This is a genomic window from Candidatus Spongiihabitans sp. (assembly GCF_965237845.1).
Lineage (GTDB): Bacteria > Pseudomonadota > Gammaproteobacteria > Arenicellales > Poriferihabitantaceae > Spongiihabitans.
This window is the reverse complement of record NZ_OZ250154.1, coordinates 1,669,209-1,726,879: the sequence shown is the minus strand read 5'-3', so window position 1 is coordinate 1,726,879 and position 57,671 is coordinate 1,669,209. Positions and strand designations below refer to the sequence as shown.

The following is a 57,671-nucleotide window of genomic DNA, read 5'->3' as shown; positions in this document are numbered from 1 at the left end:
AGATTGGCGACCTCGGTCTTGAGTCAGTCGAATCCTGGTTCTTCAACAACGCCGCCAAGGAAAAATGTCCGGGCCTGCCCGATTACAAAGCTCTGAATGACTGTGTTGGCGCGTTTGCTACTGCGGAAACACATCCCAAGGGGCGCTTTGTCGATTATCCGGCGGATTGGGGAACAACCAATGTTGACCGCATCAAAGCCTGGGGGCTGGATTACAGCTCGGTGCCGGCCGGCAGCGAAGGCGCTCTGATTGCCGAGATTCAAGGTGCCGAGGCGCGCAATGAGCCGTTGCTGGTGATGTTTTGGTCGCCTCACTGGATTCATGCGGTAGTGGACTTAACCAACGTCAGCCTGCCTCCCTTTGAAGCCGGCTGTAATGATGACGTCTCAGTCGGGGTTAACCCTGAGGCAACCTGGGATTGCGATTGGGAGCGCGGTTATATCAAGAAAATGGCATGGAGCGGATTAGCGGATAAGTGGCCGGCAGCGCACAAGTTATTGTCCGCCTATACCTTGAGAAATGCCGACCAGATTCCAATGATGAATGCCATCGATCAGGATGGTAAAAAATTGGAAGACGTGGTTTCCGCTTGGGTGGATGCCAATGAAGCAACCTGGAAACCGTGGGTGGATGCGGCAATGCGATAAAACTAGATGGCCCTTGATGGCGATATAACAGTGGCCATATCTTATGATATAAAACGGCGGTATCCCGGACATCGCCGTTTTTTTTGATCTTTTAGTTTATCGTGAATAAAAACCAATGAACCTGATACAAACAGGAATCGACAAAGGCTTAATCAAATTTGACGATGATCAAAAATATATTACCTACGTCCATCAAAACAAACAGCGGAATTACGGCAATCCAGAGAAGCGAGTACAGGCGGAATCATTTCTAAAGCTCATATTAGTTTATGGTTACGCGCCAGAGCGGATAGAACAATTTGCACCTGTAAAAATCGGCTCAGATACCAGAGAGGCGGACATTATCGTTTTCAATGATGATGAACATACATCCGCCCATATCGTTGTTGAATGTAAAAAAGAGGACGTTTCCGAACTGGAATTTAATCAAGCTATCGCACAGGCGTTCAGCTATGCGGCTACCGGCACGGTCAGAGCCAAGTATTTTTGGGTCGCATCGAAAATCAAGAATGCCTATTTTGAGATACCCGAAAAAGAGCCTAAAAAATGTCATTCTGTTCCTGATGTTCCTCAATATGGCGTTGATAAATTAGCCCAATTTAAATACGCAAAAGGTGGCGGTAAGGTCAACGGGCAAAAACTGTTTGAGCTTGATGCGGTAACAGAAGACGAATTAACCAGAAGATTCAAGCAGGCGCACCAGGCCCTTTGGGGAGGTGGAGAACTCAACCCGTCAGAAGCCTTTGACGAACTGGATAAGTTGATTTTTTGCAAAATCTGGGATGAACGGAAACCTCGAAAAACAGGCGAGCCTTACCATTTCCAGATATTCAGCCAAGGCACAGAAACTAAAACCAACAAAGAGCTACAAGAACGCATCAACGCCCTTTACGCCGAAGGGCGCAAGAAAGACCCGGAAGTTTTTAAGGATGATATACGCCTTAATCCTGAAAAACTGCGTACTGTTGTTGGTTACCTTGAAAGTATTCATCTTGGCAATACCGATTTGGACAGCAAGGGCAGAGCCTTTGAAACTTTTATCGGTTCATTCTTCCGAGGGGATTTTGGGCAATACTTCACTCCTCGCCCGATTGTGAAATTTATCGTTGAAACCTTGCCGATTACCTATGCATCATTAGTTTTGGATACGTCTTGTGGCAGCGGTGGTTTTTTGCTCCATGCACTTGACAAAGTCAGGCATCAAGCAGGCGAATACTATCCCGACTTTGAAACGAATATGAACGAAACCACGATCCATTACAAGAACTGGCATGATTTCGCAGAGAAAAATCTATTCGGTATCGAAATTAACGAGTAGATCGCCCGAACTGCCAAAATGAATATGATCCTTCACGATGACGGCCATACTAATGTGATTGCGATCGATGGCTTATTGCCGATTGACGATATTAAAGACACAGACGGCAATATCACTCAGCAAGGAATATTTTCGCTTACTAAAAATAAAGGATTTCAATATAACCATTTTGATTTTATTATCACCAATCCGCCGTTTGGTTCGAGCATCAGGCAAACCGAACAAGCCTATATGCACCAATACAGCTACGCACTCAAGGATGTTGACTGGCTAAACCCAAAAAGCAAACAAACCGCCAGAGACAATCAAAGCACCGAAATTTTGTTTATTGAGCAATGCCATAAATTTTTAACCGAAGGCGGTTATCTGGCAATCGTTATCCCCGATGGGGTTTTAACCAATTCCAGTTTGCAATATGTCCGCGACGGCATTGAGGAAAAATATCGTATCGTGGCGGTGGTATCCATGCCGCAAACGGCATTTCAGGCAACCGGCGCGGGAGTTAAAAGCTCAGTGCTGTTTTTGAAAAAACACCCGGCAGAAACTACCGAACAAATACAAAACCAGAAAACAGCACTGCAAGACAGCCTTAAAGAAGAGAACGGCTACTTCAAACAACTGCAAAAAATTGACAACGAGAAAAAGAAACACATCCAAGAACTAAAAGGCTTTGATAACGCGGATGGTTTAGAGGGCAAAGCACTGACACAATCAGACACTTACAAGGAATGGAAAAAAGGAGTCAATGCAGAATACAAGGAAAAAGTGGATGCGCTCAAGAAAACTTTGAGTGAACAGTATCTAGAGCAGAAACAGAAACGGCTGGATGATTACCCCGTCTTTATGGCAATCGCCGAAGACATCGGCTACGACGCAACGGGGAAACCTACCAAGCATAATGAACTGGATTTTATCGGCCAGGAACTCGCTAAATTTATTAAAGATTTGGAGGAATAATGAAAAACGAAATTATTGAGTCTTTTACTGATAATTTTGATACCCACTCACAAACCACCGGGAATGGCGTTGAGTTTTGGTTTGCACGGGATTTACAGCATCTTTTAGGGTATAGCGATTGGCGTAATTTTAATCAAGTCATCAGCAAAGCTAAAATTTCTTGTGAAGCCAGCAATCATAAGCCTTCCGACCATTTCGTTGAGGCCAACAAAATGGTCGTTTTAGGCTCTAATTCTCAGCGTGAAATACAGGATGTTATGCTAACCCGCTATGCCTGTTATCTCATTGCCCAAAACGGCGATCCAAGAAAACAAGCCATCGCCTTTGCCCAAACTTATTTTGCCGTCCAAACCAGAAAATTAGAGCTCATCCAGGAACAAATACACGGATTAGAAAGACTACAAGCCAGGCAAAAATTAATCTATTCAGAAAAAGAACTCTCTGGAGTGATTTATAAACATACTAAAAACGATAGAAATTTTGGCTTTATTCGCTCAAAAGGCGACAAGGCATTATTTGGCGGCAAGACAACTGCAGATATGAAAGACAAAATGCAAGTACCGATCGCCAGGGCATTGGCTGATTTTCTACCTGCTATCACCATTAAGGCAAAAGACTTTGCCACAGAGATTACCGTTTTTAACACCAAAGAACACCAACTCATCACCGAAAATGCCATTACCGTAGAGCACATTAAAAATAATGAAAGCGTCAGAGATATTTTGTTGGCTCGCGGCATCAAACCTGAGAATTTGCCACCTGAGAAAGACATTAAAAAATTAGAACGCAGATTAAAATCAATGGATAAAAACATTGCTAAAAATCCCGATAGATTAGGCTTTGATGATGAGTAGCAACTTTCAACTATCCCAACAAGCCGACCCGAATAAAATCTTTTTAACCAGGTTTAGTGCGGTTGCAGGGGGGAGATTTGACCCACATTTTTATAAGCCAGAATTTGTATCAATCAAAGAAAGTGTAAGTAAAATCAATAATTATAAAGGGTCATAACTAGTTAAGACCCTTATTTTTTTCTAACCATATTACAAAGATTACAGTTGATAAAAACAAGGTAATTCCAGATTACCTGATGTTGATTTTTAATGCGTATCAGACAAACAAGGTGTTTTACTCAATTTGCACTAATTGGAATAACCAATCAGGAATCGGGCTAGACTTGCTGAAATCCTTAAAAATACCTGTTCCGCCACTGAAAAAACAAACCGAAATCGCCAATCACATTACCAAAATCCGCAACCAAGCAAAGCAACTCCAACAGCAAGCCAAAACAAAATTAGAACAAGCAAAAAAAGAAGTGGAAACTATGATATTACATGGAAATACAACAGAGCATTACAAGGGTGCTACGCGCAGAAAACTTGTCCGTCAAACTGCAAATTTATCGAGAAATCATTAACATTCATACTGGAGAAATCGTCATGAGTAAAAATATTGTTATATGCTACGATGGTACAGGCAACGAATATGGGGATAATAATACTAATGTCGTCAAAATATTTGAGCACATTGTTCGCGACAAAGAGCAAATTGGTTTTTATGATCCTGGAGTTGGAACTTTCAGTTCTTTAGGGCGTAATTTCGGCAAGAAGGTCGGGGCAGTTCTTGGAAAGGCCTTTGGTGCTGGGCTTCAACAAAATATTGAAGATGGTTATGAGTATTTAATGAATCGATTCGAAGAAGGAGACAAAGTTTTTATATTCGGATTTAGTCGAGGTGCATTCACGGCTAGAAAGTTAGCCGGAATGCTTCATTGCTTTGGAGTTTTACAAAAAGGTTCTAAAAACCTAATACCGTACGTTTCTAAAATGTACCTAAAAAGAAATTTTGATGTATGCCAAAAATTTAAAGCATCGTTTTCTCATGAATGCAAACCACACCTTATAGGCGTTTGGGACACTGTTGCTTCGTTGGGTTATTTTCACGGTAAGAAATTTTCCAATCAAACCCTAAATCAAGATATAAAATATGCCTATCAGGCTATATCTATTGATGAAAAAAGAAAAATGTTCCCGGTAAGTATCTGGGATGAAAGCAAAAAATCGGAACAGCAGACGATAGAACAAGTCTGGTTTTCAGGTGTACATTCTGATGTGGGAGGCTACTATACTAATTGTGGTCTATCAGATATCGCTCTCGCATGGATGATGGACAAAGCCATCCAACAAGGCCTTCGGATAAAAGAAAACTGGACAAATAATTTACAACAAAATTGCTTGGGCACGCTCCACAATTCTAGAGCCAGATTTTGGAAATTATGGAGAAAGGTCGATAGAATAATACCGGTTAACGCGAAGATTCATGAAAGTGTATTCCAGAGGCAAGAAAAAGATAAAAATTATAAGCCTAGTAATGTCTTTGATGGCCACCGTGATAATCAGGTATCCAATGACAGCTATTGCCTTAGCGAACATCGTTAGAGCAATCAATCCCACCAAATCCGTCACACAACGAAACAGTATATGTTTCAAGCGGTGGGAACACGGAACTTGATCAACGTAGCGAGATAGCCATCAAAATTCTGGGAAAGGTATTCAATAGGCAGCGTTTAGTGAACTCGGTTAACAGCATCAAAATATCCTGCCGTAATGTATGGAAAGTGTACGGCGAAAACCCCGGGCAGTTTTTTGCTGATGGCAACGGCGATGTTGCCGACACCCGTGGTTTGTGGGAGAAGTTCGAGGCAAATGCTCACATTGGGGCTGCGTGCAACGTCAGTTTTGATGTTCACACCGGCGAGATATTCGTCATCATGGGGCTATCCGGTTCAGGCAAATCCACCATCGTGAGATGCTTGTCGCGGCTGATAGAGCCGACTGCGGGAGAGGTGCTGATGGACGGCGAGGATTTGTTGAAGCTGAGCAACGACCAGCTGATCGAATTTCGCCGGCACAAGATGGGCATGGTTTTCCAGAATTTTGGATTACTGCCGCATTTGACCGTTCTTGAAAATATTTGTTTTCCGCTGAAAGTGCAAGGCGTAGACTTGCAAAAACGGGTCGCCCGCGCACGGGAAGTTATTCAGCTGGTGGGACTTACGGGCAGGGAAGACAGTTTCCCACGGCAGCTTTCCGGCGGGCAACAACAGCGCGTCGGCATTGCCCGCAGTCTGGCGGTGGAGCCGGCGATATGGTTCCTGGACGAACCTTTCAGCGCGTTGGATCCGCTGATTCGCCGCCAAATGCAGAATGAATTTCTGCGCTTGCAAAAGCTGTTGCACAAAACCATCGTCTTTATCACCCATGATTTTCTGGAAGCATTGCGGCTGGCCGACCGTATCGCCATCATGAAAGACGGGCAAGTTGTGCAAATCGGCGCACCGGCGCAACTTGTGCTGAATCCCGCCGATGACTATGTCGCCGAGTTCACCAAGGATGTTCCGCGGGTAAGAATTATTACCGCCGGCGAGATTGTCGATGCCAACCAGTCAACAGACGAAATCAGCCAGCGGGTTGATGCTTTGGCCACGCTGGAAAGCATCATGCCTTGCTTTAATGACCATCCTGAGGGGCTGATTGTGCAACGCGATGGCGTGGATATCGGCGTCGTCACCCCGCAGTTGGTGGTCAATGCCCTGGCCGCCGCCCCGAACCAGGGCTAATGCGCACCAAATTATCCAAGTGGAATTATCAGGGCGTTGCGCCCTGGATAGCGGTTATCCTGATAACTTGCGTGTGCCTGCTTTTGCGCGACCAGGTTTCCTGGCTGGTGACGCTGCCCGTTGAACTAATCATTCCGTTCGCGGATTGGATCAATGTTTTTATGGATTGGTTCATCGGCGCATTCAAATGGCTGTTCCGCTCCTTTAACTGGTTGTTGTCCTGGCCGATGGCAGGCGCTCAGGGACTATTACAGTGGCTGCCCTGGCCCGCAACCATGGCCGGTTTTTGCGTGCTTGCCTACGTTTCTTCCGGTTGGCGATTGTCGCTGTTCACCGGACTTGCGTTGTTCTATATGGTGCTCACCGGCTATTGGCTGCCGAGCATGAATACGCTGGGCATCGTCTTCGTCTCCATTCCCCTGGCCATTGCGGCGGGTTTGGTGCTCGCTGTCGGCGCCTATAAATCCGCGCGCATCAATAAAATCGTCCAGCCGATATTGGATTTGATGCAGACCGTGCCGACTTTCGCATACCTGATTCCTATTCTATTGCTGTTCGGTTTCGGGCCGGTGGTGGGCGTGGTCGCCAGCGCAATCTACGCTTGTCCGCCGATGGTGCGCAACACCATTCTGGGGTTGCAAAAAGTGCCGATTGATGTGCTTGAATCCGGCATCATGTCCGGATCCACTAAACGGCAGCTTTTTTGGTGGGTGCAGATACCGAGTGCGCTACCGAATATCATGGTCGGGGTAAATCAAACCACCATGGCGGCGCTGAGCATGGTCATCATTGCCGCCATCATCGGCGGCTCCGCCGATATGGGCTGGGAGGTACTCAGCACCATGCGCAAGGCGCAGTTTGGCCAAAGTCTATTGGCCGGCACCGTCATCGCATTGATCGCGATGGTGCTGGACCGAATAAGCCGGGGCTTTACCGATAGAACGCGAGCCGTTGAGAGACAGCATCTTAGCCGGGCAGAAAGATCAAAACCCTGGCTATTCGTTTTTGGTTTGATGGTGATTTTTACCTTGCTTTCGTTATTTATACCGATCTTGCGTGTCTTTCCGCAAGCGTGGATTTTTTATCCTGCGGATTCCATTAATGATGGCTTGCGCTTCATCACCGCCAATTACTCGAACCTCACAGACGCAGTCAAAGAAACCATATTCTTTTATTACCTGTTGCCGCTTAAAGTTGGTTTCACCAAAGCAATATCGCCGTTTTCCTGGGGCTTTTCACTGACTCCGGCAATGATATCGGGATATGCTGTTGCGCTGACCGCCGTGGTGGGTTGGTTATTTGTCAAACGCAGTTGGCAGTCTGCTGTTATGGTTGTCATCATTGGCGGACTGCTCTACTTTGGAATTACCGCAATCCCATGGGTAGCGTTTGTATTGGTGGTAACCTTATTGGCTTGGCAGGTCGGCGGGCTTCAGGTTGCAGCACTATCGTTATTTGACTGGCTGTTCATGTTGTTTTCCGGGGTCTGGCCGCAGGCGATGTTGTCGGTGTATATGTGTCTGGCGGCGGTGGTTGTGTGCTTGCTGCTCGGCGGCGGGCTGGGAATCTGGGCGAGCGGCAATCAAGCGGTGTCGAATTTTTTGCGCCCGATTAACGACACCTTGCAGAGCATGCCGTTGTTCGTCATCTTGATTCCATTTCTAATGTTTTTTCAAATCGGCGAGTTTACTTCCTTTCTGGCAATCATCGCCTATGCCATCGTCCCGACCATTCGCTACACCGAGCATGGCTTGCGTAATGTGCCGGCGGCGACCGTGGAAGCGGCGCAGTCCATGGGCTGCACCAAGCGGCAGTTGTTGTGGGCCGTGAAAATGCCGCTGGCAATCCCGGAAGTTATGCTCGGGCTCAATCAAACGATATTATTTGCGCTGGCGATGCTGGTCATCACCGCACTGGTCGGCAGCAAAGGATTGGGGCAATCGGTCTATATCGCGCTGAGTAGTGCAAATGCAGGCCAAGGCATGGTTGCCGGTTTGAGTATGGCGCTGATTGCCATCATCGCCGACCGCATTATTCAGTCGTGGAGTAAAAAACGGAAACAAGCATTGGGTCTGACGTAGTGAGATTGAATGAATAGAGGCGCCATAATCGAATCGCGTGTAAAATAATGCCGATAAATTAATTCGACTCTACAAATTTTTTAAGAGGTTGTTATGAAACAAGCGCTTCCCGTTTTAACCAAACTGCTAACAAACGATGCGGCGGAGTCTTATACATTGTCGTCCGAGTACTATCTAAGCCCGGAAATATATGAGCGGGAGAAACAGCGGATTTTTTATCGAACCTGGCAGTATGTTGCCCACGAATCCATGCTTGCTAATGTAGGTGACTATATAACCGTGACCATTTGTGATGAAAGCATATTTATAATCCGCTGTGACGATGGCGAAATTCATAGCTTTTATAATGTTTGCCGTCACCGTGCGCATGAACTTCTCGCTGGCGCCGGTAACACTAATATGGAAATCATCTGTCCATACCATGCCTGGACTTACAGGATTGACGGTAATTTGGTGGCGGCTCGACTCAGCGACAAACGTGCGGATTTTGACAAATCCAATTTTGGGTTAAAGCGGATTCGGGTAGAAATATTCTGTGGTTGCGTTTTCGTGAATCTGGATGACCATGCGGAAAGTCTTGTCTCGATTGCAGGCGACCTCGAAAAAGATATCAAATCAAGAACGCCCTGCCTTGATGAAATGATGTACTGCGGTTCTGACTCGTTGGGTGAAACCATAAATCGGGCTGGATGGAAAGTGGTGGTTGATAATTTTCTTGAATGTTATCACTGTGCCCCAGCCCATCCGGCTTTCGCGTCGCTGATTGACATGAAAGCATATCAAGTGGAGACATTTAAATATTGGTCGAGACAAACTGGCCCAAAGATTCGTAATAAAAACGATGCCTACGAGGTTGACACAGATGTTGGAAATCAGTTTGCGATTGCATGGTTTCTTTGGCCCAATACCACATTCAATATTTTGCCCGGCTCTTTTGAGTTTTCTATCTACGTGGTTCGCCCGATTAGTATCGATACATGCTATTTCGGAGGGCACTCGCTGTCACCCGACGGCAGGCTGCATGAATCTCGCGCAAAGTATTCCGCGAATGTTCTGACACCTGAAGATATTGCATTGTGCGAATCAGTTCAGCGTGGCCTCAAATCCAGAAGTTACGATCAGGGTCCCTATATTTACGATCAGGAACGTTCCGGCATTAGTGAACACGGCGTTCACCATTTCCACCATTTGTTGCATCAATCGCTTAGTTGTTGAACTAATCGAGTCCATTAAGGTGTCGGCTTTAAAATTTTTTCCAGGTGGCCATCATTCCAGCCTCCAAATAATGCAACTTGGACGCTAGGCAGATAAAAAAGCGCGGCGTAGCCGCTACATTATTCCGTAGGGTGGTTGTCTTCGATTTCAGGTAAAATATACCTCATTTCATATTCCGCAAAGTACCATGCCAAGGGAAGCGGCCAAGGGAAGCGCGATTGTGCGCAAGAGCTATCGTGGAATGTTTGAATTCCTCCGATGCCTTTTAAGCTATAACCATTAGGATGGACAATTATTTTGAACCCGTATTTTGATTTAGGCGGGCACACTCGGCCAATTACCACATCGTCTTCAGAGGCGCAAATATGGTTTGATCGAGGTCTTAATTGGTGCTTTGGATTTAATCAGGAAGAAGGGGTTAACTGTTTCCAGAAAGTGCTGCGATATGACCCCAATTGTGCGATGGCATATTGGGGAATCGCTTATGCGGCAGGGCCTTTTTACAATATGCCGTGGCGCGATTTTAGCCCTGAAGAAATAACCCGATGCACAAAATTTTGTTTCGATAATATCCGCAGCGCACGATCGCTTGTTTCCAATGCCGCTATCGTGGAGGTTGATCTGATCAACGCATTGGCAGCGCGTTTTCGATGCGACCATGGCGTAGTGCTCGAGGAGTTTGATGCGTGGAATGATGCCTACGCTGAGGCGATGCGAGAGGTTTATCAAAAATTTCCGCAAGACCTGGACGTTATGGCGCTTTTTGTCGAAGCCATGATGACACGAACACCCTGGAAACTTTGGAATGTTAAAACCGACCAACCGGCTGATGGCGCCGATACACTGGAATGTTTAGCCGTGCTTGACAAAGCCATCGACCAAGCTAGGGTTCAGGGGATTCCCCAGCATCCGGCGATTTTGCACCTGCACATTCATTGTTTGGAAATGTCGCCCGTGCCGGACACCGCGCTGGAGTCAGCCAACACGCTTCGCGGCATGCGCACGGATGCCGGGCATATCACCCACATGTCGGGCCATATTTATGTTTTGTGCGGGCTTTATGAGGAGGCAAAGCGGGTAAGCGAGAGCGCAATACAGGCCGACAGAAAATATCTTGATTACGCTGGGCCCTATAATTTCTATACATCGTCTCGTTGTCACGATCTGCATTTGATGATCTATGCCTGTATGTTTATGGGTCAGTTTGCACCCGCTATGCAAGCAACTGATGAAATGTGTGCCATGTTGTCCCGTGATGTATTGGAAATCAAGGGACGCCCGTATCTTGCAATGACATTGGAAGGCTATTATTCAATGAAAATGCATGTGCTGGCGCGTTTCGGAAAGTGGCAGCAAATTATTGATACGCCAATGCCGGAATGTTCCAATCTATACTGCGTTTCAACGTCGATGCAGCATTATGCCAGGGGGGTCGGTTATGCGTCGCTTGGGCAAATTGCTTGTGCTGAACGAGAACGCACCTGTTTCTATGAATCCCTCGCTAACATTCCTGATGATCGAAAATTCTTTAATAACCGCGCGTTGACTATTTTGGCGATTGCGGAAAACATGCTTAATGGCGAACTTGAGTACCATAAAGGAAATTATGCGGATGCGTATAAATTTCTGCGTGACAGCGTGCGCCTGGATGATAATCTTGCCTATTCCGAGCCCTGGGCGTGGATGCATCCTCCAAGACATGCGCTCGGCGCTTTACTTCTGGAACAGGGGCATTATGAAGAAGCCGAATCCGTTTATCGAACAGATCTTGGGCTAAATAATGAACTGCAACGCAGCGGCCAGCACCCGGATAATGTATGGGCTTTGCACGGACTTGTCGAATGTCTGTTGCGCCGGCGCCCAAAAAATAAGCCGGGCGATAATGATAAAAATAATGAGTTGGATAAAATTACAGTAAAACTGGGTATGGCAATGGCAAAAACCGATATTCCGATCATTTCTTCCTGTTGTTGCCGTAAAAATACGCAGCAACATTATTAAAGCAGCTGAAGTTCTGTCCATTATAGTTTTTAATACAATCAATTAGACTAATCATACCAATTAAACTAGAATTTACCCATGTCCGCAACTAGACATGAAAGATGACATGAAAATTTAGATATAAAACACACGATTAGGAGTAAACAACATGAGTTTAAAGAGTGCGGGTTTAAAGAATTCGAAAACAGAACAAAACCTCAAAGATGCCTTTTCCGGGGAATCCCAGGCCAATCGCCGATATTTGTATTTCGCGGCAAAAGCCGATATCGAAGGCTACAATGACGTTGCCGCCGTATTCCGCTCTACGGCTGAAGGTGAAACCGGGCATGCCCATGGTCATCTTGAATATCTGGAAGAATGTGGCGATCCAGCTACTGGACTTCCCATTGGCCCGACACCGGATAACCTGAAGGCCGCCATTGCCGGTGAAACCCATGAATACACTGATATGTATCCCGGTATGGCAAAAACCGCTCGTAACGAATCCTTCGATGAAATTGCGGACTGGTTTGAGACTCTTGGCAAGGCGGAACGATCTCATGCAAATCGTTTCCAAAAAGCCTTGGATGACATTTAGTCGGCAATTAAAGGCACTGGCCATTCTTTAGCGCTACGGTTCAGTGTCTTTTAATGTCAATTGACATAATATTTCTCATGTAAATACTTGTGGAGAAAGGAGAAAATAGAGAGGGCAGTCTGGACGCGCCCATCCGACATCCTATTGACTGGAAAAACCCGGAGTTTCATAGTCAGGATGCCCTTTACAATGAATTAGAACGTGTTTTTGACCATTGTCACGGTTGTCGCCGTTGCGTCAACCTGTGCAATTCCTTCCCCACACTATTCGATTTGGTGGACCAATCATCGACTATGGAAGTCAACGGGGTGAACAAGCAAGATTACTGGAAAGTTGTGGATCAGTGCTACTTATGCGATTTGTGTTACCAGACGAAATGCCCCTACATCCCGCCACATGCGTGGAATATCGATTTCCCGCATTTAATGTTGCGGGCGAAATCGGTGAAATTTCAACAAGGCCGGGTTACCAATAGCGAAAAAATTCTGTCCTCGACGGATGCCGTTGGCAAACTTGCGGGTATTCCAATCATCGTCAATGTGGTCAACGCCGCAAACAAAATTAAACCAGTGCGCAAAGTATTGGACAAACTATTAGGGGTTCATCCTGAAGCGGGTATCCCAGCGTATCACAGTAAAACTTTGCGTAAACGTATGCAGAGGGAATTTTCGGCGCCAGATCATTTCGCTCAATCCATTGGGAAAACAAAGGCGACCGAGAAAACCACCGGAAAAGTTGTGATATTTGCGACCTGTTATGGCAATTACAATGCCCCGGATTTAGGCGAAGACCTGGTGCAGGTGCTGAAGCATAACCAAATCCCGGTGACTCTGGTTGATCGCGAACAGTGTTGCGGTATGCCTAAATTAGAATTGGGAGATTTGGAATCCGTTGCAAAAGCAAAGGAAACCAATATTCCCCATTTGGTGGCAATGGTCGATGACGGCTGGGACATCATCGCGCCGGTGCCCTCTTGTGTGCTCATGTTTCGGCAGGAATTACCGTTGATGTTTCCTAACGACGACCAAGTTCAAAAGGTAGCCAAAGCCATTTTTGACCCATTTGAATATCTAATGCTTCGTCACAGAGGAGGATTGTTGAATACCGAGTTTAAGCAATCTCTGGGGAAAGTCGCCTACCATGTTGCCTGTCACCAGCGGGTGCAGAAGATTGGATTGAAAACCAAGGCATGTCTGCAATTGATTCCAGATACCGATGTTACGGCGATAGAGCGTTGTTCGGGGCATGACGGGACCTACGGCGTTAAAAGTAAGTTCTATAAAATGGCAAGAAAACTGGGAAGGCCGGTGGTCAACAAGGTTATCCAAAGCGATGCCGATCACTACGGTAGTGATTGCCCGATGGCAGGAAAGTTTATAGAACATGCGTTGGCGGATGGGTCAACCACATCCCACCCTATATCTCTGGTGCGGAAAGCCTACGATATATAGATTTTACTATAAATTATTCATATATCCTATTGAAATGTTAAGATTAAATAAAACAGACCTGATGTCTCTGGAAGAATACGCCAGCCAGCGTCCAAACTACCGCGAGCGGGTCATGGCGCATAAAAAATCCCGCCAGGTCGCGTTGGGACCAAATGCCACTTTGTATTTCGAAGATCGGCTGACCATGCAATACCAAATCCAGGAAGTGCTTCGCATTGAAAAGATTTTTGAAGCCGCTGCCATCGACGAAGAACTGGAGGCGTATAACCCGTTAATCCCGGATGGCGCCAACTGGAAGGCAACCTTTATGATTGAATATGAAGATCAGGCAGAGCGTAGGGCAGCGCTATCAAAATTGATTGGAGTTGAGCGTCAAATATGGGTGCAAATTGGTGATTTGGCGAAGGTTTATCCCATCGCCAATGAAGATTTGGTGCGCGAAACCGAGGAAAAAACTTCCGCAGTTCATTTTTTGCGATTTGAATTGAGCACTGAGATGATTGTAGCCGCGAACCACGGCGCGGAAATAAAAATTGGGGTCAACCATCCTGATTACGCTTATGAAACCGGTGCATTGTCGCAAAATATAGCCGAATCACTGGCTAGTGATTTAAGCCGGCATCATTGAAACGCTATTTATTGAACCATTAAAAACAAGAAATTGAAAGAATGTCATATGAATCTATAGATAAATTATAAAATGCTCTTGGCGAAAAGTGTTTCATTACACGAAAGACAAGAAAAAAGCAGCAGGTGGACCACTCGGGATAGTGATGGAAATTATCACCTGCTATATTCTAAAAGCTTGGGGGTTCAACAACTCGACTTCCATTGAGAGATGGCTTGTTGAATATGGAAACGAGGATATTTCGCACAACGTTGAATACTCCTTACACCCAATTATCAACACATATCAAGTTGCGGTCCAGAATGACGGCAACTCAATTACAGCGACTAATATTATTAGAGATTTAGAGGCAAAAATCGATATTTCAAAGTTTGACAAAAAGAACAACAACCTTAAGAAATCAAACGAAATTTGCCATTGGATAAAATTTTTAAGGCGCAACATTATTCTGAATGACCTTAAGCGAGCTTAAATATATTGTCGCGGTTGCCAGAGAACGGCATTTTAGTCGTGCTGCAAGGTCCTGTTTTGTAAGCCAACCCACACTGAGTGTTGCGGTAAAAAACTCGAGCATGAGTTCGACATCACTTTGTTTGAAAAGGAATCAAATAAAATTAGGTTTGGTGTTTCCCATCAATGTCTCTGCTTGCAGTAGTTTCCTGGCGCTTCGCCGAATTTCATGCCAGCGAAATCTCACCGAGTTTTTAACGATTTCCTTATCTCGATTTTTGAGTTGGTCGGCAACCGGCGCCCAATAAAAAAGGGCTTCAGGGCTTTTAATAAATGCAAATTCATCGTCCGGGATAGATGAAAAGTCGCAGTTGGCCACGCGTTGTTTGAGGCTTTCGGCTGTGTCCCGGAATTCGGGCGAAGCTTCATCAGGTATGCCAGTTTCCTTTAATATTGAATCAATAACAGGTGATAACACCAAGCAAATATCATCGGATTTGGCATTGGTACGCTGGTGAATTAAACCGCCAATATAGATTGTTAAATCCGATAGACAGGCCAGCCAGATTTGCCACTTTGCCATATTGATTGATAGCAAAATTCCCGGGTCTTCGAACAATTCAGGGTATCGGGTTCCGGCCCGGGTTCTCAAATATCCGTACAGCGAAGTTTGAGCGACATGGCTTGCGCGGGTTTGTAAAAATTGTCCAAGTGATTCCGAATCGGTTAGCTGATGGGCTTTATTGTCTCCGCCTATTCTTACGTAATCTGTAAACGCTTTCCAAAAATCTATTGAAATTAGTGCTTTAGGAAGTACTAGTAATATTTTTGTCAAAAAAGCCATTATAAATACGCATCAAAATTAGTTTGTCAAACCATGAATTTTATATTAGTTCAAGTGTATAAGCTCAGATACATTTGGCGCTCCGATGCAGAAGGAGAGCCATGCAACATCAACACATCGGATACCGAACAAAGGCTTTGCCGCATAGCCTGTCTAGGGCAGCTTTGGGATATGGATTTCCAAACATGCTCAACAACGCCTCAAAATCCTCGGTTTCTTCGCGAATCATGGCGCAGCCGCGACCAGTGATGCCTTCGATGTCAGCTGCACAACCCGGTATCGCTGGAAACAGTGCGCCAAGCCGATGGTGCCCCGGCCGCCCTGACTGCCAAATCCTGCGCCCCCAAGCACCGGCGACAGCCACAGGCGCACCCCCCCCGGCGCTGGTTAGGGAAATCCGCCAACTGCGCGAGCAATTCCCCAACCTCGGCAAAGCCAAACTGCGGGTCTTGCTGCGACCCTGATGTAGGCAGCAAGACATCGCGCTGCCCAGCGTCTCCGCCATCGGCCGCATCATCGCCCGCGGTCCAAACAAAATGCGCCATGCCCCCACTCGACTGGATGCCCGCGGCCGCTACAAACCCATCCCCCGCAAGCCCAAAGGCTTCAAGCATCAGCTGCTTGAAGTGTTCGCCTGCGATACCGTGGTGCGCCTGCGCGATGGCCTGCGCCGCTGCTTGTTCACCTTCATCGACCCTCACTCCCGCTTCGCCTTCGCCGCCGCCCAGTCCAGCCGCCAGGCGGCCATCGCCCTTGACGCGCTGTGCCAACTGCTGCCAAAACCGCCGCACTTCAGGATCAAAGACAACGGCTCGGAGTTCATATGACGCTTTCAGCAACGCCTCAATGCCCACGGCATTACCCACTGGCGGCCTTATCCCCGCTCGCCCACCATTTCGCCGGGAGCGAAATGGCGCGTAGTCCGCGAAGCGGATTCGTTTCAGGGATGATACGAACAAAATGAATACCCATGCCGAGCGCTTCAACCGCAACATCCAAGAGCAGTTTATGGACTATCACGAGGATCAACTATTACATGACCTGTCCGGGTTTAACCGCAAGCTGGCCGACTGGCTGGTCGACTGCAACACCGTCCTGCCTCATCATAGCCTCGGACTGCGATCTCTTGCAACTTCCTCATCCATAATCAACCCGAGTGCCAAAGGGGGCGGACTTATACATCAAGATGACCTTGGAGTTGCTTGCGGTTATTATTGCTCGGTGTACACCTGTGTATTTTATGTTTATGATAGTGCTTACTTTTTAAAACCACCTTTACTAAAGGAGGATATATGACTGATTCAAGCCAAAGAGTTGTTCATTGGGCTCGCACCAAGCGACTGATGATCATTACACTAACGATATGGTTTATTTTTTCTTTTGCAGTCCACTGGATCGCCGATTCACTGAATGCTTTTTCATTCCTGGGCTTTCCACTGGGTTATTACATGGCTGCACAGGGATCCGAAGTGATTTTCGTTATCCTGATTTTCTGGTTCGTCAGAGCGCAGCAAAAAATAGACCAGGAAACTGGCTTTGCGGAGGAATAGAAAATGATTAAAGGCAATTTTATCGACAATCTGCCTAAGGTGTACGGCATGTACACCGGCGGATTTTTAGCTTTCGTTCTGCTGATGGCGATGCTTGAGCAGCTGGGCGTTGGCGCTGATACCATCGGTATCCTGTTCGTCGCCTTCACTGTGGTTATCTATGCCGGAATCGGTTGGCTATCCCGAACTATGCAGGTTGACGCTTACTACGTCGCAGGCCGCCAGGTGCCCGCCGTATTTAACGGCATGGCGACTGCCGCCGATTGGATGTCCGGCGCCTCATTCGTGGCAATGGCCGGTGGCATCTACTTCGGCGGACACGGTTACTTAGCGTTTGTTGTAGGCTGGACCGGCGGTTACGTATTGGTGGCTTCGTTGATGGCGCCCTATTTGCGTAAGTTTGGTTGCTACACCGTGCCTGATTTTATCGGCACACGCTACGGCGGAAACCTGGCACGATTCTTCGCGGTTGTGGTTTTGACCGTGGCATCGTTCACTTATGTAACGGCGCAGATCAACGCAACCGGAACCATCGCATCTCGTGCATTGCAAATTCCGTTTGAAGTGGGTGTCTGGTTCGGTCTGTTAGGTATCTTGCTGTGTTCCATGTTAGGTGGAATGCGGGCTGTTACCTGGACTCAGGTTGCGCAATATATTGTATTGATCATCGCCTACCTCGTACCGGTATTCTGGATGTCCAATAAACAAGGTTTCGGGCTGGTTCCACAATTTGTTTATGGCGACGCGGTGGCCCGAATCGGTGAGCTCGAAGCTATGTACAACTTAGGCGGACTGGAAGCAGTGGAAGGCGCGAAGAAAGGGCTTAAAGCACTGAGTACCGCCCATGCGGCGGCCGGGGATTCCTGGAAGTTCGTAACCTTGGTATTGTGTATGATGGCAGGTACTGCATCACTACCGCATATCCTGATGCGTTATTTCACCACCCCTTCGGTTAAAGCGGCACGTCAATCGGTGGCCTGGTCACTGTTATTCATCTTCTTGCTGTATTTCACCGCACCTGCGTTGGCGACCTTTACCAAACTACAGGTACTCGACCCAAATCTTGCGACCGGTATTATTGGCAAGACCATCGCCGACGTTAACGCGCTGGATTGGGTGCAGAAGTGGGCCAATATCGGCTTTGTGCAGATTATCGACGCTAACGGCGATGGTCTGTTGCAGCTCAACGAATTCTTCATGCGTGGAGATATTGTGGTGTTGGCGACGCCGGAAATTGCTGGACTACCTTACGTCATCTCCGGCCTGGTGGCCGCTGGTGGCATGGCTGCGGCGATGTCAACCGCGGACGGTTTGTTGCTGGCAATCGCCAATGCACTGTCGCATGATTTGTATTACAAAATCATCGATCCAAAAGCTGAAACCAAAAAGCGCTTGCTGGTCGCCCGTATCCTGTTATTGGCAATTGGCGCAGCAGGCGCATTCGTCGCCAGTCTCAAGCTCACCAGCATCTTAGGTGCGGTGGCATGGGCCTTCGACTTCGCATGTTCAGGCTTGTTCTTCCCAATCGTGTTGGGAATCTGGTGGAAGCGCGCTAACCGTCCTGGTGCATTGGCAGGGATGTTGTTTGGTTTTATTGCAGGCAGCTTGTACTTGTATAATGTTGCGCCAGCATTCCTTGGCAATGACCCATGGTTTGGCATCGATCACTTGCGATTCGGAATTATCGGTATGCCAGTGAGTTTGATAGCAATGGTAGTGGTTTCACTTATGACCGCCGAACCCGATGCGGAAACCCAGGCAATGGTGGATGAAATTCGCGTGCCTTCCGGTAAAACGGTGCTTGATTCCACGCATTAGTCTTACCAGGTGTTGTTCAAAAAAGCCGGAATTCACCCCGGCTTTTTTATTTACATGGATGTAATGTATGCCGATTTTGCAGGAGCAAAAAATCGGCGATTGCCATGGATGTAATGTATGCCGGTTTTGCAGGAGCAAAAAATCGGCGATTTACATGGATGTAATGGCAAATAATTGCTCCTCGGCAATTGCTCTTGCATTGCTCTAATAAGTTACGTCCATGTAACGATGCATTATTGCCATGGATGGCATGTATGCCGTGAGCGTAGGACGCGCAAAAATCGGTAATTTGCACTCTCGCCATCCCCGGTGGTCATGCACACGAGCACATGGAAACAGGACATAGGAAATAGGTGGAAGGAAGTAGAAATGAAGTGGCAACCCGAATCAAGCAGCGGCGATTTGACAGAGATCTTTTACTTGACTATTTTGAGGGTAGAGAAATGTACGAAAATTTTCCAATTTGGCTGTTAGCCGCCGATTACATTATGGGCGTAATCATGTGGACCCTGATCGGTCGATTTGCAATGGGGATTTTCCTGCCCCAGGATAGTTCATTTTTCTTTATGCGATTCTTCGTGCGCGCGACCAATCCTTTGTTAAAGCTGTTTTCTCCGATCACCCCCGGTTTTTTGATCCTGCCTTTAATTCCACTGTATGTGGCCTGGTTTTTTTACATGATACGGTTTTACCTCATGCCGTTGTTGTTAGGCTATTCGGTCATGGGCACCTTGTCGTTTCCGTTGGAAAGTGAGTTCGCTCATGGCGTTGCAAATTTAATCGGGAGGTTTTTGAATTGAAAAGTTTCAAGCCCATCCGAAAACGATGAAATGTGGATACGACCACTGAGCTAGCATCACTTTTTGTCGGATCGTTGCTGGCGTCCACACTGGTTCCCGGTGGCGTTGAGGCGATGTTGTACTATTTGTATCAATCCGGCCAGCATGGTTTTTCCTCGCTTCTGGTGGTGGCGACTTTCGGCAATACGTTGGGTGGAATCATCACCTATTTTATGGGAATTATTTTACGCCGAGGTCTTGCAGGATTTGGCTGGCATCAGCGTATCCGGCGATTATTCAAACTGGAGGATAAGGCACTGTCGCGGGTTAAAAAATGGGGAATTCCGGTATTGTTTTTTAGCTGGATGCCGATAATAGGAGATCCTTTGTGTCTGGCTGCGGGGTATTTGCGACTTTCATTTTGGTTAAGCGCCGCAATGATATTTATCAGTAAATTTGTGCGCTACGCTGCATTGTTGTGGGTGTTTTCCCAACCTTGGCCTACAGTACCCTCAAGTTAAAGCACCGCCACAACTGCTGCCGGCGCCGGCAGTGCATCCAAAGCAATGTTTGGCTACTGCGATGGGGCCATCCTTGAGGTTACCGCTTTCAATCTCCCAAAGTTGTTTTCGCCCATGTTTTCGCCCATGTTTTCGACCTGGCGCCGCCAGCGGCAAGTCCAGCATCTGATTGAAATCGCAGTCATAAACATAGCCTAGCCAATCCACGTTAATCAAATGACGACACATCAGCGGTTCAACGGTGGCCGGATTGAAATTTTCCACCAGCAACTGATGATAGCTATGTAACTGACCGGTGCGATTCAGGTAGTGTTCAAAGCGATTGATAGGAAGATTTGTTATCGTTAACAGGTTGTTAAAATCAATATCAAAATCTTGCTTTAGCCGGGTTTTGTATTCATTTTGCAGTTCCGTTTGCGCGGGCGGTAATACCGGGCCAATGGGGTTGTAAACCAGATCGATGGCTAGCTCTTCGGTCCTGCCATACCCCACCGCATTGAATGCCTGCAAGCCGGATATACTTTTACCGAATACGCCTTTGCCGCGCTGTTGGTCAACGTTTTTTGAGGTGTAGCACGGCAATGAGCAAACCAGCCGAATCTTTCTTTCCGCATACCATTGCGGCAGGTCTTCCTGACCCGGTTCATATTGAACGGTGATGTTGCAACGCGAGGTGATGCTTATTCCTCGATCAAGAAAGCCATTACAAAACTTCCGAAAATTCGGAATCAATTCGGGTGCGCCACCGGTAATATCCACAGATTTAACATGGTTATTGTTGGCCCAATCCAGAACTTTTTGCATGGTTGCCCAAGCCATCATCTCGGTTCGTTTAGGCCCGGCATCGACGTGGCAATGCTCGCAGGCTTGATTGCATAAATAGCCTACATTTATTTGTAACTCGGATAACGCGGCCCGACGAAGGGGAAAGCAATTGTTGGCTTTGAGCACCTGATTGAAATCATGGTGTACGTTAATATCCATTTTGAATATCTATTTTATGCGGGTTCGTTTTTTGGTTGGGCATGGGGCGTTATCCGTCAGGCGCTGATATCGGGATTGTACCCTTAATTCAATCAGCTGTTAGTCCCTAATTGATTAAAATGGTTCAACGGCAGCTTAGTGGTAACGATGGGCGGTATCGCAAATATCGCTCAACATACACTCAGCACATTTTGGCTTGCGGGCGATACAGGTATATCGACCATGTAAAATAAGCCAGTGATGGGCGTCCTTTTTGAATCGATCTGGCACTGAATTTAGAAGCGCGGTCTCAACCTCCAATACATTCTTGCCGGGTGCGATACCGGTACGATTTGAAACCCTAAAAATGTGCGTGTCCACGGCAATGGTGGGCTGGCCGAACGCGGTATTGAGTATAACATTTGCCGTTTTTCGTCCGACCCCGGGTAACGCCTCCAGTTGTTCTCTGGTTTGCGGGACTTGCCCGTTGTGTTTCGCCAGCAAAAGCATACAGGTTTTGATGATGTTATTGGCTTTGGTATTAAACAAACCGATGGTTTTAATGTAGCGCTTTATTTTTGTGACCCCGAGGTCTTTTATTGACTGGGGGGTATTGGCTACCGCGAAAAGTTTTTTGGTAGCAAGATTGACCGAAACATCGGTTGCCTGGGCCGATAACATGACCGAAATCAATAATTCAAATTCGGACTGATAGTTTAATTCTGTGGTCGGCGTGGGCGTATTCTTTTGCAGTCGCTTGAACGCAGTGGTAATTTGTCTGGGGGTCATCTTTGTTTAATTCTGGTTTGTTTAATCCGGTTTTCTAATCCTGGTTTGTTAATCCCGTTACGTAGCCAATTTTGTGCCGCCCTAAAAGAGGCAATTACGGTCTGCCGAAGTGTACTGTTGCTTTTCCTAGTGTTCGTTTTTGGTTTGTTTTTGCGTTTGTTGCTGAGATTTTCGATGTATGGCTGCAAGAATTTCTTGTTGCATTTGTTTGCGCACGATCCCTTTTTTGCGTTTGATTCTAACTTGCTCGAGTTGTCGATTTCGTTTGATTGTTTGCTCGGTATTAAACCGTGCCTGCGCCACCTGCTCCAGGGTAAAGTCAGGCCACGGGCTGTTTTGTTGCCCGTTGGTTGACGGCAGATCAGGCGCCGCCAGATCGATGCAGTCGGTCGGGCAAACTGGAATACAGAGTTTACATCCAGTGCACTCATCAACGATGACAGTGTGCATCAACTTTACCGAACCAACGATGCAACTCACCGGGCAGGCTTTGATGCATAATTTACATCCAATGCATCCAGGTTCGTCAATATAGGCTATTTGTTTTGGCTCGTTTATACCGTGGACTTCATTGAGTGCCAACGCAGGTTTATCAAGCAGATCAGATAATGCATTTATGGTGACTTCCCCGCCTGGGGGACACTGATTAATTTCGGCTTGACCATGGGCGATAGCCTCCGCATATTCCCGGCATCGAGGATAGGTGCACAAGGTACATTGAGTTTGGGGAAGGCATCGATCGATTTGGTCGATCAACGGGTTTATAGAGTCGTTTGTCATTGTTCGGGCAATGGAATATAGCGGATATTGTATTGCGGATTGTATGGCAGTAAATAAAGTATTGAGCGATTGCGGACAACAATGATGATAAACTTCGCCGCAATTATCTTCAAGCCAGTAAAACTAGTGTATGCGCGTAGTAATACACTGGCAGGATCAGAAATACAAACTTTATGACCAACATTGTCCTCAACGCCATCTAGTGACTACCAGAATTGACTACCCGCAAAAATTCGAGCAGATCGTAGCTCAAACCCAGTTTGATTTATTACCGACATCCGAACAAGCGTTTCTGAAACAGAAGGCATATGAATTTCGGTTTACTCAGCAGGAATTGCGTCTGCTCAGTGAGATGGCATTGGAGCGTGCTCGCTGGAAGGAATCACCCCTGTCCGGGGAATGGCCGGTTGGCGGGCTCAATGGCGATGCGGTAGCGTCGAAAAAACGCACCTTTGCATTATTAACAGAAAAACAGGATTTCCTGCGGTATAAAGAAAATGACTATCGTCATTTATCGCTGAAAGATAAACCCAAAACACAAAAGCCTGTACTCAAGACTACGGTGCAACCACATTTAGGCTTGGGACGTTGCCCGGTTGCCTCTGAGCGTACCCGTTGCTGTAATTTGATGACGTTGGATGCGGTGGAAAAATGCGGGTTCGATTGCAGCTATTGCAGCATTCAATCGTTCTATCATGGCAATCAAGTAGAGTTTGACAGTGGATTCGCGGATAAATTATCGAAACTCGAACTTGACCCTGATAAAACATATCATATTGGAACCGGTCAGTCTTCCGATTCCTTAATGTGGGGAAATCACCAGGGCGTGCTGGAGGCGCTGTGCGATTTTGCTGAACGCCATGCTAACGTGATTCTTGAACTTAAAACCAAATCCAGGAACATCAGCTGGTTATTGAAAAACAACGTGCCGCGCAACGTAGTCTGCACTTGGTCACTCAATCCGCAAACCATCATCGATTACGAAGAGCATTTGTCAGCGAGTCTTGCCCAAAGACTGGAGGCGGCAAAAGCGCTGGCCGATAAAGGCTGTGTGGTTGGTTTTCATTTCCATCCCATTATCCATTACAGTGGTTGGGAAACTGATTATCAGAATATATGCCAAAACATCATCTCGAAATTTGAAGCCAACCAGGTCGCATTGGTATCGATGGGTACGCTGACTTTTACCAAGTCGGTTATGAAAACGATTCGGCAAAGGGAGTTGACCAGCAAGATTTTGCAAATGCCGATGCAGCAATCTGCCGGAAAATTTTCTTATCCGGCGGATATCAAACTCGAATTGTTTAAACAGGTATATGGCGCGCTGTCACCGTGGCATGACAAGGTGTTCTTTTATCTTTGTATGGAGCCTCAGGCGTTATGGGAGCCGGTTTTCGGATTCGATTACACCAACAATGAAGCCTTTGAGGCGGCAATGAAAAACGCCTATTTTGCCAAGATACATCAACATATATAAGGTCAAATACCCACCATTTACAACATCTGACAAGAGGTCTGCTATGAACAAAAATCCAGAACTAACCGGCGTGGCGTTGTTGCATAACGTCGCCTACAATAAATCTACTGCATTTACCCAGGAAGAGCGTGATCGATTAAAGCTGCGTGGGCTGTTGCCGGCAGCGATCGGGACCATGACAACCCAATTGCACCGTGTGCTGGAGAATATGCGGCGCAAGGAAAACGATATCGAAAAATACATTTTTCTTTCAGCGTTGCAGGAGCGCAACGAGCGTTTGTTTTACCAGTTGATTATCGAAAACATTCGGGAAATCATGCCGCTGATTTATACCCCGACAGTCGGGCAGGCATGCAAGGAGTTCGCCAATATTTTTAGATGCGAGAAAGGGTTTTATATCACCGCGAATGATCGCGGCAAGATAAGAGAAATACTCGATAACTGGCCGCACAAAGATATTAAAATCATCGTCATCACCGATGGAGAGCGAATCCTTGGGTTGGGCGACCTGGGCGCCAATGGTATGGGTATCCCCATCGGTAAGCTTAGTCTTTACTGTGCGTGTGCCGGTATCTCGCCAGAACAAACATTGCCGGTGATGTTTGATGTCGGCACCAACAACGAAGAGTTATTGGCTGATCCGGTTTACCTGGGCACGAATCAAAAAAGACTTCAAGGACCGGACTATTTTAGTTTGATGGATGAGTTTATTGCTGCCGTGACCGATGCCTACCCTGGCGTGCTTATCCAGTTTGAGGATTTTGCCGCTGATAATGCGTTTGTGCTATTGCATAAATATCGACATACAACATTTTGTTTTAACGATGATATCCAGGGAACCGCCGCAGTGGTGCTTGCCGGCGTTTACGCATCGACTCGGATATCCAAAAAAGACTTCAAGGATTTAAAGTTTACTTTTCTGGGTGCCGGCTCGGCCGCCTCGGGAATTGGTTCCATGATCGCCCAGGCTTTAATGGCCGAGGGGTTGAGTCACGAAAAAGCCCATCAACGATTATGGTTTTTTAACAGCAAGGGGCTGGTAACCCGGTCCCGGCAAAACCTGCCGCAGCATATTCAAAATTTTGCCCATGATTTGCCGGACTGTGAATTCTTAGAAGCCATCGATATTCATCAACCCGATATCCTCATTGGCGCGACCGGTTCACCTGGAACTTTTACCGAAGAAATTGTAGCCAGAATGGCAAAGATTAAAGCGCGTCCAGGTATATTTGCATTGTCCAACCCGACCAACCGTGCCGAATGTACTGCACAACAAGCCTATCAATGGAGTGCAGGCCAAGCCATTTTTGCCAGCGGAAGCCCGTTCGATGAAGTAATGCTCAATGGCCAGACATTGCGGCCGGGCCAAGGAAATAATGCTTATATTTTCCCCGGAGTAGGGTTAGGCATGATCGCCTGCCAGGTAAAAACCATTCCCGACACAATCTTTTTGGAATCTGCAAAAGCATTGGCAAAGTTCGTAACCGAAGATGATTTAGCGTTGGGTTCGATTTATCCATTAATCGACGAAATTCGCTCAGTTTCCTTGAATATTGCCACGGCTGTGGCAAAGCGCGCCTACGCCGATGGCTTGACCGAGCAACCCGAACCGAAAGATGTCAAGGGTTACATCCGGTCTATGATGTACGAACCAGAATACTGATGCAAAGTATTGGAGCGAAGACCGGGGCCGAGCACGAGTCTTCTATTCATTCCACAAATTGGGTTGAATAGGCACTTCTTCGTGAAATGCTTCGCCAGTGCGAGGGTGGGCGAGCACCGGCATGTTCGGCAAAATGCCTTGAAAATGCTCGTCAATGGTGTACATAGATTAAGCGGCTGTATTCCTTCGCGCCCACGTGCAGCGTTCCCGCTTGGGCGATGCATTTTCTCACCGATGGCGTATCCCATTTTTCCAATGTAATGAAAACACCGATGGCCGCTTTGCCGCTGGCGATCATGCCGAAAAAAGCGCGCAGGGAATCGATGCTCGGTTTCCCGCCTTTCACTTGCGCGATGCACAAATGCTCCTCTTTCGCCGCCCCATAAATCAGTGCGCGACCGTCGATGCCGCCGTCTCCGCGTTGCACCGTGTTCGGCGCAAAGCCGGGGATGCGCGTGACCGCCCACTTCTCGAAATCGAACGGGTTTCTCTCAGCAAAATCGGTCGCTCCTTTCAGATCTTTCGGCACACCCGCCAGTTCGATATCCAAATCTTTCATGCGCTCGCGGCGCACCACTTCAATGGCATATGCGGAAATATCAATGCCGATCCAATCGCGCTTTAAGGAGTGCGCGGCTTCGATGGTGGTGCCGCAACCGCAAAACGGATCCAATACCAAGTCGCCTTCGTTGCTGCTTGCCATCACGATTCGTTTCAGCAAAGCGAGCGGTTTTTGTGTGGGGTAGCCGAGACGTTCTTTTGCCATAGGGTTTAGGGCTTGTATATCCACCCAAACGTTCACCGGCAACTTTGTTGTATCACTGGCATCTATTCGTGCCCCTTTTGGATTTTTAGCGCGCTCTAATGATTTTTCGGCACGCTCCATCATGACGTTTTGAGGATTGAAGGTATAAAGGTCTGTCTTGGAATAGAATAAAATCGCGTCATGTTTTTTTGCATAATGTCGCTTGCTTGCGCCGCCTGTTTGATAGTGCCAAATTATTTCATTTCTGAAATTACCCTTCCCAAACACCTCGTCCATAATAATTTTCAAGTAATGCGATGCGGTCTGGTCGCAATGCAAATAAATGCTACCGCTATCCTTTAATAAGCGGAGCATCGCGGCAATTCGTTCTGCCATATACGAAAGATAGGAAAGCATGCCGCTGCCATCGGGATAGATTTCGCTGAATGCGCGGATGGCGCGATGGGCCGGGTGGGCGATTGCGCTGTTTATCAACTCAACACGCTCCTCCGCAGCCCCATCCCACTCCCATGTGTCGGTGAAGGCGGTGAGTTGGGCGAGATCATTTTTATCCCCTCCATTCTTTTGATTGCCGAAAAGAATGTTGTAGTTCACCTTGCTGTTGAATGGCGGGTCAAGGTAAATCAAATCAACCGAGTTATCGTTCCATTTGCTAATCACCTCCAAGCAATCGCCATAGTAGAGTGTGTGTTTTTTCATATGTGTGATGCCCTTTTAGCACGCTGTAGCATGAAATGGGCAATTATACCAAAAAATAAATAACCACAAATGCCAACGTTGAAATAGTTTCATCCGCTCACACCGGAAACATCACCAGGTGATCGATTTCCAGTTTTATGCCGAGGTCTTCGCCGATGGCGTGGTTGTGGTGAGAGGGCGCCAACGAAAGAATTTCGCTGCAAGTCAATGCAGGACATGCGAAATGCCTCGATTGAATCGTCCACTTGTCCGTGGAACATCCAATTATGCCTAAATTATTGCTTTGTCTCTACACACGGCTTCGCCAGCCGCTTCCAATTCAGATGGATTATTCGAATGTAATTCCAGCAGACCAAACTGGTGTTCGGTAAACAGCAGCCTCGGCTCCCATGTCATATTTGGCGCTTCTTTAGGTGCCACCTCAACGATACAAGGGATATCAGAATTCAGCTAGCTCCAATATCGCTTCTCCAGCGAATGCCATCAAATTCAATAGCAGGTATAGACGAATATGTTCTTTCGCGCGCAACTTCCAACGATTTTCCTATACCTACAATATGTGCAACGCGGCCACAGCCTGTAATGATTGTGCCTGATTGATTATTACTCGCATTGCCCCAGTAAATTGTTACTTTTTCAGAAAGGTAATCCGTTGTTAATCGAATTGGCATTCTGCACACTTCTGTATTAAATGACCATCCATCACGTTCAATTTTTTGATTTTTCTTTACGCTTCCCGCTGTGCTGGTAACAATACTAATAGCTAAACAGACATTGCTATCATGTTGGATTGTTTTGTTTATATGAATCCCACAAGCAAAGTCCATTATGATGTCATATAAATTCTCACTAATTCTTGGAAACATCGCTTCACTTTCAGAATCTCCAAAACGGGTATTTACTTCAAGTAAGTAAACTTTCTCGTTCGAAATACGCAATCCGAGATATAGTGGCCCGCTGTAATCGATACCATATTAAAATACCCTGAACTGTAGTGATTCTAGAGTCAAACACCCGGCCTGTACCCGGAATATAGAAAATCTCTATATCGGGATTGTTTCTGATAAAAGCGTCACATATACTGTGGCCGCGCCCGGTCTTATCAACAATGGCAACACGTTTTTTCTTCATTGTCGATTCCATCAAAATGGTTATCTGACCGCCGCAAAGATACCTGCCGTAGTTAAAGTTACACCGACCACTTCATAGGTTGTAGGCGGCTCCCCTAAAAAAATAAATCCACCAAGTACGGCTATAACAGGTACCAATGCTCCGAATAAAGAACCTTGTCCTGCACCCAGATTGTTAACAGCGATTGAATAGAACCAAAGTCCCAGCACCGCTGCGATTATTCCTTGTCCAATCCCTTGCATAATCCATGGTATTGTATAATCTAGTGAATAATTTACGTTCCCGTAGAGGATTAGCAATGGAACCCAAATAGCCAGCGACCATACTGCAACTGTTGCTACTGCGTCCCAAGCGCTAATCTCCCATTTCTTGGTTAGAAGCGTGTAAAGCGCCCAAAGAATGCCGCCAAGAACGAGTAACAAATCACCTCTAATTGAATCTGTATTGGTTGATTGGAGACTCTGCCAGCTGATAAGCAGCATGCCTGAAAATACGATGAAATATCCTGTAATTTGACCGATCGTTTTCCGTTCTTTGAGAAAAATTACCCCTCCTAATGCGCTAAGTGCGAGCATTGTTCCGGTTTCGACGACTCCAAGGTGACCTGCTGGAACATACTTTAATCCCAAAGAAGAGACATAAACGTAAACCGCTCCTGCCCCGGTAGAAATCAACAAAGAGGGTAAAATTCCTACTCTTCGATAAACCTTATTCTTAAAATAGTATGGCAGAAGGACAATACCGGCGAACAAGAACCTGACTACAACGATTTCATCGGGGGTAAATTGTGTCGTGACACCAAAGCGAGTGATGACAGGCCATAAACCCCAAATAGTAGCCGCTATAAGCCCAGATATTATTCCAGTCAGTCTATGCCTGCTGCTAGCAGTATATTGGATTACACTCATTTGTTCTGATATGTTTTTTGAATATTTCCTTCGCAAAGATGAGCTGTGATTCCTCCCCATACCTCCGCAAATCTGTCTGGAGCTCGTTGCTGATAAGATTGTCGTTCAAACGTAGAGTTTGCCCAATCACAATTGGGCGCAACATGGTGCAAATCATGTTGAAGTGTGTATCTCCCTCTCTATAAAGGCGACTAAGTATGTACTGCTCTGGTAGCCAAGGCGCTTTGAATAGTTCTTGGCCTGCTATAGCAATTAGAAAACCACGAAAAATATCCGATTCATATATGCTTGGTATTAAACTACTTTCTTGAGCAAGTCTATGTTGTCCGACAGTGCGCATATGCCGCGGTGTGTTTTGCGTTTCTTCCATGAGCAAATCTTTGTCGGAGCCCAGTATTCGCATAATACGGCTACATTCCTCATCTATCTCTTCTAGAGTGCCTGCAGGTACAAGTCCTTTAATACGAACGAACCCATTGGAGAGAAATTGTTTCCTTAATCCAAGAGTCTCTTCATACTCAAATGATCTAATTCGTTGTTCCAAAAAATGTATATTGCCATTTTTTATTGCCATACCTTATTAAGTAACCTCACGTTTAAAAATGATTTCTCTGTTTTCAATTTGAGCGGTGCCACCAACGACAAAAGAAATAGAATCATTTAGAATATCCACTTCTCTAGCAAGAATTTCATCTAGGCACCTTCACCAACCTGATGATAAAGTCAATATATCTATTGACATACCTATTGACTTCAACATCTGTTATGGATGCATTCTGGCCGGTGTGGAAAGTTGCGGTAAACGACCTGGAATAGCTTCGTACATCCGATTCGATTTCAAACATGCCCCCGCTTGTTTTGTTAGTGTAGTTTGAAGTCATTATTTCAATATTTAAAAATTAGTTCAAACGACTATAATTCCCCTCATTCATTCCAAAAGTATAGTTATTATGACGGAGATAATTAGTTTTTCGCTATCAGGGATTCGTGCTTTCGAATGCTCGGCACGTTGTCAAAGTTTTACCAAAGCATCAAAAAAACTTTGTTTAACGCAAGGTGCGGTTAGCAAACAAATTAGGTCATTAGAAGAAAGGTTGGGATTTACACTATTTCACCGACTGCCTAGGAAGTTAGTGTTGACAGAGGAAGGGCGTGTATTGTTCGATACAGTTCATCCAGCCCTGTTAGCCATTGAAAAAACCATAAGCGAAATCAAATCAACTGTTACAAATAAAACGGTCGTGCTAAGTGCTCCTGAATCGTTGTCTATGAAGTGGTTGATTCCGAGAGTGGGGCGGCTTTTGAGCGACCATCCTGATATTGAATTATTAATTGAAGCAGAAAACAGATATGTGGATCTTGCTGATAAACAGGCGGACATATTAATTCGCTATGGGGACGGAAATTACCCAGGACACCATGTTCAATATATGATGGATGAATATCTTGTTCCTGTTTGTAGTCCCGCATTGTCTAACAAAACGATTGATCATGTAAATGCACTGAGGGATTACAAATTGCTTGATGATAAAAATCAAAGCAAATGGACTCAGTGGTTTAAAGCCAACAAACTAAAACACTTGGATAAAAAAGGTCGGTTACGTTTTAGTCGAGATGATTTAATGGTGGAAGCAGCAATATCAGGGCAAGGGATTGCGATGAGTTTGTGGCGGTTTGTGGAAGATGATATTGCAAAAAATCGGTTAGTGCCGCTGTTCAATTATAATGTTGTTGCTGTTCAATTATAATGTTGTTGCTGTTCAATTATAATGTTGTTGCTGTTCAATTATAATGTTGTTACTGAAAAACAATATTATATTCTCTGCCTGAAAGAAAGAAAGAATAGCGAAGATATTAAAACGGTAATTGAATGGCTTTTGGCTATCTCTTCTTCTGATTAAGACTCTGTATTAGGTGACGATTATCTTGGCTAGTTCAGCTATCATGTAAATACCGTGCTTGTAATCAGTCATCATGAAAATAAACCAGGTGATCGATTTCCAGTTTTATGCCGAGGTCTTCGCCGATGGCGTGGTTGTGGTGAGAGGGCGCCAACGAAAGAATTTCGCTGCCGCTGGGCAGCACCAAGGTGTACAGATAACTTTCACCACGAAATGTTTTTTTCTTGATCCTGGCGGTCATTTTGCTGTCATCGTCATGGATGATATCGTCGGGCCGAACCAGCAATTGGACACGTTGTCCACGGCGGGCATCGTCGGGAAGATCACCGACCAGCACCGCCAGTTCAGACCAGATTTTGTTTTGACCCAGAATAGCGGCATCCAGGAACACGCCGTCGCCGACAAAATCCGCGACAAATCGAGTGGCCGGTTTATGGTACAGGTTATAAGGCGTATCCCATTGCTCAATTTTTCCGTCTCTCATCACCCCGACCTGATCGCTGAATGTAAACGCATCTTGTTGATCATGGGTCACCAAAATACAGGTGGCGCCGATACTTTTTAATAACTCACGCACCTCCTGCCCGAGGCTTTCCCGCAGATCCAGATCAAGACTGGAAAAGGGCTCATCCATCAGCAGCAATCTTGGTTCAGGCGCCAACGCACGAGCCAATGCCACCCTTTGTTGCTGCCCGCCGGATAGTTCATGAGGATAGCGGTTGCCGAATCCTGATAAGCGGACATAGCCCAACATTTCTGCGACAATGGTTTGGTTCTTTTTTTTATCACTGCCATGCAATCCGGCGGCAATATTTTTTTCCACGGTAAGGTGAGGGAACAAAGCGCCGTCCTGAAATATCATGCTGAGATTGCGTTGCTCAGGCGGAATATTGCCTTCGGGGCTGGAAATACAGGTATTGTTCAGGGTGATGGAACCGCTGATGAGTTTTTGAAATCCTGCAATAGCGCGCAATACAGTGGTTTTACCACAGCCGCTCGGACCCAATAAACAAGCCAGGCTGCCTTGTTCGAGTTCGAATGAGGTGGAATCCACGGCACTCTGATTTTCATAGCGACAACTAATCTTCTCTACTTTAAGTATCGGCGGCATTGGATGACATTGGATGGGATGGGGGGCCAGGACGAATGGGTTGGAGTTAATTGAGTTGGCGCACTAAAACTTGAGAAGACGAAATTGTTTTGCTTAAAACAATCACTGGAATAAGCCCGCAAAGGACAATGAATAATGCGCCGAGGGCACTTTGCTCGATCATTTCATCCGACGCAAATAAGTAAACATGGGTGGCCAGGGTTTCAAAATTAAATGGGCGCAGCAACAAAGTCGCGGGCAATTCTTTCATGCAATCGACAAATACGATCAAGGCGGCGGTGAAGACACCGCTTTTAATCAATGGTAAATGATATCGCCGCAAAGTTCTGAGCGGGGGATGCCCCAGTGTGCGGGCGGCCATATCGATGGAGGTTGAAATTTTGGAAAAACTCGATTCGATGCTGCCGATTGATATTGCCAGGAATCTAATCACATAAGTTAATATCAATGCGAAGGTTGTGCCGCTCAGTATCAATCCTGTGGAGACTCCAAATTGCGCTCGAAAAAATCCATCCACTGCATTGTCAAATGCGGCCAGGGGAACGATAACACCCACTGCAAGCACCGCGCCGGGAACGGCATAACCCATCGAAGCAAATTTTGACGCGCTTCCCAACCAGGCATTGCCTTCAATGCGCTTGGCATAGCTCACGAATACGGCTATCACGATACAGCATACTGCCGCAATGATTGAGACTGAAAGGCTGTTTAGTGCGTATTCCCGAAACTGTTCGGTCCAGGATTGTTCAAAGTAGGTAATCCCATAATTGATAAGCATGCCTGCCGGGATAAAAAATCCGGCCAGAACCGGCACAAAACAAACCATGAAGGCGCCCCATTTTGCCAACCCGGTCAGTTGAATTTTTTCTGTGCTGGTGAATCTGCCTACGCTTTGGTAAAAACCGATTCGTTTTTGCCCGATATATTCCAGACCGATTAGCAGCAGCACGAAAGTCAGCATCACAATCGCGATCTGTGCGGCACCGCCCAGATTGTTCATATTAAGCCAAACGTCAAAAATCCCGGCAGTTAAAGTGTGTATTGCAAAATAGTCGACGGTGCCGAAATCGTTAAGCGTCTCCATCAATGCCAAGGCGATGCCAATAGCAATACCTGGTCTTGCGATCGGCAACGAAACAAAAACAAAGGTATTGAATTGAGATCTCCCCATCAAGCGACTGACATCGAGCAGATGGGGGGATTGTTCAAGAAATGAGGCGCGCGCCATCAGGTAAACGTAAGGGTATAAAACCAACCCCATCAATATTATTGCGCCGCCCATGCTACGGACATTGGGGAACCAGTAGTCACGGGCAAGCTGCCATCCAAACAATCCGCGCATCATGGCCTGGACTGGCCCGGCGAATTCCAGCAGATCGGTATATAAATAGGCGATGACGTAGGCCGGGACCGCAAGCGGGAGGATTAAAAGCCATTCAAAATATTGTCGACCGGGAAACACGCAGGCACTGACTAAATAAGCGGTTGATACCCCAATGAGGAAAACCGATATCCCCACACCGGCCATTAGAATGACTGTGTTGGAAAGGTAGCGGGGCAAGGCTGTGCTGACTAAATGAGGCCAGATGTTTTCGGAAGGGAACAACGCCAGCCAAACAATGGCAAGCACCGGCAGCATTGCGATAAGGGCAATACCGGTTGTGCCGATTCGCCAGGCGGCGGCGCTACTGCCGAGGCTTGAATTTGTATCGGTCATTGTCAATCATCGTAACCGACACGATCCGCCATCTTTGATGCGGCCCGTCGATATGACGCAACTTCAGTGAGATTGACCGGGTCACGTTTAAAGTCGCCCCAGGCTTTGACCGAATCGGCCAATGGAATACCTTGCTTGACTGCATATTCACCGTTTAATTGGGCATACATTTGCTGAGCTTTTTCGCTGGCCAGAAATTCCATGAGTTTTAATGCGTTATCTCGATTGGGGGCGTGTTTTGTCATCGCCATCCCGCTTATGTTCATGTGAGTGCCACGACCATTTTGATTGGGAAAGATGACACGAACAGCATCCGCCCAAGGTTTTTGTTTCGGGTCGGCAAGCATTTTGTACATGTAGTAATGATTGATCACTGCGATGTCGCATACGCCTTGTGTAATTGCCTTTACCTGCGCACGATCATTCCCTTCGGGTCTGCGGGCGAGGTTGGACTTCATCCCGGCAAGCCATTGCTCCGCTCGCTCTATACCGTGATGGGCAATCATGGCAGCAGTCAGCGCCACCATATAGGCGTGTTTGCCCGAGCGGGTGCAGATCAAACCCTTGAATTTCGGGTCTGCCAAATCTTCATATGTGGTCACGCCACCGTCGGTAATTCGTTCTCTGGAAGCAACAATTATTCGTGCTCTGGAGGTCAGGCCAAACCAGTGATTTTCATTGTCACGCATACTTGCCGGGATATTGCTGTCTAACGCTGTCGATTGAATCGCCTGGGTTAAACCGGCATTCTTGACATCGGATAAACGTCCAATGTCAGCGGTGAATATCAGGTCAGCCGGGCTATTGACGCCTTCACTTCTTAATTTCTCGAGCATGCCTTTTTCGGCGAATACAACATTGACATCGATTCCGGTGGTTGCGGTGAATTCATCAAACATCGGTTGGATGAGCTGGGGTTTTCGGGTTGAATAAACGTTTACCTCAGCGGATGCCGCAGACAAATTCTGAGCCGCCAAATTCTGGGCATACACCGCCGTCGCAACCAGTAATGCTATGGCGATGATCGAATAACTAAATTTCATGATTTATTTTGAATGAGAAAATTAATATCGTAATACAAGTGAGAATCATTCGCAATAGTATTTATCCGATTGCATGCGATTAAAAGCGGTTTTACTTCAACTTAGTCCGGTCAAAAGGTACAATCGCACCCCAATTTTCAACGCCTTGCCTTGTTCAGGACACCATGAAAGATACCGTCACCCACCTTCTCGCTCAGGCGGTGGAAGCGTTGCAAAAGCAAGGCCTGCTGGATGAATCCGCGGCACAGTCTATCAACGTCGAGCGCACAAGAGATTCCGATCATGGCGACTTTGCCAGCAATCTGGCGATGAAATTGGCCAAACAGACAAATTCCAACCCGAGGGAGCTGGCGCAGAAAATTCTGGCTGAACTACCCCAATCCGGGGTCATTGAGAAAGCCGCTATCGCCGGTCCTGGGTTTATCAACTTTCATCTCAAAAAAAATGCCTATCTTTCAGTGATTGACCGAATTCGTCATAAAAATGCGGAATTTGGGCAAAGCGACATCGGCCACGGCCAACGCATTATGGTGGAATTTGTGTCAACAAATCCTACAGGTCCGTTACACGTCGGCCATGGCAGGGGCGCGGCTTACGGCGATGCCTTGGCCCGAGTGCTGCGCGCGGCGGGTTATGACACCCACAGCGAATATTATATTAATGACGGTGGTCGGCAGATGGATATTCTGGCGGTTAGTGTATGGCTGCGATATCTGCAACGGTGCGGCAGGGAAATTCAATTTCCAGAGAATGCCTATCAAGGCAATTACGTCCGTGACCTGGCCGCGCAATTGAAGGACAAAGCAGGCAAGTCCTACTGTATAGACACGTCTAAGCTGTTTAAGGCACTGCCCGCTGCCAAAGAGGAGTCCATTGATCGGCTAATCAGTCGTTGCCGAAAGCATCTGGGTGACAAGGATTTCAGGGTTTTGTTCGATGTCGGTTGCGATGCTATGGTCGATGATATTCGACAGGATTTGGCGGAGTTTGGCGTGGTGTTTCAAGCCTGGTTTTCCGAGCGCAGTTTATTGGACAACGGTGATATTGATAAATCCATAAAGACACTGGAAGAGAATGGCCATATCTACGAAAAGGACGGTGCCAAGTGGTTCAGGGCCACAGATTTTGGTGATGATAAAGACCGAGTAGTACTGCGAGCCAACGGTGTGCATACCTATTTTGCCTCGGACATAGCCTATCACTATAACAAGGCGGAACGGGGTTTTGATAAGATTATTAACATTTTCGGCGCCGATCATCATGGTTATATAAAGCGTCTTTATGCTTCATTCGAAGCGCTTGGAAACTCACCGGAAAAACTGGAATTCCTGCTCGTCCAGTTCGCAATTTTGTATCGATGCGGCGAAAAAATATCAATGTCAACGCGCAGTGGCGAGTTTGTCACTTTGCGGGACTTGCGTGATGAAGTGGGTAATGATGCCGCTCGTTTTTTCTATGTGTTGAGAAAGCCCGACCAGCACATGGATTTTGATCTGGATCTGGCTAAATCCCACTCTTCAGATAATCCGGTGTATTATATTCAGTATGCCCACGCCAGAATTTGCAGCGTATTTCGCCAGCTCGAACAAAGAGGAATGCAAACTCCGGAGACGGCCGCACCGAAAAATGAATTATTAAAAGAGCCTCAGGAACTGGATTTGTTAAAATCGTTATCGCGTTTTCCCGAAGTGGTGGAATCAGCGGCCAGTGGTTTTGCGCCCCATCAAGTGGCATACTATTTGCGGGATTTAGCCCATGTATTCCATACTTACTATAATGCACATCCGTTTCTGTCCAGCGCGGATGATGTTCGTCTTGCCCGGCTGGGGTTGATTGACGCAACCCGCATTGTGATTGCCAATGGTCTGGGCCTGTTGGGTGTTAGTGCGCCTGAAAACATGTAAGGTCATGGAAAGTCACGGTATTATATTTCACGTTATATTAATGGCATCAGCACAGCACAAGCGTTGACCATGGTGCAGGCAAAGCGAAGATCACCATCAAAATCAGGGGCTAACCACAGGCCATCCTTTCATGGCTTGGGTATGTTGTTGGCCGGCATGGTGATTGGCGCACTGGCGACAATACTATGGCAGGGAATGCAAGCCGAGGATGGGGGCGTTGGAACGGGAATTCGCCAGATGCTCAACCAGTTTAAACAACAGCACCCGGAGAGCATGACCGAGCAGGTCGAAAGTGAGCAGGATACGCTGGCAAAACGGCAAACCAATTTTGATTTTTATACTGTGTTGCCGGAAATTGAAGTTGTGGTGCCATCGGTTGAATCGGATTCATCACTCTCAATATCTCAAACAAATGAGGTCGGCGATGACACCAATGCCAGCGCCTATATGTTGCAGGCGGGCGCCTATAAAAACCAGGCGGATGCCGACCGTCTCAAGGCCGAATTGGCATTCCAGGGTCTTGTCTCTACCATTCAAAAAATCAGTATTCAGGATAGGGGGGATTTTTATCGCGTCAGGTTGGGCCCGTATATTAGCTACGACCAAATGGCGGCAGCCGATCAGAAACTTGCGCGCCAGGGAATAACAGCCTTGCGTTTGAAAATTTCAAAGGGCGGATAATGTGTTCTGCGTTTGCCGGTTTTGTGGCAGCGAAGAAATCTCAACCAACATATTGGCCATGAAAACGTTGCGGATTGGAACACGAAAAAGCCAGTTGGCATTATGGCAGGCAAACTATGTGCGCGACGCATTGCTGACTGCACACCGGGATATTGAGGTTGAACTGGTGGAGATTATATCCGAAGGGGACAAAATGCTGGAACTGCCTTTGTCTCAAGCAGGCGGGAAAGGTCTGTTTGCAAAAGAGTTGGAATTGGCTTTGCTGGATGGCTCGATTGATTTGGCGGTGCATTCGATGAAAGATGTGACGGTGAATCTTCCCGATGGGTTGCATATCCCTGTAGTCTGCCCACGAGAAGATCCGCGCGATGCCTTTGTGTCGAATGAATTTGAATCGCTATCAAAGATGCCCGAAGGATCTTTGGTGGGAACGTGCAGTTTACGAAGACAATGTCAGGTGCTCGCGCATTACCCGTATTTGGAAACCAAAAACTTAAGAGGCAACGTAAACACCCGATTGGCGAAACTCGATGACGATCAGTATGCCGCCATAATTCTTGCGGTGTCTGGACTGAAGCGCCTGGCGTTTGACCATCGAATAACAGAGGCGATTGATCCCTCAATTTGTTTGCCCGCAGTGGGCCAGGGGATTGTGGGTATTGAATGCAGAATGGATGATCAAGAAATTAATCAATTGATTGCGCCGTTAAATGACAGCGCTGCATCCGTTCAAGTTAATGCTGAGCGGGCTGTCAACCAACGCCTCGGTGGAGGTTGTCATGTTCCCATTGCAGCATTTGCCGAACTAAAACCGCCACAGCCAGATGAAGAATTAACCCATAAACAATTAAGGCTCCGCGCATTAGTAGGCGAGGTTGATGGCTCGCGGATTCTGCGTAGTGAAATAACCGCCTCTGCGTCTGATCCTGTGGCATTGGGTTTTGCCGTCGCCGACCATTTGATAAGCCAGGGCGCCGCCGATATTCTTGCATCCGTGTATGACAATTAACAATGAACCAGGATTCATTGCAAGGGCTAAAAATTTTGATTGCACGCCCACGCCCTCAGGGTGAGCGCATTGCAAATTTTATCAAATCTCGCGGCGGCACGGCGATCTTGTTTCCCGTGATTGAAATTATCCCGCCCGATAATTTCGCGTCGCTGGATGCCAGCCTCCGCCAATTGACCGAAGTGGATGTAATAGTATTGGTCAGCGTGTCGGCGGTGAATGGATTGGTTGAGCGTCAACGTGCATTACATCAACCAGCCGGGGACGCGGCGATTCCTGCAAGCTTAAAGGTTGCCGCAGTGGGCGCAAAGACTGCGGCGCGATGCGAGTCATTGGGAATCAAGGTGGATTTTGTGCCCAGTCAGCGTGCCGACAGTGAGGGTTTGCTCGAATGTATGAACGGATTTAGTGTCAAGGATAAACAAATCGTCATTTTTCGAGGCCAATCCGGTCGCGAGTTATTGAAAACGGAACTGGAAAAGCTTGGCGCTCAGGTCAAGTATGTTGAGTGTTATCGAAGACGCACCACATCCCAATCCATACAGCCGATTATAGAGAAATGGGCGCGCCGCGACATTAATGCAGTGCTCATAACCAGTGTTTCAATATTAGAGAGTTTAATTGAGTTGCTGGGCAGGCCCAATGTTGAATTGCTGAAACAGACCACCGTCATCACTATTAGCAGCAGAATTGCACATCAATGCGCAAAGGTTGGTATTAACCATGTTGTGGTTTCAGATACCCCGGCTGACCAGAGTGTTTTGGAAAAGCTGAAATCAATCGTTAATCAATAAATGTTTGGTTTAATTGTGACAATGAGCCTGGGTTAGGGTAGGATTAAACTGTATTATTCATTATTTGAGAGAAAAAAGGTGGCAGCAAGCAAAACAACAAAAGGACAGCAAAGCCGGTCCGTTACAAAAAAGAAAATAGCAAGGAAGAAGCCTGGCACAAAAAAACCGCTAAGCAATGAGCCAGACAATTCACCGTCAATCGACAATCCAGCGAATAACATTGGAGCAGGAGTCAAGGTTGTTTCAGGGGTCGCATTACTGTTTAGTGTTTTAGCGCTGTGTGCGGGCGGATATGCCTGGTATTTAACCGCTGTGGACTTCCGGCTTGATGTTGATCAACAGGAAAATCGATTTAATGCAATTGAGCAAAGGCTAGGTGGTTTCGATGCGGTGCAATCTGATGCCAACTTACAGGTCGGTCAATTAAAAAACCAAATTGCACTCGCTGAAGATAACTTTAGTGACCAGATTAGAACTATTCGAGGGGAAATTGCTGAACAGGAATCCGCTGTGCGTGAGCAAGTTTCAACTGCTGAACGAGTTATCAATTCTCAAGCGGATAGTTTTCGCCAGGAATTTAACGCGCTGTCGGATTCAATTGTAAAACTACGCTCTGAACTGGGCCGTGGTATAGATAGCTGGACTCTTGAAGAAGCGGAACAGTTAATTTTTATAGCAAATCAACAATTGCAATTTTCCGGGCAATTTTCCGGAGATAGCAACCTCGCCAAACGCGCTCTGCAATATGCAGATGAACGATTGCAAATGTTGGCCAATCCTGCGCTCAACGGCGTTCGACGGTTATTAACGACAGAAATAGCAGCGTTGGATAATGTACAGGTTGTTGATACCGCCGAGGCATTGAATAAGTTGTCCTCATTGTCAAGCACGGTGGAAAATCTCGCGCTTGCGGGTGACATTGTCATTCCAGAAAAAACCAGTGCCGAAGTAACTTCAGGGTTAGGTTCAGATCAATCTGAAACCGTGGATTCTGAAACAGAAGCCTCTGTTGTTGATCGTTATATTCAACCCATTATTGATGCTGGCGCATGGTTTCTGGCCAGCGTGGGAGATCTGATTCAGGTGGAGAAAAATGGGAAATCCATCAAGCCGGTTATTTCTGCAGAAGTCAGGCAGATGACTTATCAGAAAACCAAATTAATTTTGGAATCAGCGCAAATCGCATTTATTCGACAACAACCTGAGCTGTATCAAAATCGAATTCAAATCGCCAGAAGTTGGGTTGAGGAAAGTTTTGATCAGAATTCGGACCAAACCGCTAATTGGTTAGCGCAACTTGATGAAGTGGGTTCGATATCGCCGCAATCAAAAACACCTGATATTTCTGGATCATTGAAAGCGATTCGCGAGGTAATTAAAAGCGCAAACTAATTTGGAGAAAACGGGATTATGAAAATAGTGATCACTATTATCATCGCGCTCGCAGTTGCCGTTGGCCTGGCATTGGCAGCCATGGATGATCCAGGATATGTGGTGTTTTCCAAAGAGCCTTATGTTGTACGACTGCCATTGTTGTTGTTCGTGCTGCTGCTTGCTCTCGGATTTGTATTGCTGTACTTATTATTCAACTTTATTGTCGGGCTGTTTCGCGCGCCAAAACGGTATCGACAATGGCAAAATCAAAGCAATGAAAATAATGCGCATAAACATACGATGGCTGGTTATGCCGGACTAATTGAGGGAAACTGGGCCAAGGCCGAACAAGCATTGTTAAAAAAACTTGAGCATAACAAAACCCCGCTGATGAACTATCTTGGTGCCGCCTATGCCGCACAGCAACAAGGGCATACAGCCCAACGCAACAAATATCTTGATGACGCCCTGAAAAAACACCCGCGACATCAACTGGCAATTAATCTCACCCGCGCACGATTACTGTATAAAGCGGGGGAAATCGCAGAGTCAAGAAATTATCTTGAAAACCTGCGAAAAAGTGTGCCGAGAAATGTTCCCGCAGCCAGACTGCTGGCAGATGCCTATCAGGCATTGGGCGACTGGTCTTCGCTGGTTGATTTAGTGCCTGCGTTGAAAAAACTGAACGCTTTTCCAGAGGAGGAGATAAGTCACAAAGAGCGGCTTGCCTACGATAATTTGATTTCTTCTCCCGCGCTGCTTCACGACGAGTTCCATGGCGAACCCGACCGACCGGCAACAATCTGGAAATCCCTGCCCTCTGCAAAAAGAAAAAATCCGCAAATGATTGCCAGTTATGTCAATCAATTGATCAAAGCCGGCAAATTCAAGGAAGCTGAAAAAGATTTGCGCAGCGCGCTTAATCGTAAATTCGATGCCGAATTGATGTATCTATACGGCAGGGTAGAGAGTCCATTTCTTGAATATCAAATTCAATTGGTGGAATCAATTAGCAAGAAACAAAAGCAATACAGTAGTCATCCGGATTTGTTGCTGACCCTGGCGAGATTGTATCGGTACAACAACGAATATGAGAAATCGAAACAATACTTTAAGCAATCCATCTCCGCAGGTGGGCGCCATGAGGCTTTTATGGATCTTGGCTCTTTGCTGGAGCAGATCGGGGATAAGGATGGCGCTTTGTTCTACATTAAAAAAGGCGTGGAAGCGATTGCCACTGGTTCCGACAATCACCCTGTCGCCAATCAGGGGGAGATCGTGTTTTTGCAAGACGGCAGTGGCGTAGATGGTAGTGGAGCAGGCGGCAGGGATGTTATGCCGGTCGTGCGTTGACGGTCTGCGCCGCTACGTTGGTTGAGAGTCGCGCAACTAAGCGGGTTTAGCGAACTCAAAAGAATCGAAGAAAAATCGATCCTGATTCAGTCCTTTTTCCAGTAAACTGTCCCGAACAGAATCAATCATTATTGGTGGCCCGCTGGCATAAACATCGTAATTTCCGAAATCATCGAAGGTTTTGCTAACAATTTCGTGGACAAATCCGGTGTCGCCTTTCCAGTCATCGGCCGTGCTGTCTGACAGCACCGGGGTGTATTTGAGGTTAGGGTATGTTTCTAGCCACTGTTTAACCAAATCATTCATGTATAAATCCTGTTCATCCCGCGCACCCCAGAATAAATGAATATTCTGGTTTGGGTTCTGTGCTGCCGCTTGCTCGAATAATCCTTTGATCGGGGAGAATCCGGTGCCACCCGCAATCATAATAATAGGTTTGTCTGCTTCGGACTGTAAAAAATAAGTGCCGAATGGTCCTTCAAATCGCAATAAATCCCGTTCTTTCATCGAGTCGAATACTCTGGGCGTGAAATGACCGTCGGCAACGTGACGAATGTGCAGTTCCAGCCCTTGCTCCAGTGCTTGTTCAGGTAAATTTGCCACAGAAAAACTTCGTCTCTGACCGTCTTTTAGAATAATATCAACGTATTGGCCAGCAATGAAACTGAATTCCTGGGTTTTCGGTAAGGTCAAAAACAGTTGAATAACATCTTCGGCCAATCGCTTAATTTTTCCAACCCGGCAGGGCAGCATTTTGATTTGAATATTGGCGCCGGTCATTATCTCTTGAACATCAATGACCACATCTTCCAATGGAATCGCCTGACAAAGCAATGCTTTGCCTTGTGCTTTTTCTACATCGCTTAAAGCGAAATCCTCATATTCGCCGTAATCAACCCGGCCGCTTATCAAATCGCTTTTGCAGGCGCCGCAGACTCCGCTACGGCAGCCGTAAGGATAAACTCGATTGTCTCGCAACGCTGCATTGAGAATGGTTTCGTTCTCGTTAGTCGAGAAACTCGTGTTGTTGCGTTGATTGGTGACCGAAAAGGGCATTGGTTGATTGTGCGCCAAAAAGTGGTAGCCTTATTATAGAGTAACTTTCGACTTGTCAATAAAATGCCTGAACTTCCTGAAGTAGAAACCACCGCGAATGGGATTCGTCCGTATCTTGAGGGGCAGATTATAGGTCAATTAATCGTGCGCGAACGTCAGCTGAGATGGCCAATTCCGGCGGGTTTGGAAAAATCTGTCAACGGCAAAAATGTGACAAAAATCGAGCGCAAAGGCAAATATATCCTTATTCATCTCGATACCGGCGGGTTGATAATTCATCTCGGGATGTCGGGTTCCATCAGAGTTTTACGCACACCCGAACCGCCGGGCAAGCACGATCACTTTGATCTCATAAACAAATCCGGGCAGATAGTGCGCTACCGTGACCCACGAAAATTTGGTTGCCTGTTATATTGTTCATCAAGTTTATACGATCACCCACGATTACAGGCGCTAGGCGTAGAACCCTTGACCCAGGATTTCAATGGCAAGTGGCTTTATGCGCTTTCGAAGAAAAAGACGATTCCTGTAAAGACATTCATAATGGATGGGAGAATCGTCGTAGGAATAGGCAATATTTATGCCAGCGAAGCATTGTTCGATGCAGGAATTGATCCGCTCCGCAAATGCTCCAGAATTTCGTTGCCGCGCTATACCCGGCTGGTGGAATCCATTCAAAAAATACTAAACCAGGCAATTGCAAAGGGAGGAACAACGCTACAGGATTTTGTCGGCGCAGACGGTATGCCAGGATATTTTGAACAAGCACTGGCTGTTTATGGGCGGGAAGGCAAAAGTTGTATACAATGTATGTCATCAATTAAAAGAGTGATGATTTCCCAGCGGTCGACGTTCTATTGTCCGCAATGCCAAAAGTAACCCAATGAAGATATTGATGAGGATATTGATTTGATGTGGGGAATTTATCCACCCTGTTACCACAGAAGCATTGGGGTCCAGACCGAGTGCTACAACTGGAACTGCAGCAGGCAGACAACGAAATCGCCGAATTGTAATTACTTTTATCCAGAATTTCCTGCTAATTTAAGTGGAAAAAACAAAATCAAACACATATAATTGAACACAGCAAGAAGCATTGGTAGCTTTAGGTTATGGTATATACATGAAATTCATCCTATTCTAAACAAAATCAGGCATATCCAAATGAGATCTGAATTAGAGACTACATCGCAAACCAGAGGAAATTTCGGGGTGATTTCATTGGTTTTCCTTGCTTGCATCGCGATGGTGATGCTCATGAGCTCCCCAACGGCTGCTGACGCTAAGGATTCCGTTGCTATAGATGGCTTGGGGTTTAATGCGATTACTGACCATGGTTTATTTTCGTCTGGTTTTAAATTTCAGGGAAAAGGCAATATTTCCGATAGAAATAGTCATTCTGTGCGAATGGCTGTGCAAATGGAAACCACTGTGGAAGCGGAATCCAGTGATTGGTCAGAAAATTCTCTGCATATTGCCCCACTTCATGCCCTTACCGATTCCAGCGTAGGGAGCATTGGTTTTATGACCCCATCCTCTCAGTCACAGGGTTTCAAGGTGAACAGAATAAGCGCGTCATGGGAAACCGAAGCAGGCACGCTAACCGTGGGCAATGACTGGACAAGTTTGCAAGATTTTTTGAGTGTGAATAAGGGATTTGAGTCAGCGAATGTCAGTGCCCAAAATCGTACCGTGGTGAGCCAAATAAAATGGCTGTCTCCAAATGGTTTTTCCATATCCCTGGAGAATTCTCCAAGAACGTCGTTATATTCAACCGACAGCGGGCTTTCAAACAGCATTGAAAACAACACTTCACCCAACCTGATTTTATCCTGGCAAGGTGGTCCGGGGGGTACGGTGGGTGTGTACAGAGTTACCGCTATGGGTACAAAATTCGAGACTCCGGCAAGTGGTCAAAATTTAGACCGAGGTGACATCACAGGTTGGGGATTAAACCTGGAGGGAGGATGGCAGATGGGCGATCTATTTGCCGCTCTTTCAGTAACCTTTGGTAAAGGCATCGATAGTTATATACTGCAAAGGTCTGGAAATGATCTTGTGGTAGCCCCAAATTATCTTGATGAGTTGGGTAATTCCCTGAGTATTCAACCGAGCTTGTACTATAGATTGAACAACAATTCGAATTTTCATGTTTCTCTCGGGCACTACGCTTCAGAAGGTGCGTTTAATGATTCAGGAATTGATACTCTGGATACCATCAACATGGGCTATAGCTGGAGCCTGTGGCCGAGTACAAAATTTGGCTTTGAACTAGTTGACCAAGACACAGATAGTCGAAATGGGTTAGTTGAATAGTCCGCTCAAGTTAAATTCGATGCCCAAAAGAGATTCTAGCCCACGCTTGGAATCGTCCCAGCCAAAGAGGGTGTCGTAAAACGACTACGTTCGGCGAGGCGACGTTAAAAACAAACAAAAATGCTCATTGCTCGGTTCCGTTCTCCCACCATCATTTATCAGGCTTGACCCGATAATCCAGTAAAAATACAGACGGCATCAGCCGCACCATGCGGCAACGATGAGAAGGGATTTGCGACACCCTCCAAAGGGAGCATCTCTAAATATACCCTCTAAACACATCATCAGGCACTAAGGCGAAGCCAGGTTTATAAATCGCTATGCTTGAAGCAGATCGACCAAGGGCTGACCAAGAGATTCCCAACAGAATCGGGAATTAAATCATTCAGCCCACCAGAGGGATTTCTCCAAATCGTCTGCTAAATCGGTTTTTCGGTAATGCCGGGGCAGGCGGCGTTTTTTCATCGGTTTGTAGATTAGTTTTTTCCGGAATTTTGGTCTCTGCCATTGATTTGTTATCGGGCATCGGTGGCGCATTCCACTTTCTGCCTGGAGGCTGAGTATCTTGGGTCGAGGCACCATGCCGGACTCCACTTGGCCGGACGCCACTGGATTGATTTGGGTCACGTTCCTTCACTTCAGATTGATCTGGGATGCTTGGCGTTACTTCAAGTTTGCGTGAATCATCTTTAGAGGGGCTTGCATTGCGTTTATTGTCATTTAATTTGGATTTATTGCCATGGTCGCTTTTTCGCTCTTTGGGTTTATTGGAGGATTTATCCTTTGAGAAATTTTTGCCCATGTTTTTTCCTATGTATTGTCCAGCCGCTTTTTCTATGGGTCTCAGCAACGCCGGTTCAATTTCTTTTTTCAGGATGGCGTGCCCAATAAAAGATTCAATTTCCATGATTGAGTAAGCGTACTTCTCGCATATAAAGCTGATTGCTTCACCGCTTTGCCCTGCTCGGGCGGTACGGCCGATACGGTGGATATAATCCTCCGCATCCTGGGGTAGATCGTAATTAAACACTTGACTTACCTGCGGGATGTGCAAGCCACGTGCCGCAACATCTGTTGCAACCAATACTTGGTATTTTCCGTTTTTGAATCGTTCGAGAAGGCTTTCGCGCTTGCGTTGCGGCACATCTCCAGATAATGCCGCATTACTCACTTCATTTGCAGATAATGTTCTGGATACCTCATCTGCGGCATGTCGTGTATTGACGAAAACCAGGACCCGGTCAGGATTGTCACGGTGCAGCAAATTTATTAATAATGTGGATTTTTCTGCGTTTGCCGGATAGTAACAATATTCGTCGATCTTATCGGCAATCCGAGTATCAGCATTAATCTTGATTTCTTCAGGGTTGTTCATGTGTTCGTAAGCTAACTCCATTACTCGAAACGACAGGGTTGCGGAGAACAACATATTTAGACGCTCTTCTGGCTTAGACATTCGACGTAGTAAATACCGAATATCCTTGATGAAACCGAGGTCGAACATTCGATCTGCCTCATCCAAGACCACCACTTGGACAAATTTCAGGTCAAACAAATTTTGTTTATAAAAATCAATCAGGCGTCCTGGCGTTCCGATTAAAATATCTGTGCCTTTGGCGAGCATTTGTTTTTGATCATCATATCCAGTTCCGCCATAAACCAAGCCTAATTTAAGTCCTGTATGTTTCGCAAGGACTTCGGCATCTTTGTAAATTTGGATAGCGAGCTCCCTGGTGGGCGCCAGAATTAATGCGCGTGCATTGGTGGGTTGTCTTTCTGCCGGGGCTGGCTTGGTCGCCAGTTGTTGACAACAGGCAAGCAGAAATGCGACGGTTTTTCCGGTTCCGGTTTGTGCTTGACCGGCAACGTCTTTTCCAGTCAATGCGATGGGTAAACTAGTCGCCTGAATCGGCGTGCAATACTCAAATCCAGCGTCGGCGACGCCCTGTTTTAGAGCGTCGATCAAATCTAAATCAGTAAATTTTTGATCTGTAAGATGTTTTTTTGTCATTTTTTATTAAACAAATTGTTCCAAGCGTGTTATTTATTTTTGGTAAAATACTTGATTACTGGTGGCAGTGACTGCATATTTACCCTATTCAAAAATTAAGATAATTAAAGCTGCTTATGTCAAATAATATTGTGCATGTGAGCGACCAATCGTTCAAAGAGGAAGTGCTCAAATCTGACGGTCCAGTGTTAATCGATTATTGGGCCGAATGGTGCGGGCCTTGTAAAATGATAGCCCCGATTCTCGAACAACTTGCCGATGAGTACGGTGAAAAAATTAAAATTGCCAAGCTCAATATTGATGATAATCCGGAAACACCACCCAAATACGGAATTCGTGGCATCCCCACCTTGATGTTATTTAAAAACGGAAACGTGGAAGCAACCAAAGTGGGTGCGGTTTCAAAATCCCAGTTAATCGATTTTATTGACAGCAATGTTTAATTGACAGCGATGCTTATTAACAGCAATGTCGATAGAATCTAATGTTAGCCTTAAAATCGACCTGAAATTGATCGGTTCTTGAAAGGCCAACCTTAAAAGGTTAGTATTCAAGAGGCTGTTTTTCGCTATCCAGACCGTTGTTTAGATCTGATTCTTCAACTATTGCAATACGCTAAAAAAACTAAATTTCTTCAACACGAACTAGACATCTGTGCTGAAGCCCTATATGATACCTGAATAACACCTGAAATGCAGTCGTTCAGATTGCATTACCAACAACAAAATACGCCACAAACCGTTTCTCCCTTATACAGTGTCAATGATGATGCTTGTGCAGGGGCAAGCAATCCGTAGTTTACCAACCTATTCCTTTCCTCATGGCAACTAATCTTAGCGAACTAAAATCCACATCCCCCACCGAACTTGCTGAGCTGGCACGCTCATTTAATCTCGACAACATCGGCCGAATGCGAAAACAGGATCAGATTTTTTCTATCCTGAAAGCCCAGGCGAAACAAGGAGAAAAAATTGTTGGCGATGGCGTTGTGGAAATACTACAGGATGGTTTTGGATTTCTCAGATCTGCCGCATCATCTTATTTGGCGGGTCCTGATGATATTTATATGTCACCGAGTCAAATACGCAGATTTAGTTTAAGAACCGGCGATACGGTTTCTGGTCAAATTCGCCCGCCCAAAGACTCTGAGCGTTACTTCGCGCTTTTAAAAGTCGAAGAAATAAATTTTCAAATCCCGGAAGAGGCCAGGAAAAAAATTCTGTTTGAAAATTTAACGCCGTTGCATCCTGATGAACGCATGCGTTTGGAAAGGGAGAATGGCTCCGCAGAAGATCTTGCTGGTCGCGTCATTGATTTAATCGCGCCCATTGGCAAAGGACAAAGAGGTTTAATTGTTTCTGCTCCAAAAACCGGTAAAACGGTTATTTTGCAGCAAATTGCACAATCCATTACCACATTGCACCCCGAAACCATCGTCATGGTGTTATTGATTGACGAAAGGCCGGAAGAAGTAACCGAGATGCAAAGAACCGTTCGCGGAGAAGTGATATCGTCGACATTTGATGAGCCCGCTACACGCCATGTGCAAGTTGCGGAAATGGTTATCGAAAAAGCGAAAAGGCTAGTCGAGCATAAAAAAGATGTGGTCATCTTGTTAGATTCGATTACCCGTTTAGCCCGAGCGTATAATACCGTCGCGCCGGCCTCTGGCAAGGTCTTGACTGGTGGCGTTGACGCGAATGCGTTACAGCGACCAAAGCGATTTTTCGGTGCGGCGCGTAATATCGAGGAAGGCGGAAGTTTGACAATTTTGGCGACCGCGTTAATTGATACAGGATCGAAGATGGATGACATCATCTACGAAGAATTCAAGGGCACCGGCAACCTGGAAATCCATCTGGACCGCCGCATCGCAGAGAAACGAGTCTATCCGGCGATGGTTATTAATCGATCGAGCACGCGGCGCGAAGAATTACTCACCGATCCTGTCGAGCTGCAGAAAATCTGGCTACTGCGAAAATTGCTTCATCCAATGGACGATTTACAAGCAGCGGAGTTTTTAATCGAAAAGCTTAAAGCCACGAAAACCAACGAAGAATTTATCAAGTCGATGAATCGGTAATATTCGGAGAATATTTCGATCGGCCGGCGGCATAAGCTCAGAAATCTTTGCTTCCCCATCCGTCATTGCCGAAGTCTTACCGGGAATCCAGTATAAAATGCCGCCGCAGGCTACGTTTTATCTATGCAACCAGACATTCAAACCCGGCCACCTGAACCCGAATCGGTCGATACCGGAGTGACTGAGGCAACTTTGGGAAAATTTCCGAAGATGAGTGATGCGGGATTGGAAGCCATCCACCAAGTACAGTCGCATAACCAGTTTGGCGAACAACAGACCATCAATATCGTTGGTGAACTGCCCCTTACCATCAAGGTGGACGGTCAGGAACTTGTGACCTTGATGACTCTGGGAACGCATCCGGAAAAACTGACGCTCGGTTACTTACGCAACCAGACTTTATTTCAAAATCCAGCGGAGATCGAATCGGTCATGGTTGATTGGGACAGGGAGTTGGTCGAAGTCACCACTGTTGCAGGCAAGGGTGTTCCGATCTTTGATGAATTAAGTCGAACCGTCACAACCGGTTGTGGGCAGGGGACTATTCTCAGTTGCACGCTGGACAAATTATATGATCATCGGTTGCCGAACATCAAAATCAAGCAGTCCGATATCTATACCGCCCTTAAACAAGTTGCCCAGTGCAATAAAATCTACCGCACAGCAGGTTCCGTGCACGGTTGTGGACTGTGCCAGGACGGAGAAGTGTTGATGTTTATCGAAGATGTCGGGCGGCACAATGCGATGGATACGATTTCCGGGGAAATGTGGTTAAAAGGAATGACCGGCCACGATAAAATTTTCTATTCAACTGGCCGTCTCACCTCGGAGATAGTCATGAAAGCCGTGCTCATGGGTATTCCAGTGCTGGTGTCGCGCAATGGCACCACCCACATGGGCTTTGAACTGGCTGAGGAGCTCGGCGTAACTTTGATCGCGCGTGCCAAAAGCCGCCATTTCGTCGCGCTCAATGCTAAAAATATGATATTTGACCAGCCGCCTCCCAAGCATGAAAGAGTCTGAGAGAGTGGACCTGAGTATTACTGAGAGATTCATCTGGGAAACTAACTTAGTTTTGTAAATAGACACAGGAATACATCGCCGCTAAGCCTAAATTTTTGCAACTAAAATTTTTAACCTGCGTCGATGCCTGAATCCATCCAACAACCGCCTAATCGCGCCGAAGGCGATGTTAATCTGTCACCGCGCCGCAAACAGTGGGTTGCCGAGCACATTGGTAAGCAGACCGCAACGTTGCTGGCGCAAGATCAGCGTTATTTTCTTCATCAGTCGCTTTCCACGCCTTGCCTGAATGCGGTCAAGGGAAGCGAGGGCATTTATCTTGAAGATCTGCAAGGTCGGAAAATCATGGATTTTCACGGCAACAGCGTCCATCAGGTCGGGTATGGAAATCCACGGGTTATTGAAGCGATAAAGCAGCAGTTGGAGCAGTTGCCATTCTGCCCGCGGCGCTATACCAATCAGGCTGCTGTCGATTTAGCGCGTCGATTGGTCGATCTTGCCCCGCACGGATTGGGCAAGGTATTGTTCGCGCCGGGCGGGACGGCGGCAATGGGTATGGCGCTTAAATTAGCGCGCTATGCAACCAATCGCCATAAAACCATTTCCATGTGGGATAGTTTTCATGGCGCGTCGCTGGATGCGATTTCCATTGGCGGCGAGGCATTGTTTCGAAAGGATGTCGGTCCGCTACTGCCGGGTACGGAGCATATTCCGCCACCCACACAGGGCAAATGCTATTTTAATTGTACCGATGAAGCGCATACCGGCTGTACTGACTATCTCGACTATATACTCGAAATGCAGGGAGATGTGGCCGCAGTGATCGCCGAACCGATACGCTGGACCACGGTTGAGCTTCCACCTAAAGGCTATTGGCTCAAGGTCAGAGACATTTGTGACCGGCATGGCGCGTTATTGATTTTGGATGAGATTCCTTCGGCGTTGGGTCGAACCGGAAAGATGTTTGTTTGCGAGCACTTTGACGTGGCGCCAGATATGTTGGTGATCGGAAAAGGTTTGGGAGGCGGGGTCTTTCCGATGGCTGCGCTACTCGCAAGGAACGAGCTTGATATCGTTGGCGATCGTGCCCTTGGCCATTACACCCATGAAAAAAGCTCGGTGGGTTGTGCGGCCGCGTTGGCTACATTGGACTGTCTTTATGAAGATAACTTAATTCAGGCATCCATCGACCTTGGACAGTATGCTTTACAGAGATTGAGGGCGATGCAGGACAGCTACCCGTTAATCCATGAAATTCGGGGTCTGGGGTTGTATTTCGGCGTAGAACTACGCAGGCACGGCGAACCTGCGTGTGACCAGGCTGATATTGTTCTCTACCATTCGTTGTCGAATGGGCTAAGTTACAAGGTCGGCGGCGGTTGTGTGCTAATCTTATGTCCGCCCATGACAATTACCCGGCAGCAACTGGACACGGCTCTGGATATCCTCGAATCAGGCATACAGTCGGTATCCTAGCCCGGATAGTGCTAAATTTTTGCGCGTATTAGAGGAATCAATCACGTTCGGAATTATCTCAATTTTAACGCTACTCCTATTCATTCAATTCTCTCATGCCGAGAGTCGTTGCCATAGAATGTATAAATGAATAAGCAGCGATTTTTTCATTGTCTTGAATCAATCTCGCTAAAAATGGCATTGTAGTGGTTTCTCTTCCATATTTCTTTAATTTATGTTCGATCTTTTTAGACAGCAGTTCTTCTATTTTTTGCTTTTGGGAATTCGATAATGCCATTATTATTTTTCCTTCATGTGAAAAATGATTTCCGCATAGGCAGACCTGTCTTTTTCGACACGATTTAAAACAGGCCTTTTATATTCGTTTACAATCTCCATTTGCGCCAATTCTGCGATTTGTGGGTATAGTCCATATTTATCATTCGCCACCAGCAACACGTCGTAGTTTTGTTTGAAGGACTTCTTGCAATTTTTTAGGACATCAGAAATTCCTTCAACATAAGTTTTCCGCGCTTCTATGCCTTGCCCTTTGCATAAAGGACCAATTTCTAAATTATCATTTCTCTCGAAACCAAGCAAGTCGTAAGCATATGCATGTTGCTCATGGTAATCTATTAAACCAACATATGGAGGGCTGGAAAAAATTCCATCTATTTTATTTTTTCCTGTCAACTTCCCAAAGTCAGGGTTTTTATTTTCTAACTCATTCACTATATCAATTGTTCGGCTATTCCCCACCAAACATGTTTGAAAAGTATTAGTCCTCAAGCGGTCAAACTGTTGGATTCTTTTTATCGTGTCCTTTGTGTATCTTTCCCACCAACTTAGTATTGAAAATAATGGCTTGCATATCTTGCCGTGTTTTTTGCAATAATAAGTAACTGTCGTAGGCTCCTTCAATGTTCCTAAATCAGCATGCGTGGTTGCGCGACATGATCGCATGGCGCGACTCAAAATCAAGGCAAGCATTTTTTTGTTGCTTGATTTTCGACAGACTTTACTTGATTAAAAACAAAATTAATTTCATCCCTGACTACCTGCAGAAACCAAACATCTAAAAAAGATTCACTACGGTTTTGTTTCAAGGAAATGTTGTATTTTCTTACAAGGTCAGTGTAGGTCTTTAGGAATTCTTCTGATTTTTGTTGACCATATATTTTTTCGTCTATTTGTTTATTCATGACCTTGTGTCTAAAATCTGGAGATGGGAAAAACTGAGCATTAAATATCTTTAATCGCTCTAACAAGTTCACTTCAAAGGCAATATTATTTCTTGTTCTTTGAAATTCAATAAGAGCTTGGGTTATTTCATCAGAGAGCTTACTAATGTGATGAATATCATATTGGCCAACTTTAGCATTGCTAATAAATGAATTAAATGCCGAAATATCAACTCCAATAGCATGTAAATTCAGTTCGCTTGCTTGTACCAGTGTTGTCCCGCTACCACAAAAAGGGTCCAACACGATACTGCCAGCCTTAAAAATGGCTTTATGCTTAAAATCGTCAGTGTGTTGATCTAAAAAGTATTCAACAAGCTGTGGGATGAACTTCCCTTTATACGGGTGGAGCCTATGTACATGCTTTGTTGTTTCAGATTCTTTGTATTCTGAAAAAGACAATTTCCAGTTCAAATCGTTTCCAAGTTGCTTTTTCCATAATTTCTCTTTGGTTTCATGGTTAGCATTATAATATCTTTCCAAATCACGTTTGTTGACTAAAAGAGTACCGTTGTCTCCTATTTTTGGGATTCGGCCATATTGAATTAAGTATGTTATGTTTGACGGCGTGACGTTTTTACCTAATAGTTTGGATGCCCAGATGCTTGCATCTTTAACTGTCATCATATTTTGCATTTTTTGCTGTTCATCAGATTAAGCAAGCAGATTTTAATCTGCAATTGAATTTACTCATTAAAATAAACATTGTTGCCCACAGGCAATATTCATTTCCCGTATTTCTTTCCCGTATTTCCCTGCCAAGTGCAGACTATATCATGTCATTCATGATTAGCATCGGATATTAGGATACCTCAATCCCCACATAGAAATCAGTAAAAGGCAAGCAGCCTGGCCGATTTATACGACCCCAACATAATCCCGCCACCCATAAGAAAAGCCCATCAAGCACCAGGACAGCCGCTTAATTAATTACCCTTATCTCAGCATCTTTCCAGGATTTAATAATCCCTTTGGATCTAATAATTTTTTTATCTGTCGATAGAGCTCCATTTCGGTTTGGTCTTTATACTTGTCCATTTCATCCAGTTTGGAAATACCGATACCGTGTTCGGCGCTAAAAGAGCCTTGGTAATCATGCGTAATATCATGCATTAAGGTGTTGATTGCTTTCCAATTTTCGAGAAATTTTTCCTTGCCCATATCGGCTGGCTGGGAAATATTGAAGTGAATATTACCGTCACCGAGATGTCCATAGGGGTAGGGCAGCGCGTTGGGCATAAACGCTTTAACGGTTCTGTATGCGTGCGCCATAAATTCCGACACTTTAGAAACCGGAACGGAAACATCGTGCTTGATGCTGCCGCCGATAAACTTCTGCGCTTCAACAATATCCTCGCGCAGCAAAATTAACCGCTGAGCCTGAGTTTGGTTTTGTGCAATTACCGCATCTTTAATCAGGCCGTCCCCAAGGGCGGTTGCCAGAGTATCTTCTATGTGATGCTTGAGATGAGAATCTTGTTCACTGCTATGCACAATCGCTAAAATATACCACGGGTAAGGTTTATCAAATGGATCGGTTTGACCGTGGATATGCTTTACCGCAGTCTCCACGGCAATTTGCGACATCAATTCGAATGTGGTCAAGCGATCACTGCTGGCGAATTTCAATCGGCTTAGTAAAGCGACGCCCGAATCGATGGATTCAAGCCCTGTCAGCGAAACGACCTGCCCTTTGGGGTAAGGGAACAGTTTTAATACGGCCGCGGTAATGATGCCCAAGGTGCCTTCGCAGCCGATGAATAAATTTTTAAGGTCGTATCCGGTATTGTTTTTTCTTAATGCGTTAAGGCCATGAGAGATCTTTCCGTTCGACAGCACCACTTCGATTCCAAGCACTAAATCACGGGTGTTACCGTAATGCAATACATTAATGCCGCCTGCATTGGTTGCCAGATTACCGCCAATTTGGCAACTCCCTTGGGCGCCTAAACTTAATGGGAATAATCTATCGTGCCGCTTTGCGGTTTCCTGAATATTGGCCAGAATACAGCCGGCCTGAACAGTCATGGTATAGTCCGTTGGATTTACCTCAATGATTTTGTTCAAACGCTTAAAATTTACAATCAGTTGGTCTTTATTGGCGACAGCACCGCCCATGGCGCCGGTATTTCCGCCCTGAGGAACCAGGGCTAGATTTTGTTGTCCGCAAAACTTGACTATTTCTGCTACTTCTTCTGTCGTTTCAGGCAGCACAACTGCCAAGCAATCGCTGGCATATCGCCCGCGTGGCTCTTCAGTGTAAATTGCGGATTTCTGTTTATCGGTTATAACGTGCTGTTGACCGACAATACGTCCCAAGCCCTCAATGACATCAGTCATTGCGATAGCAGGATTTGCAAGCAGGCCGCGCAAATTTGCACGGGCCGGATTCGCACTATTGTTGGTTCATTCACTGTTGCTCATCGTTGGAAATTAAATTGCATGGACCAGGAATTACCGATAATCTTACACCAAACAAATAATATAATAATGTTGGAAAGTCAATTATTTCAAACTCGGCCGCTATACGAACGACAATGAAACCCGCGATAAAAATTTCTGTCCTGCTCATCGGTATCGTCACAGGCCTCACTGCTATTGTGTTATTTTTAATCAACGGTTTGGAGACATCCGCGGAATGCAAGAAGTCAATTGAACGCTTATCGAAAATGCACGTCGAAGAAATATCCCTGCTTAACGATTCCGGAAAGATCATTAAACTTGAATCTCATATCGCCGATAACACCAGGGAGCGCGCTGATGGTTATCAACATATATGCGAGGAGGTTATTAATAACACCACTATCCTGTTCGTCTATTCACAGCCAGTGGGCGGTCGATTTCATATGCAAAATGTTAAAGCGCCGCTAGACATCGGTTTTTTTGACGGCGCAGGAAAGTTAATTCGAACCATGGTCATGGATACCTATGACGATGGAAATAAAAGACGTTATCATCCTGGTCAACGATTTCAATATGCCCTTGAAGCGCGCGTTGGATTTTTTAATGAACATAAGTTGTCTGCGAATAAAGCCCGACTTGTGGTGCATTCCGTGAACGACTGACTTGGCCAATGGTATGAATTGCATATGAACGACCAGACAGCCGGTAAAAAGGAAATGCCCTATGGATTATGGAAAAGCGATGTCGCCATTGAATCGCTGATTGAGCAAGCATCGCCCCCAGCTTACCCGTTTAAAAATAATGGCAATCTATATTGGTTAGAGTCCCAATCCCGGGAAAAGGGTCGAATCGCGCTAATGCAGAAAAATCTATCTGAGCCATCCGTAAAACCGATTTGTATTACCCCTGAGAATTTCAATATCAGAACCGCAGTTCATGAATATGGTGGCCGATGTTTTTGTATCGTGAATGACAGCATTGTTTTTAACAACTATAAAGACGGTAATTTATATCGGCAATCGCTAAAGCCGTCGCCTGAGCCATCACTTGAGCCAAAATCAGCGCCACAACGACTAAGCCGTGACTCAGCGCCTCACAACTGTTGTGGATATGCCGATCTGGTTGCGGTCGGAAATGGAAAATTCATACTGGGGATTATGGAAACCACCCGGAATAATGGACAGCATTGCAACTGCATTGTCGCGCTATCACTTGGCCCAATATCGCTTAACATTGAATCAGAGGGCGATCAAGTTATGCAATCCGAGCCTATCATTCTCGCTCAGGGCGCAGATTTCTATGCTAATCCGGTCATTTCCAGCGACGGCAAAAAAATCGCCTGGTTTGAGTGGAGTCACCCCGATATGCCTTGGGATCAAAGTCGCCTAGTGTGTGCCCAACTCAAGGTTGAAGATCATGCGATTTTCCTTGATGACCTGGAAGTTATTGTCGATGAGCAAAATTGCGCGGTGTGCCAACTTGGGTTTTTGAATGACAACAGACTAATATTTGTGAGCGATAGTGATACCTGCGACTACTGGAGTATGTTTCAGTATCGTCACGG

The 57,671-nt window shown here is 46.1% G+C and carries 48 protein-coding genes and 6 pseudogenes (2 of these 54 cut by a window edge); 37 read left to right on the top strand and 17 right to left on the bottom strand.

Features of this window, described 5'->3' with window-relative positions:
- From ACPXXB_RS08265 to ACPXXB_RS08200, 14 genes and pseudogenes are all read left to right on the top strand, one after another.
- Window positions 1-647, top strand: partial view of an ABC transporter substrate-binding protein gene (locus ACPXXB_RS08265; RefSeq protein WP_423906449.1) — the 3' portion only. It extends 313 nt beyond the left edge of the window; 647 of the gene's 960 nt are visible here — the last part of the coding sequence; its start codon lies beyond the left edge, outside the window; the stop codon is at window positions 645-647.
- A 115-nt stretch (window positions 648-762) separates the two neighbouring features.
- A pseudogene (locus ACPXXB_RS08260) lies at window positions 763-2,922 on the top strand (restriction endonuclease subunit M).
- Complete coding sequence (gene dinD, locus ACPXXB_RS08255; protein ID WP_423906446.1) at window positions 2,922-3,776, top strand: DNA damage-inducible protein D; 855 nt, start codon at window positions 2,922-2,924, stop codon at window positions 3,774-3,776. Before ACPXXB_RS08260 ends, dinD begins: the two are co-directional and overlap by 1 nt.
- Before the next feature lie 179 nt (window positions 3,777-3,955).
- Window positions 3,956-4,339: pseudogene (locus ACPXXB_RS08250) on the top strand (restriction endonuclease subunit S); the annotation flags it as partial.
- Between the two features lie 22 nt (window positions 4,340-4,361).
- Window positions 4,362-5,360, top strand: a complete 999-nt coding sequence (locus ACPXXB_RS08245; protein ID WP_423906443.1) for a DUF2235 domain-containing protein — start codon at window positions 4,362-4,364, stop codon at window positions 5,358-5,360.
- 275 nt (window positions 5,361-5,635) lie between these two features.
- A complete protein-coding gene (locus tag ACPXXB_RS08240; RefSeq protein WP_423911070.1) occupies window positions 5,636-6,541 on the top strand; it encodes a quaternary amine ABC transporter ATP-binding protein in 906 nt (301 codons plus the stop codon).
- Window positions 6,541-8,622 (top strand): ABC transporter permease, encoded by a 2,082-nt coding sequence (locus tag ACPXXB_RS08235; protein WP_423906442.1) that lies wholly within the window; start codon window positions 6,541-6,543, stop codon window positions 8,620-8,622. Before ACPXXB_RS08240 ends, ACPXXB_RS08235 begins: the two co-directional genes overlap by 1 nt.
- A gap of 93 nt (window positions 8,623-8,715) precedes the next feature.
- A complete protein-coding gene (locus ACPXXB_RS08230) occupies window positions 8,716-9,837 on the top strand; it encodes an aromatic ring-hydroxylating oxygenase subunit alpha (protein ID WP_423906439.1) in 1,122 nt (373 codons plus the stop codon).
- 297 nt (window positions 9,838-10,134) lie between these two features.
- A complete protein-coding gene (locus ACPXXB_RS08225; protein WP_423906437.1) occupies window positions 10,135-11,838 on the top strand; it encodes a tetratricopeptide repeat protein in 1,704 nt (567 codons plus the stop codon).
- 148 nt (window positions 11,839-11,986) lie between these two features.
- The gene (locus tag ACPXXB_RS08220) at window positions 11,987-12,415 is read left to right on the top strand and encodes a rubrerythrin family protein (protein WP_423906434.1); all 429 of its coding nucleotides are present in this window, start codon (window positions 11,987-11,989) and stop codon (window positions 12,413-12,415) included.
- A gap of 89 nt (window positions 12,416-12,504) precedes the next feature.
- On the top strand, window positions 12,505-13,866 hold the full coding sequence (locus tag ACPXXB_RS08215) for a heterodisulfide reductase-related iron-sulfur binding cluster (protein WP_423906432.1): 1,362 nt from the start codon (window positions 12,505-12,507) through the stop codon (window positions 13,864-13,866).
- A 34-nt stretch (window positions 13,867-13,900) separates the two neighbouring features.
- Window positions 13,901-14,494, top strand: coding sequence for a DUF3501 family protein (locus ACPXXB_RS08210; protein ID WP_423906429.1), 594 nt, complete (start codon window positions 13,901-13,903; stop codon window positions 14,492-14,494).
- Window positions 14,495-14,582: 88 nt separating this feature from the next.
- A complete protein-coding gene (locus ACPXXB_RS08205) occupies window positions 14,583-14,966 on the top strand; it encodes a hypothetical protein (protein WP_423906426.1) in 384 nt (127 codons plus the stop codon).
- Window positions 14,947-15,110 (top strand): annotated as a pseudogene (locus ACPXXB_RS08200) (LysR family transcriptional regulator); the annotation flags it as partial. The gene ACPXXB_RS08205 and the pseudogene ACPXXB_RS08200, both read left to right, overlap by 20 nt.
- Here the strand turns inward: ACPXXB_RS08200 and ACPXXB_RS08195 are convergent.
- Complete coding sequence (locus tag ACPXXB_RS08195) at window positions 15,099-15,788, bottom strand: esterase (protein ID WP_423906424.1); 690 nt, start codon at window positions 15,786-15,788, stop codon at window positions 15,099-15,101. The pseudogene ACPXXB_RS08200 and the gene ACPXXB_RS08195 overlap by 12 nt on opposite strands.
- Window positions 15,789-16,048: 260 nt before the next feature.
- Window positions 16,049-16,747, bottom strand: a complete 699-nt coding sequence (locus ACPXXB_RS08190; RefSeq protein ID WP_423906422.1) for a hypothetical protein — start codon at window positions 16,745-16,747, stop codon at window positions 16,049-16,051.
- Between the two features lies 1 nt (window position 16,748).
- Here ACPXXB_RS08190 and ACPXXB_RS08185 point away from each other — a divergent pair, with 1 nt between their 5' ends.
- The 5 genes from ACPXXB_RS08185 to ACPXXB_RS08165 all read left to right on the top strand — a co-directional run bounded on the left by ACPXXB_RS08185 (window position 16,749) and on the right by ACPXXB_RS08165 (window position 20,456).
- Complete coding sequence (locus tag ACPXXB_RS08185; protein ID WP_423906419.1) at window positions 16,749-17,084, top strand: hypothetical protein; 336 nt, start codon at window positions 16,749-16,751, stop codon at window positions 17,082-17,084.
- Entirely contained in the window at window positions 17,081-17,338 is a 258-nt protein-coding gene (locus ACPXXB_RS08180; RefSeq protein ID WP_423906416.1) for a DUF4212 domain-containing protein, read from the top strand. Before ACPXXB_RS08185 ends, ACPXXB_RS08180 begins: the two co-directional genes overlap by 4 nt.
- Before the next feature lie 3 nt (window positions 17,339-17,341).
- The gene (locus tag ACPXXB_RS08175) at window positions 17,342-19,156 is read left to right on the top strand and encodes a sodium:solute symporter family protein (protein WP_423906413.1); all 1,815 of its coding nucleotides are present in this window, start codon (window positions 17,342-17,344) and stop codon (window positions 19,154-19,156) included.
- A gap of 443 nt (window positions 19,157-19,599) precedes the next feature.
- Window positions 19,600-19,956 (top strand): hypothetical protein, encoded by a 357-nt coding sequence (locus tag ACPXXB_RS08170; RefSeq protein WP_423911068.1) that lies wholly within the window; start codon window positions 19,600-19,602, stop codon window positions 19,954-19,956.
- A 32-nt stretch (window positions 19,957-19,988) separates the two neighbouring features.
- The gene (locus tag ACPXXB_RS08165; protein ID WP_423906411.1) at window positions 19,989-20,456 is read left to right on the top strand and encodes a YqaA family protein; all 468 of its coding nucleotides are present in this window, start codon (window positions 19,989-19,991) and stop codon (window positions 20,454-20,456) included.
- On the opposite strand, the gene arsS is transcribed toward ACPXXB_RS08165, so the two are convergent.
- The 3 genes from arsS to ACPXXB_RS08150 all read right to left on the bottom strand — a co-directional run bounded on the left by arsS (window position 20,448) and on the right by ACPXXB_RS08150 (window position 22,988).
- Window positions 20,448-21,440, bottom strand: a complete 993-nt coding sequence (arsS, locus tag ACPXXB_RS08160; RefSeq protein WP_423906409.1) for an arsenosugar biosynthesis radical SAM (seleno)protein ArsS — start codon at window positions 21,438-21,440, stop codon at window positions 20,448-20,450. The genes ACPXXB_RS08165 and arsS overlap by 9 nt on opposite strands.
- A 135-nt stretch (window positions 21,441-21,575) precedes the next feature.
- A complete protein-coding gene (gene nth / locus ACPXXB_RS08155; RefSeq protein WP_423906406.1) occupies window positions 21,576-22,208 on the bottom strand; it encodes an endonuclease III in 633 nt (210 codons plus the stop codon).
- Between the two features lie 126 nt (window positions 22,209-22,334).
- A complete protein-coding gene (locus tag ACPXXB_RS08150; protein WP_423906403.1) occupies window positions 22,335-22,988 on the bottom strand; it encodes an RnfABCDGE type electron transport complex subunit B in 654 nt (217 codons plus the stop codon).
- 130 nt (window positions 22,989-23,118) lie between these two features.
- Here ACPXXB_RS08150 and ACPXXB_RS08145 point away from each other — a divergent pair, with 130 nt between their 5' ends.
- Window positions 23,119-24,465 (top strand): SPL family radical SAM protein, encoded by a 1,347-nt coding sequence (locus ACPXXB_RS08145; RefSeq protein ID WP_423906401.1) that lies wholly within the window; start codon window positions 23,119-23,121, stop codon window positions 24,463-24,465.
- A 43-nt stretch (window positions 24,466-24,508) separates the two neighbouring features.
- Window positions 24,509-26,128: an NAD-dependent malic enzyme gene (locus ACPXXB_RS08140; protein ID WP_423906399.1), complete on the top strand. Its 1,620-nt coding sequence runs from the start codon at window positions 24,509-24,511 to the stop codon at window positions 26,126-26,128.
- A gap of 151 nt (window positions 26,129-26,279) precedes the next feature.
- Here the strand turns inward: ACPXXB_RS08140 and ACPXXB_RS08135 are convergent, their stop codons facing one another.
- The 4 genes from ACPXXB_RS08135 to ACPXXB_RS08120 all read right to left on the bottom strand — a co-directional run bounded on the left by ACPXXB_RS08135 (window position 26,280) and on the right by ACPXXB_RS08120 (window position 30,206).
- Complete coding sequence (locus ACPXXB_RS08135) at window positions 26,280-27,593, bottom strand: DNA methyltransferase (protein WP_423906396.1); 1,314 nt, start codon at window positions 27,591-27,593, stop codon at window positions 26,280-26,282.
- A 446-nt stretch (window positions 27,594-28,039) separates the two neighbouring features.
- Window positions 28,040-28,531: a phosphoribosylglycinamide synthetase C domain-containing protein gene (locus tag ACPXXB_RS08130; protein ID WP_423906395.1), complete on the bottom strand. Its 492-nt coding sequence runs from the start codon at window positions 28,529-28,531 to the stop codon at window positions 28,040-28,042.
- Between the two features lie 213 nt (window positions 28,532-28,744).
- The gene (locus ACPXXB_RS08125; protein WP_423906393.1) at window positions 28,745-29,632 is read right to left on the bottom strand and encodes a DMT family transporter; all 888 of its coding nucleotides are present in this window, start codon (window positions 29,630-29,632) and stop codon (window positions 28,745-28,747) included.
- Entirely contained in the window at window positions 29,607-30,206 is a 600-nt protein-coding gene (locus tag ACPXXB_RS08120; protein ID WP_423906392.1) for a HalD/BesD family halogenase, read from the bottom strand. Before ACPXXB_RS08120 ends, ACPXXB_RS08125 begins: the two co-directional genes overlap by 26 nt.
- Window positions 30,207-30,582: 376 nt before the next feature.
- Here ACPXXB_RS08120 and ACPXXB_RS08115 point away from each other — a divergent pair, with 376 nt between their 5' ends.
- Window positions 30,583-31,380 (top strand): LysR substrate-binding domain-containing protein, encoded by a 798-nt coding sequence (locus ACPXXB_RS08115; protein ID WP_423906389.1) that lies wholly within the window; start codon window positions 30,583-30,585, stop codon window positions 31,378-31,380.
- A gap of 217 nt (window positions 31,381-31,597) precedes the next feature.
- On the opposite strand, the gene ACPXXB_RS08110 is transcribed toward ACPXXB_RS08115, so the two are convergent.
- Genes ACPXXB_RS08110 through ACPXXB_RS08100 form a run of 3 tightly spaced genes read right to left on the bottom strand, consistent with a single transcriptional unit; the run spans window position 31,598 to window position 35,404 of the window.
- On the bottom strand, window positions 31,598-32,644 hold the full coding sequence (locus tag ACPXXB_RS08110) for an ABC transporter ATP-binding protein (RefSeq protein ID WP_423906387.1): 1,047 nt from the start codon (window positions 32,642-32,644) through the stop codon (window positions 31,598-31,600).
- 46 nt (window positions 32,645-32,690) lie between these two features.
- Entirely contained in the window at window positions 32,691-34,361 is a 1,671-nt protein-coding gene (locus ACPXXB_RS08105) for an ABC transporter permease (RefSeq protein WP_423906384.1), read from the bottom strand.
- Between the two features lie 2 nt (window positions 34,362-34,363).
- Window positions 34,364-35,404, bottom strand: coding sequence for a Fe(3+) ABC transporter substrate-binding protein (locus tag ACPXXB_RS08100; RefSeq protein WP_423906381.1), 1,041 nt, complete (start codon window positions 35,402-35,404; stop codon window positions 34,364-34,366).
- A gap of 164 nt (window positions 35,405-35,568) precedes the next feature.
- Here ACPXXB_RS08100 and argS point away from each other — a divergent pair, with 164 nt between their 5' ends.
- The 6 genes from argS (at window position 35,569) to ACPXXB_RS08070 (ending at window position 42,519) form a co-directional block, all read left to right on the top strand.
- Window positions 35,569-37,308 (top strand): arginine--tRNA ligase, encoded by a 1,740-nt coding sequence (argS, locus tag ACPXXB_RS08095; protein WP_423906378.1) that lies wholly within the window; start codon window positions 35,569-35,571, stop codon window positions 37,306-37,308.
- 69 nt (window positions 37,309-37,377) lie between these two features.
- The gene (locus ACPXXB_RS08090; protein WP_423911065.1) at window positions 37,378-37,989 is read left to right on the top strand and encodes an SPOR domain-containing protein; all 612 of its coding nucleotides are present in this window, start codon (window positions 37,378-37,380) and stop codon (window positions 37,987-37,989) included.
- 52 nt (window positions 37,990-38,041) lie between these two features.
- On the top strand, window positions 38,042-38,998 hold the full coding sequence (gene hemC, locus ACPXXB_RS08085; protein ID WP_423906376.1) for a hydroxymethylbilane synthase: 957 nt from the start codon (window positions 38,042-38,044) through the stop codon (window positions 38,996-38,998).
- Between the two features lie 2 nt (window positions 38,999-39,000).
- A complete protein-coding gene (locus tag ACPXXB_RS08080; protein ID WP_423906373.1) occupies window positions 39,001-39,792 on the top strand; it encodes a uroporphyrinogen-III synthase in 792 nt (263 codons plus the stop codon).
- A 78-nt stretch (window positions 39,793-39,870) separates the two neighbouring features.
- Window positions 39,871-41,184 (top strand): uroporphyrinogen-III C-methyltransferase, encoded by a 1,314-nt coding sequence (locus tag ACPXXB_RS08075; protein ID WP_423906371.1) that lies wholly within the window; start codon window positions 39,871-39,873, stop codon window positions 41,182-41,184.
- A gap of 18 nt (window positions 41,185-41,202) precedes the next feature.
- Complete coding sequence (locus tag ACPXXB_RS08070) at window positions 41,203-42,519, top strand: heme biosynthesis protein HemY (protein ID WP_423906368.1); 1,317 nt, start codon at window positions 41,203-41,205, stop codon at window positions 42,517-42,519.
- A 36-nt stretch (window positions 42,520-42,555) separates the two neighbouring features.
- Here the strand turns inward: ACPXXB_RS08070 and ACPXXB_RS08065 are convergent, their stop codons facing one another.
- A complete protein-coding gene (locus ACPXXB_RS08065; protein ID WP_423906365.1) occupies window positions 42,556-43,575 on the bottom strand; it encodes a CDP-6-deoxy-delta-3,4-glucoseen reductase in 1,020 nt (339 codons plus the stop codon).
- Between the two features lie 63 nt (window positions 43,576-43,638).
- On the opposite strand from ACPXXB_RS08065, the gene mutM reads away from it, so the two are divergent.
- On the top strand, window positions 43,639-44,454 hold the full coding sequence (mutM, locus tag ACPXXB_RS08060; RefSeq protein WP_423906362.1) for a bifunctional DNA-formamidopyrimidine glycosylase/DNA-(apurinic or apyrimidinic site) lyase: 816 nt from the start codon (window positions 43,639-43,641) through the stop codon (window positions 44,452-44,454).
- A gap of 285 nt (window positions 44,455-44,739) precedes the next feature.
- Window positions 44,740-45,891 carry a hypothetical protein gene (locus tag ACPXXB_RS08055; RefSeq protein WP_423906359.1) on the top strand — a complete coding sequence of 384 codons (1,152 nt, stop codon included), beginning with the start codon at window positions 44,740-44,742 and terminating at the stop codon, window positions 45,889-45,891.
- An 844-nt stretch (window positions 45,892-46,735) separates the two neighbouring features.
- Here ACPXXB_RS08055 and ACPXXB_RS08050 read toward each other — a convergent pair.
- Window positions 46,736-47,902, bottom strand: a pseudogene (locus ACPXXB_RS08050) (DEAD/DEAH box helicase); the annotation flags it as partial.
- Window positions 47,903-48,018: 116 nt separating this feature from the next.
- On the opposite strand from ACPXXB_RS08050, the gene trxA reads away from it, so the two are divergent.
- The 4 genes from trxA to pbfA all read left to right on the top strand — a co-directional run bounded on the left by trxA (window position 48,019) and on the right by pbfA (window position 52,484).
- Window positions 48,019-48,345, top strand: coding sequence for a thioredoxin TrxA (gene trxA / locus ACPXXB_RS08045; protein ID WP_423906357.1), 327 nt, complete (start codon window positions 48,019-48,021; stop codon window positions 48,343-48,345).
- A 377-nt stretch (window positions 48,346-48,722) separates the two neighbouring features.
- Entirely contained in the window at window positions 48,723-49,985 is a 1,263-nt protein-coding gene (rho, locus tag ACPXXB_RS08040; RefSeq protein ID WP_423906354.1) for a transcription termination factor Rho, read from the top strand.
- Window positions 49,986-50,108: 123 nt separating this feature from the next.
- Window positions 50,109-51,008 carry a formate dehydrogenase accessory sulfurtransferase FdhD gene (locus tag ACPXXB_RS08035; RefSeq protein ID WP_423906352.1) on the top strand — a complete coding sequence of 300 codons (900 nt, stop codon included), beginning with the start codon at window positions 50,109-50,111 and terminating at the stop codon, window positions 51,006-51,008.
- 123 nt (window positions 51,009-51,131) lie between these two features.
- Window positions 51,132-52,484: a (R)-1-hydroxy-2-aminoethylphosphonate ammonia-lyase gene (gene pbfA, locus ACPXXB_RS08030; RefSeq protein ID WP_423906349.1), complete on the top strand. Its 1,353-nt coding sequence runs from the start codon at window positions 51,132-51,134 to the stop codon at window positions 52,482-52,484.
- A 76-nt stretch (window positions 52,485-52,560) separates the two neighbouring features.
- On the opposite strand, the gene ACPXXB_RS08025 is transcribed toward pbfA, so the two are convergent.
- Window positions 52,561-52,761 (bottom strand): TdeIII family type II restriction endonuclease, encoded by a 201-nt coding sequence (locus ACPXXB_RS08025; protein ID WP_423906347.1) that lies wholly within the window; start codon window positions 52,759-52,761, stop codon window positions 52,561-52,563.
- Between the two features lie 2 nt (window positions 52,762-52,763).
- Window positions 52,764-54,340: pseudogene (locus ACPXXB_RS08020) on the bottom strand (DNA methyltransferase).
- 210 nt (window positions 54,341-54,550) lie between these two features.
- On the opposite strand from ACPXXB_RS08020, the pseudogene ACPXXB_RS08015 reads away from it, so the two are divergent.
- Window positions 54,551-54,634 (top strand): annotated as a pseudogene (locus ACPXXB_RS08015) (hypothetical protein); the annotation flags it as partial.
- A 6-nt stretch (window positions 54,635-54,640) separates the two neighbouring features.
- On the opposite strand, the gene ACPXXB_RS08010 reads toward ACPXXB_RS08015, so the two are convergent.
- On the bottom strand, window positions 54,641-56,044 hold the full coding sequence (locus tag ACPXXB_RS08010; protein ID WP_423906344.1) for an FAD-binding oxidoreductase: 1,404 nt from the start codon (window positions 56,042-56,044) through the stop codon (window positions 54,641-54,643).
- 197 nt (window positions 56,045-56,241) lie between these two features.
- Between ACPXXB_RS08010 and ACPXXB_RS08005 the strand changes: the two genes are divergently transcribed.
- Entirely contained in the window at window positions 56,242-56,769 is a 528-nt protein-coding gene (locus ACPXXB_RS08005; protein WP_423906341.1) for a DUF192 domain-containing protein, read from the top strand.
- Window positions 56,770-56,793: 24 nt separating this feature from the next.
- Window positions 56,794-57,671, top strand: partial view of an alpha/beta hydrolase family protein gene (locus ACPXXB_RS08000; RefSeq protein ID WP_423906338.1) — the 5' end (the start) only. 1,288 nt of this gene lie beyond the right edge of the window; only the first 878 of its 2,166 coding nucleotides appear in the window; the start codon lies at window positions 56,794-56,796; its stop codon lies off the right edge, out of view.

What these genes read in the sequence shown, in the direction of transcription:
- ACPXXB_RS08150 (WP_423906403.1), bottom strand. Translation starts at nt 22,988, where the DNA reads ATGACAAACGACTCTATAAACCCGTTGATCGACCAAATCGATCGATGC.
- dinD (WP_423906446.1), top strand. Translation starts at nt 2,922, where the DNA reads ATGAAAAACGAAATTATTGAGTCTTTTACTGATAATTTTGATACCCAC.
- ACPXXB_RS08025 (WP_423906347.1), bottom strand. Translation starts at nt 52,761, where the DNA reads ATGGCATTATCGAATTCCCAAAAGCAAAAAATAGAAGAACTGCTGTCT.
- ACPXXB_RS08185 (WP_423906419.1), top strand. Translation starts at nt 16,749, where the DNA reads ATGAATACCCATGCCGAGCGCTTCAACCGCAACATCCAAGAGCAGTTT.
- argS (WP_423906378.1), top strand. Translation starts at nt 35,569, where the DNA reads ATGAAAGATACCGTCACCCACCTTCTCGCTCAGGCGGTGGAAGCGTTG.
- ACPXXB_RS08065 (WP_423906365.1), bottom strand. Translation starts at nt 43,575, where the DNA reads ATGCCCTTTTCGGTCACCAATCAACGCAACAACACGAGTTTCTCGACT.
- ACPXXB_RS08055 (WP_423906359.1), top strand. Translation starts at nt 44,740, where the DNA reads ATGAGATCTGAATTAGAGACTACATCGCAAACCAGAGGAAATTTCGGG.
- ACPXXB_RS08235 (WP_423906442.1), top strand. Translation starts at nt 6,541, where the DNA reads ATGCGCACCAAATTATCCAAGTGGAATTATCAGGGCGTTGCGCCCTGG.
- ACPXXB_RS08005 (WP_423906341.1), top strand. Translation starts at nt 56,242, where the DNA reads ATGAAACCCGCGATAAAAATTTCTGTCCTGCTCATCGGTATCGTCACA.
- ACPXXB_RS08210 (WP_423906429.1), top strand. Translation starts at nt 13,901, where the DNA reads ATGTTAAGATTAAATAAAACAGACCTGATGTCTCTGGAAGAATACGCC.
- trxA (WP_423906357.1), top strand. Translation starts at nt 48,019, where the DNA reads ATGTCAAATAATATTGTGCATGTGAGCGACCAATCGTTCAAAGAGGAA.
- nth (WP_423906406.1), bottom strand. Translation starts at nt 22,208, where the DNA reads ATGACCCCCAGACAAATTACCACTGCGTTCAAGCGACTGCAAAAGAAT.
- ACPXXB_RS08220 (WP_423906434.1), top strand. Translation starts at nt 11,987, where the DNA reads ATGAGTTTAAAGAGTGCGGGTTTAAAGAATTCGAAAACAGAACAAAAC.
- ACPXXB_RS08120 (WP_423906392.1), bottom strand. Translation starts at nt 30,206, where the DNA reads ATGGCAATAAAAAATGGCAATATACATTTTTTGGAACAACGAATTAGA.
- ACPXXB_RS08180 (WP_423906416.1), top strand. Translation starts at nt 17,081, where the DNA reads ATGACTGATTCAAGCCAAAGAGTTGTTCATTGGGCTCGCACCAAGCGA.
- ACPXXB_RS08135 (WP_423906396.1), bottom strand. Translation starts at nt 27,593, where the DNA reads ATGAAAAAACACACACTCTACTATGGCGATTGCTTGGAGGTGATTAGC.
- ACPXXB_RS08010 (WP_423906344.1), bottom strand. Translation starts at nt 56,044, where the DNA reads ATGACTGATGTCATTGAGGGCTTGGGACGTATTGTCGGTCAACAGCAC.
- ACPXXB_RS08115 (WP_423906389.1), top strand. Translation starts at nt 30,583, where the DNA reads ATGACGGAGATAATTAGTTTTTCGCTATCAGGGATTCGTGCTTTCGAA.
- ACPXXB_RS08245 (WP_423906443.1), top strand. Translation starts at nt 4,362, where the DNA reads ATGAGTAAAAATATTGTTATATGCTACGATGGTACAGGCAACGAATAT.
- mutM (WP_423906362.1), top strand. Translation starts at nt 43,639, where the DNA reads ATGCCTGAACTTCCTGAAGTAGAAACCACCGCGAATGGGATTCGTCCG.
- ACPXXB_RS08175 (WP_423906413.1), top strand. Translation starts at nt 17,342, where the DNA reads ATGATTAAAGGCAATTTTATCGACAATCTGCCTAAGGTGTACGGCATG.
- ACPXXB_RS08110 (WP_423906387.1), bottom strand. Translation starts at nt 32,644, where the DNA reads ATGCCGCCGATACTTAAAGTAGAGAAGATTAGTTGTCGCTATGAAAAT.
- ACPXXB_RS08100 (WP_423906381.1), bottom strand. Translation starts at nt 35,404, where the DNA reads ATGAAATTTAGTTATTCGATCATCGCCATAGCATTACTGGTTGCGACG.
- ACPXXB_RS08170 (WP_423911068.1), top strand. Translation starts at nt 19,600, where the DNA reads ATGTACGAAAATTTTCCAATTTGGCTGTTAGCCGCCGATTACATTATG.
- ACPXXB_RS08035 (WP_423906352.1), top strand. Translation starts at nt 50,109, where the DNA reads ATGCAACCAGACATTCAAACCCGGCCACCTGAACCCGAATCGGTCGAT.
- pbfA (WP_423906349.1), top strand. Translation starts at nt 51,132, where the DNA reads ATGCCTGAATCCATCCAACAACCGCCTAATCGCGCCGAAGGCGATGTT.
- arsS (WP_423906409.1), bottom strand. Translation starts at nt 21,440, where the DNA reads ATGGATATTAACGTACACCATGATTTCAATCAGGTGCTCAAAGCCAAC.
- ACPXXB_RS08080 (WP_423906373.1), top strand. Translation starts at nt 39,001, where the DNA reads ATGAACCAGGATTCATTGCAAGGGCTAAAAATTTTGATTGCACGCCCA.
- ACPXXB_RS08230 (WP_423906439.1), top strand. Translation starts at nt 8,716, where the DNA reads ATGAAACAAGCGCTTCCCGTTTTAACCAAACTGCTAACAAACGATGCG.
- ACPXXB_RS08125 (WP_423906393.1), bottom strand. Translation starts at nt 29,632, where the DNA reads ATGAGTGTAATCCAATATACTGCTAGCAGCAGGCATAGACTGACTGGA.
- ACPXXB_RS08090 (WP_423911065.1), top strand. Translation starts at nt 37,378, where the DNA reads ATGGTGCAGGCAAAGCGAAGATCACCATCAAAATCAGGGGCTAACCAC.
- ACPXXB_RS08105 (WP_423906384.1), bottom strand. Translation starts at nt 34,361, where the DNA reads ATGACCGATACAAATTCAAGCCTCGGCAGTAGCGCCGCCGCCTGGCGA.
- ACPXXB_RS08195 (WP_423906424.1), bottom strand. Translation starts at nt 15,788, where the DNA reads ATGGCTTTTTTGACAAAAATATTACTAGTACTTCCTAAAGCACTAATT.
- ACPXXB_RS08140 (WP_423906399.1), top strand. Translation starts at nt 24,509, where the DNA reads ATGAACAAAAATCCAGAACTAACCGGCGTGGCGTTGTTGCATAACGTC.
- ACPXXB_RS08070 (WP_423906368.1), top strand. Translation starts at nt 41,203, where the DNA reads ATGAAAATAGTGATCACTATTATCATCGCGCTCGCAGTTGCCGTTGGC.
- ACPXXB_RS08145 (WP_423906401.1), top strand. Translation starts at nt 23,119, where the DNA reads ATGCGCGTAGTAATACACTGGCAGGATCAGAAATACAAACTTTATGAC.
- rho (WP_423906354.1), top strand. Translation starts at nt 48,723, where the DNA reads ATGGCAACTAATCTTAGCGAACTAAAATCCACATCCCCCACCGAACTT.